We start from the raw sequence: 44,047 nt of genomic DNA, 5'->3' as shown, positions 1-44,047 counted from the left end.
TTAGAAATAAGGTTTCTACTTCCTTGTAAATCCTAGGATTTACTGGCGTCAGCAGACACTCCTGATTTCTGCTCAAAAGTCTTGACAGAACCTACTGCTTTTATAAGTGCTATGCACGCAAGAAGGCAAACAAACACCCCTTAAAATGTTAGCTTATTAATAGGATGAATCTTTTAAATGAAATACTGAACACTATTTTTTAGTCTAGTGAAAAATTCAAGAAACTTCATTGCTAAAGAACTTCACTCAAAGGCTTGCAGACAAAGGGCATTTAGTAACCTTTTAAATTTTTTAATTATGAGTACTTTAAAAAATCAAGTGCAACTTATCGGAAACGTAGGGCAAGAACCACAAGTAACCGTTTTAGACAATGGCAAAAAAGTAGCTAGAATTTCCCTAGCAACTAATGAGAACTTTAAAAACTCCAAAGGAGAAAAACAAACCAATACCGATTGGCATCAACTTGTTGCCTGGGGGAAAGTGGCTTCTCTTATCGAAGACTATGTATTTACGGGTAAAGAGATAGCCGTACAGGGAAAACTATCCTCACGTTCCTATGAAGACAAAGAAGGCGTAAAACGCTATGTAACCGAGGTTATCGTCTCAGAGATTTTATTTCTTGGTGGAAACCAAGCAAGTTAAAAAGCAATACAGCAGGTCCCCCGACCTGCTGTATTTAACTATTTCGGATCAATTTAAAATTGAATAGTTATGTTAAACAAAGTTAATGAAATTCAACTCTCGTATAAAGAAAGTTTTTTGACCAGTTGTGAAACAACTATTTCCAGTAGTAGCAAAGCTGCTGCTATTCTTTTACAATCCTTTGATATGAATACCATCGCCTTACAAGAGACTTTTAAAGTCTTATTGTTAAATAATAGCAATAAGGTAAAAGGAATCTATACGCTTTCCATAGGTGGTATCACGGGCACTTTAGTGGATATTAGAATTTTATATGCTGTAATTCTAAAAAGTTTATCTACAGCTGTAATTTTATGTCATAACCATCCCAGTGGCACACTAAAAGCCAGTGAACAGGATAAAGAAATTACACAAAAAATCAAAAAAGCAGGTTCGTATCTTGATGTGAAAGTATTAGACCATATTATTTTAAGCCCCGATGGGAAGTACTTCAGTTTTGCAGATAATGGTTTGTTATAAATTGAATTTTAAAGTATACTATAATGGTCTATTTGAATTACAATAACCTCGATAACGAAACCCAAAATCGGTTGCTTTCCATGTCCAAAAAAGATGTGGAAAATCGATTTGGGAAACAATTAAAGAACTACGCTAGGGAACACTATGTGAGTTATGAATCCCTATTGGAAGAAGAAGCGATACGAAATCTATACAATTATAAGTATGTTTTCAATATCTAAATAGCAAATAACACCAATCACGCCCATCCATTATGATGGGCTTTTTTTATGGGTAATCCCTTGAAATGAGTATCTTTAAAACATAAGGCAACAGCCTTTTTGGTCATAAAAATAGGTTCGTTTTGACAGCTTTCCAAACGAACGATTTGACTTTCCTTATATGACCATATCACACAATTGAAATAAGACACCCACCTTGGTGGGATGTATGAATTTTGTCCCTGCGGGACAAAAAGGAGTAGCAAGAGGATAACACGCGTTGCGGTGTTCCGATTTGTTTTTAGATTTTAATTAATTGATTATCAATTAATTAAAAACAATTTAATTGTGCTGATTTCCAGGGGTTTGCAGCAAAACCTCTGAAACCCATGATAAACAGGTAATTTTTTGCAGCAAAAATGAAGAAATTTTCAACATATGGCTTTTCTGGAATCAATGTCAAGAAAGATATTGCCGAGCGCTTTCGGGCATTTTCCAAAGAAGTTTCCAAATCACATTCGGAAACCTTAGAAGCCATGCTTAACTTTTTTAAGTGGAATAACCTTTCTCCAAATGAGAATCTTGGAGTGAAAAAGGATGATACCAAAAAACGTATTAATGCCCTGATAGCCATCATTCGAAACATTGAAAAAGAGCAAACTCTACCCACCAAAGCAATGTTGGATATTTTATTTCAAGAGGTTTCTCAAATGGAATCCCACAGTAAACAATGGAAAGAACAGGAGGGAAGATTTGATTTTGGTACTCCCGAACTCTTAACCAGAGATGCCGAATTAGAACATTACCGAAATCGTTATGAGCAGATGCAAAAGGAACTGAGTCACTATAAAAATAGGGTAGAGGAGCTATGGAATCAATTAAACTATGTAAAAGGAACTTTTGGAAAAGGATATCATAAACTGGATATGGATAAAAATGAATTGGAAAACTTTAAAAAATCGTTGAATCATGTACATCACCATTACCGCACAAAGTCTTAGTGGGAATTTTGGACAAAGTGCAGCCGCTTTTGTGGATTATCTCGAAAAAGAGAATGAAGGGAAACCCATGCCTGAACTAGAACAGTTTTTTGATCAACATCATAACGAGATATCCGCAGAAGAGGTTATCAAAGAAATTGATAGCAATACAGCTAAACTTAAAAAAACAGAGCCCAAATTTTATTCCATTACATTGAATCCAAGTCAGCGGGAACTTAAAGCTATTGGGGATGCTCCTGAAGCTTTAAAACAGTACACTAGAGAAGCTATGAAAACCTATGCTAAAGCCTTCAATCGGGAAATTGACGGGAAGCCAATAAGTATTGATGATATTAAATATTATGCTAAAGTGGAACGACAACGTACCTTTAAAGAAACCGATAAACAGATTCGGGAAAATCAACCCTATGCCTCTCAAATATTAGAGTTGAAACAGGATATTCGACGGATTGAGCGAGGAGAAGTGCGAGGAAATATTAAAAAGCTTCAAAGACAGATCAATCATCTAGAACAGAAAGTACCACATCAATTGAATGGAAAACGAATTGTTCCTGGGATGCTCAAACCAGGTCCTCAAAGTCACATTCATATTATTGTTAGCCGTAAAGATACATCAAACTGCTATAGCCTTTCTCCAGGCAGTAAATACAAAGCTTCTGAAGTGGAAATGAACGGCAAGATGGTGAAGCGAGGTTTTGATCGGGATGCATTCTATAAGAATGCTGAAAAGACCTTTGATACTTTATTTAATTACAACAGAAATTATGTGGAGCGTTATAAAGCAAGAAAAACCTTTTTAAAAGACCCGAAGCTATACTTTTCCACTATTACAAAACTCCCCACCAACGAAAGGGCTATGGCATTTAAATTGTTACAGAAAACAGGAGTGAATACTTCGTTACTCCAAATTCCAACAAACAAGCTCCAACTTACCATGAAAGCCATCAATACACTGAAAAAGGGGATTGGTAAAGCGATTGAATCCGGATCTATTGGCATATGAATTGGGAATTTGAACATATCATCATTTATATTGTTTGTCCTAGTTTATTTGTAGGAGCAGTAATATATGGGCTGTTGTCAAGTGAAAATCAAGTCCGAATCAATAAGAAATATAAGGTTCGTTTCAAACTGAAAAACGGTAACTTTAAAATTGATAATATCCGAAGAGGGGCTTCTGTTATCGGTTCAGCAGGGAGTGGAAAAACGGAAAGTGTCGTGTATAATTTTTTGCAGCATTTTAGTCAGCATGGGTTTTGTGGAGTCATCCATGATTATAAAGATTTTGAGCTCACTGAAATCGCCTATCCGCTGTTCAAAAACATGGAAATGCCTTTTTATACCATTGCCTTTGATGACATTCATTTTCGAGTAAATCCCATCGCTCCTCATTATCTGCCAAACGAAGAAAGTGTCAATGAAGTCTCCCGAGTCCTTATGGAGAACTTATTGGAACAGAACCTTTCTGAAAACACTGGAAGTAACAAATTTTTCTCTGATGCCGTGGAAGGGCTGCTCAGTGGCATGATATGGAAAATGAAAACAGCGTACCCTGATTTATGTACCTTACCTCACATCATAGCTTTATTTCAAACTATTAACACCAAACAATTGGTAGCTTTATTACAATCCGATCTGACATCCCGAAGTATGGCAAGTGCCTTTATAAGTGGCATCGAATCAGAAAAACAAACCGCTGGAGTAAAAAGCACCCTAGCTAATGCCTTTAAAAAAATTAGCTCCAAAAAACTGTTTTATGTATTGTCCAAAGATGAAGTACCGTTGGATATTAATAATCCAGAACATCCTGCTGTGATCTCTCTTGTGAATAACCCTAAGTATGATTCAACATATTCGCCTGTTATTGCTATGATTATGCATACGATTATTAAACAAATGAGTCTGCGGAATAAAGCATCCTCTTTTTTGCTCATGGAAGAAGCGCCTACTTTGAAGCTTCCCAATATGCATAGAATTCCAGCTACTTTACGGGCTTATGATATTTGTACCGTCTATGTGATGCAGGATAAAGTTCAAAACGATCTGCTGTATGGGGATAAAGCAAGCAAAGCAATTTTAAGTAATTTATCCTACCAGTTTTTTGGTAAGGTGAATGACCCAGATACGGCTAAATATTATGAACGTTTTTTTGAAATTATTAAAACAACAACCCGAAGCATTAGTAAAAGCAGCGGGATGAGTTTTGAAAGTCGCATCACCAAAGGAGAACGGGAAGTATCTAAACGTAGAGCAGAAATATTCTTTAAATTAAAGCAAGGGGAATTTATCGCCTTTGCAGATGGGAAGGATAAAAAGGTGTGTTTTAAATTACAGCCTATTATAAAAGAAAAGCCTAATCAGGAACAGCAGGTATCAGAAACAGACCTGATTATGCATTTTCAGAAAATCCATAGGGAAGTGCAGGCTATTTTTAAAGGGGCTTAAAACGTAGTGCATTTAGAACCTCAATTTATCAAGTTTATTCTTGTCTGCCTATAATTTAAAATGTATTAGAGAGCTTTTAATTTCGTTCTTTTTTATTGGGTTAACTTGTGTTTGACTTGCGAACAATTCCCACTGAGAAACTGCATGATTTACCTGCTCAATGATCCTTTTGGCATTTTTAATGTTCATAGATTTAGCAACAGATAAAAAGTCAGTTACTGTAATGTTCTTTCTTTTCCCATTGATGCTTAATGCATGTTGGCTTACCCATATACTATCTGGTCGATAGGCATGGCAAATATCATAAGCCGGTGCTAATTGCCAGGGTTCTTCTTTTTTTAATAAGAATGAGAAATTTTTGGTGTGATCATCACAATTTCTTGCCAATACATTGAACACCATTCTTCTATAAAGCTCTTCCGCATCTGAATAAGGAAGTCTTAGCTCTCTCATGGTTTGGAATAGTTGTTCGTAGCTGAAACTATTTACCTCGTTAAAATCGTAATGTTTTAAAGCGCAGAAAGTTTGAATATGGTGTTTGGTATTGTTATCCCTATCAAAGCGCTTGGTCATGAAATGAGCCCTGCCATTTTCTTCTAATAACTCACAAGGCATCATATTAATTCCGGCTTCTTTTGCCATCAGATAATAGGCCATTTCTACTCGGCCGTAACCATGCGAATCACCCAATTGAACATCACTTACGCCATCCAGTTTAATGAGCCAATGCTCAAAGCCCTTGGGTACATTGGTTTGTCCGGAACGTACTTCGTTAGTTTTTTCGTTATAGGCTATTACGGCTTTTGGTCTTGCGCCACCAGCCGACGTGCCAATTGTAATAAGTTGTTTTATGGCTTGCTCTTCATCTTTTTTTATATTGGTGCTGAAAGCTTCACGATTTTGGAGCATTTTTTTAGCGATAGTGACCAAGTTATCAAGCTCTATTTTAGTTGTATTCGCTTTGGATTTTAGTGTTGTTGGTTCAAACTCTAGTGCGCCCATTCCTCTGATTCCTATAAAACATAATTGTTCAACAGGGTTCATGCTGTTTTCTGGACGACCTTGCTGTGCCAAGAAAACATTGATTAATTGATTACCATATTTGTCGGGGAGTACATCAGCTAATAACCCTGGCAGACCTTTAAATGTGTTAAAGGCGCTATTCTTCGTAGGTCTGTTTTCCGGGAATGAAAAAATTCTTGATCCAGAAGTTGTTGGTATTTTAAGTGGGGACAGTTCCCATTGGTGATGAATAAATTTGCTGTCGTATTCAAAAAACCCTAATTCTTGTTTTTCGTCCCAAGCTACAGCACCTACAGTTTCTCCCCAAATTTTTACAAAGGCTGTTTTTACCATTCTAGTTCGTTTTCGTTTTGTTGTTTGTTTTTATGTCGTATCCTTTGTTTTTCTGCATGTTCTTTCTTTGCCAAAGCGATTGGACTAATGGGTTCAGTTATTGTGAATGCATCCATGATGTGTAATACGTTTAATGCCCTAAGTACCTGAAGCAAAGTGGACACGGTAACGGTCTCGCCGCGTTCTAATAAACTTAAGGTCGACCGGCTAATATTAGCTCTGTTTGCGACATCCTGTTGAGTTAATTGCTGTTTTATGCGGTGGTGTTTAATAAACTGACCTATGGTTTTGCTTAATACATTATCACTACTAGCATACCAATTATTTTCTAATTTATCATTCATTATAATGCTTTTTAGTTTTTAACGCATGAATAATCATTCAAATATAATGAAAAATAATGAAATAATAGATTAGTTATTTATGATGAATCATTCATTAAACTATTTTAAGTTATTTAATGCATCATATATCATTCAATTTTATTGTTTTACATTAATTAATATATTTATTCTTCATCGGAAAATTGAACTATGCAATTAAGGTTTCAGATACTGAACCTCCAAGAAGGGGGACCTATTTGGGCATAAATGTATATATATACATATAGTTTTGATTTTAATTAAAAAATGATATAAATCCAATCCAAAAAGCAACAGATAACTGAAAACTGCGACTGCACATTGAAAACATGAGACCATTAAGTCAAAACCGTCTTTAGAATATGGAGGTGAGTGACATGCGTTTGAAGAAGGCGTAAAGCTTCAGTTGTTTCAAGTCCATTGGGAGGAGTTTTGTGGGGTGAGCCTTCAAGTGTATATTTTAATTTATCAACTTAATTGCTCCAGTATTTATATCAAAGCCATCTATTATAACCACTTCTTTAATTTTAACAAATTTTTTTCTCAATTCCAGTAAATTTCTAATAATGTTATATTTAAAATCTTTATCATTTTGTATTTTTGAGTAAGACATAAATTGGTTTAATATATTTATTGAAATAAAAATTGGTAATATTTCAATATTATATCTATCACTTATATTTTTAAATGCCTTTGTCAAATTTCTTCCATCATCATAAAAAATACAAATTTTTAAAATCAACGGAAAGTGTTGTGTTTTAGATACAACATATTCATTATCAATTTCACTAGGGGTTTTTATTATAATCTCTTCAGCTGTATTTAATTGTTTTATAGCTTTAACGATAGCATCATTAAATTTAGTCTGTTTAGTACTTAATGTGTATTTCGATTCAATAATTAAAATTGCGTTATTGTAGATAATTAAAAAATCTGAAAACTCTTCTTTATTTATTTTTTTTAATGATGAAAATAACTCAAGGTTTGGTTGATAAAATTTAGAAAGAATGGTTCTGGTTGAAAACTCCTGATTATAACCATGCGTGCCATTTTTTAAATATTCATTGTAATCGAAATATGATTTATTATTAATTAGATTTCGTTCCCAAATCTCATTTTTATCAGCATCAATATAAATAACTTTTTTATCGTATAAGAAGTTAAAATTGTCACACAGCGTAATTTTAAATTCTCTATCTTCATTTTCGATCCATTTAGTAAAAATGTTAATGGAGTTATTTTTATTAAATGTTGAATTTACTATTTGATAATTTGCTTCATTTAGGATTATTAACCTAAAGCTTGTCGATTGAATTAAATCAATGATAATTTTTTCAAAATTTTCAAATCTATTATCTAATTCACTAAAACAATTTCCTCTATAATAAAGCGGGTTATCTTTATTATCTATTATATATAAAGTTACTAGCATTTCATTCTTTGTTAGTAATAAAATTATAGGACATCCTCTTACTAACGCGTCGATTGAACCTGTTGTTGTTTTAATAGACAGGACTACTTCGTTATTTGAATCATAACTTAAAATAAACCCTTGAGATAATTGATGAACTTTTTGAAGTGTTTCTTTATTGTAATTGTGGAAGTGCATATTGAATTATTGGTTTTAAATTCAAGACTATTTGATCATAGTGTATAATAAATGGATTATTTATTTTGCTCCCATTCTAGATCTTCTATTTTCCAAGTGTATTTTTTTACTTCATCAGCAACTTCTTTCAAAGCTTTATCATCATCAACCGACATTAATAATTCATCACTTATTTTATAGAGCGTTTTATATGCATAAAAGGCTCGTTTCCTTAATAATTCAAATCGTTCACTAGAAACCGTTTTATCAACTTCTTTAAGATTCTCGTTACTCCAGTCGAAATCATTTTTTTTAAGTTCAAATTCCATTTCTAAGTGGTTTACAGCTTTAAATCCAAGATTAATTGCTACTCGTTTAGAATTCAAATAATTTTCTTCCCCTATCGAAGCTTCTTCTATAGTTATTCTCTGAACCTCTCTGTCATCATAAAAAATATAAGGAAGAATAGCTCCTTGCAAAGCTTTTGTTAAATAACCCTTTTTTCTATAATTAGGCATCATGTACCAATGTAAATCTCGATACATATCCAGTACAGCTCCGATATATTTATTGGATTCATTTTTTATAAAGTAAAATTGATATGAATGAAAATTACCGACAATAGCATCTGTCGCCTTGGGTTGTTCTGGCCATACCTTAGCAACATACACATTCGGACTGATTTTTCGCGTAAAAATAGATTCGTTCGCCTTTCCAGCATTTAACCGATTGATATATTTTCGAATTTCTTTTTCTGTCATTTTTATATAGTCTATTGAAATTCGTTATCAATTTCTTCTATCATTTTAAACAAATCCTCAGAATTATTTTTTAGTGCCTGTATAAATATCCGTAGTTCATTTTCATCTTCAATTTTATCTCGGATTAAAGCCATATCAAGTCTATTAATAATGTATTCTAATTGGTTTAAAGTGTCTTCCATTCCTGGTAAGGCATTTATTTTAATATACCTTTTCTCTACTTCTGTTTTTATTTCGCATATTGTTTCCTTTATAGTCTTAAAATTAGCTTCAACTAAAGGACAGTTTTTGTGAGAGTGTTCAAATAGTTTTGAAATGTGATAATGGTATGTGTCTGGTATAACACTTTTAATTTCAGCTCCTTTAAATTTAGACTTATGATTTTTAAATTCCTCTTTTAGTTTATTCATAGTTTCTGAAATAATGCTTTTTAATAAATCGGCTTGAGAATTTATACTGTCAATTATATTAATGTCCTCAAATTTTGATTTCTCCCCTGTTTTTGGGAAATAAGAAGCTAATGTAAAACCACCCTTAGATATTGAGGATCTACCAATAAGATGGAAGGAATTATCATTTCCTCTTTTTGTTGGATGTCCGATAGAATCATTGCGGTGTTCTCTAATTTTATAAAGCTCTGGATACTCTGTTTTCCAATTTATTGACTTATTAAATAGTGCTGTTAATAAATTATTTAAAGCATCTTGTTGCAGATTAATAGCTTGTAGGATTCCATAAGTAAAAAGATAGCCACCGTTATATGGACCAAACTCTTCTAAACTTAAATAATAATTCATAGCCTCTTGTGTATCGTCGAATGTGTCCAATGAAGCCCAAATTTTGTTCCACCGTACTTTATCCTGGAAAATCATTTGTCGTTTCCATGGGTGATTTAAAATAGTCCTAATTTCTTTGGTATATTCTGTGGGCATTTTTATTAAGGCTCAAAATGTAAACTAAAGATTGTAAGGTAATAAATAACCTTCAATTTTAGTTACGGAAAACCATAACCCTATAAAACAAAAAAGCCAACTAAGAAAAGTAACATGCACGGAGATATATGTTTTGCGTACTAATTTTCTTTGTAGAAATTTCTGTTTCCTTTTTTGACTGCTTTTAAGTGTCTCCCAAGAATTGATGAAACATCTTTTGAAGCAGCATCGAAATTATAGTCCTCTTTTAACTTTATGACTACTTCCCTTGTGGTTTTTGGAGTTTTAAAAAAGCCATTTTTAATATATGCTTTAATTCTATATGTTAATCTAGATTTTTCTCTCCTTTGAGGAGAAAGCTTGCGTCTAGGCATTATTTTGATATCAAAATCTAATATCTCCTTAGGATGAATATCAATAGCTAAGCAAACTTCCACAAAATAAGAGAAATATGTTTCAGATCCATTCTCTATGTTTGAAATTGTATTGTAAGTGAATCCCGTCATTTCAGCGACATCTTCTATCTCTAACTCCTTAATTTTTCTTTGGTCTCGGATTCTTTTACCAATTATTGACAGTAATTTTTCATTCTTATATCTCATCACATGTCAAATTGACAAATAGATGTAACGATAAAAAATAGTTTCAAATGAAATTTTGTCGTTTTTAATATAATTGCGTATATTTGATATTAGAAATATATTTGCAATTCTTCAAATAGAAAATATTAGAAGCAATTGCTTTGAATCTCGAACGGAAAACTGGTACTTTTTAGCAACGAGATGATAAGTAAGATGCTCACGTCTTATGGCGTGGGCTCACTTATTGTTGCATGGTATACCAGTACCGCCGTTCAATAAGCTGAGTTCCATGCCTTTTTATATTTATAATTTAGGCTTACTCAACTATTCTTAGCATAGGTTTCTTGGTTAATAGAAGCGTTGCTTTAATGCATGGTTTTAAAATATGACAAACCAAGTAAAGAAATGTATCAGGAATAGAGGGTTAAATATTACCAAGGCACAGTATAATGAGGCCTTTACGGTATACCATATCCTTTATCCTAAAAAACCAAAGTGTCCTATTTAGGATACTCATTTGTTACAGGAGTGACGTTATAATTTAGGTTAGGTTATTGCTTGTCGATGTTTATTATTGAAGTAATAGACATCTTAGCTTTACTGTGCCACGGTACTTCATTACATTTTTTCTCCTGTAATTAATCACTACACATATTTCATGGTATCCGGCCATGTGACGAAATCTTTTGAAATTAAATAATAATCCTTACTGAGGTAAGGGGGGTGCTATGTATTTATTTAAAACAATTGCCTATGGAATAATTATTTGAATTAGCTGGGTATATCAGGTGGGTGTAAATCCTGTGTCTTTATAGGTAGCCTGCCTAGGTATACTATCATAGCTAGTATGGATAAACTATATAAACCTAATTGGCTATGATAATAATGAAAAGTTAACAATCAATTAAAAGCCGTTTATATATGTCAAAAAGAAACCCTCCAATCACTTTGACGGGTTACTGGAGGGCAAATTCAATTAAAACGAAGTTTAATTAAACGTATTCAAAATTATGAAAAATACCTTTTTAAACAAGGTAAAAGGACTGCTTATTTACTCCCTTTATGTAACCTTGACGCTCTTGACAATGCATACTTGGGCACTACCTATTTCTAACAATATAAGCCTTACAGTTATACAACAGCAAATTAAAGGTAAAGTTGTTGATAAAAATGGCATTCCTATAGCAGGAGTTAGTATTCAAATTAAAGATTCGAATAAAGGAAGTGTGTCAGACTTTGATGGTAGCTATACCATAGAAGCGGCAATCTCAGATATTTTAGTTTTTTCAGCCTTGGGCTATGAAACACAAGAACACCTTGTTGGCAATCAAACCACCATTAATATGACACTTAAAGAAGATGTAACAGCTTTGGGTGAAGTGGTGGTAAATGCCGGGTACTATACGGTTTCTGAGAAAGAACGAACTGGAAATATCTCTAGTATATCAGCTGTTGATATAGAAAAACAACCTGTCAACAATCCTTTGGGAGCCATGCAGGGCTATATGCCTGGTGTTAATATTGTTCAAACCACCGGAGTGCCTGGCGGTGGCTATGATATTGAAATCCGTGGAAAAAACTTTATAAACGGAAATACTGAACCTTTATTTATTATAGATGGTGTTCCTTATGGAGCTAGTTCCTTAGGTGCAGGAGAACTAGCGGGGGAAATTAATGGTGGAAATATTAGTCCGCTTAATGCCATTGATATGGCGAATATTCAAAGTATTGAAGTGTTAAAAGATGCGGATGCCACCGCAATATACGGTTCCCGTGGGGCTAATGGTGTCGTATTGATTACTACCAAAAAAGGTCAGTCCGGAAAACTAAAAACACAAGTAAATATAAGTAGTTCTCTAGGACATGTTACGCATTTTCTGGACTTAATGAATACAGAACAGTATTTGGAAGTACGTAGAGAGGGTATCATTAATGATGGTTTTGAGAACTATTTAAGTGACCCCTCATTCGATTTTGCATGGCCAGACCTAAAGTCATGGGGTCAAAACAGGTATACCGATTGGCAAAAAGTACTCATAGGCAATACAGCTTACAGAAACTTAGCAACTATTACCCTATCGGGTGGTAGCGAACAAACCCAGTTTAACATGGGTGGAAGTTATCAAAAAGAAACTACTGTTTTTCCTGGCGATTCAAGATATAAAAAAATATCAGGGTATAGTACATTGAGCCATCGTACCTCAGATGATAAGTTTAAAGCAACCGTTTCTATCAATTACATCCTTGAAGACAATAATTTACCACGAGCAGATTTAACGCCTAAAGCTTATAAATTACCTCCAAATGCTCCAGCATTATATACTGATGAAGGTGAAATTAATTGGGAGAATAATTCATGGGATAATCCCATGGCATCATTACTGGAAGAATATAATGCACAAATAGCCACTATTATGACAAATGCCAATATTTCATACAACTTTGGTTCTGGTGTGTCGTTTAAAACTAACTTAGGCTATACAGATTACAAATTAGAATCCGATAGAATATTACCTAACACTTCTAGAAACCCAAGTTTTGGTTTTACTCCTGAGCAAAATTCATCAATTAATACCAATCAATCAAAACGTACCTCTTGGATTGTGGAACCGCAGTTGAGTTGGGATTCTAGTTTTGGTAAAGCAGCATTGAATATTCTTGTAGGAAGTACATTCCAAGAACAAAACACCTCGCAATTAATATTGAGAGCCAGAGGATTTCCAAATAACAGTCTTATCTATAATCTTGCAGCAGCCAATTCTCTTGAAACATTGAGGGACGTGGATAGTGAATATAACTATAATGCACTTTTTAGCCGTATAAATGTGAATTATGATGGTAAGTATATTTTAAATTTAACGGGACGTAGGGATGGATCATCACGCTTTGGTCCAGGAAAAAGATTTGGAAATTTTGGAGCCATTGGTGCTGCTTGGTTATTTTCTGAAGAGTCTTTTTTACAAAGCCTTAGTTTTTTAAGTTTTGGTAAATTGAGAGGTAGCTATGGCAGCACAGGGAGTGACAACATAGGAGACTATAGATATTTAAATACATATAGTGTTACGGGTCAAAATTATGATGATGCAACTATTATTGAGCCTACAGGTGTATTTAATCCCGTATTCGGCTGGGAAACAAATCGCAAATTAGAAGCGGCTTTAGAATTAAGTTTTTTGAAAGATCATATTATTTTGAATACCTCATGGTATAGAAATCGTTCTTCTAATCAACTTGTGGGAATACCACTAGCCGCAACTACTGGTTTCTCGTCCATGACTGGAAATTTTGATGCTACGGTTGAGAATACCGGATGGGAGTTTGATTTTCGCTCAGTGAATTTTAAAAATTCTGATTTTAAATGGACAACCACTTTTAATCTTTCACTTCCTAAAAACAAACTCATTGCTTTTCCAGGCCTTGAATCATCCACGTTTTCTAACCGATATATCATTAGGAAGCCATTGACTATGGTACGTTTATACCATTCTTTAGGGGTTGACCCAGAGACGGGTCTTTATGAATTTGAAGATTATAATGAGGATGGTGAAATTCGCCCTTTAGACGATAAACAATGGATAGAAGACCTTGCCCCTAAATTCTTTGGGGGATTAGGGAATACATTAACATACAAAAACTTCACACTTGATTTTTTCTTTCAGTTTAAAAAACAAAAAGCGTATAACCAATACAGAGGAGCAAATTCTGCCCCAGGTTTTATGGAAAACAAACCGTCTTCTTTATTTGATAGGTGGCAAAACGTTGGTGACATCGCGCCAATAATGAAATCTACTGCATCCTTAATCTCAGTAGGCCCTACAAGAGGTTATTTCAGCGAAAGCAATGCTGTAATATCTGATGCATCCTACGTTCGTTTAAGGAATGTTACGCTTACCTATAAAGTTCCCAATACATTAACCAGAGGTTTAAACGCTAATGTATATATACAAGGACAGAATCTTTTGACCATAACAAATTATGATGGGCCAGATCCTGAGCAGGACTCTCAGCTTACACTACCACCATTACGCCAGATAACCCTTGGAGCACAATTAACTTTTTAATCTAAATATTGAAATCATGTTACATTCTACATATAAGCATAAAAAGAACTGGAACGAAATCCTAATTTTCATATTGGAATATAGATTTCAAAAATGGTTATTAGTCTTAATGACAACCATCACTCATTATGGATGTGAATCATTTGTCGATTTAGACCCTCCAAAAAACTTACTCGCTTCTGAAACAGTATTTGAAGATGTAGCTACTGTAAAATCTGCCATGGCAAACATCTATTTTAATATGCGTGATAACAGCCTACTTTCAGGAAGTTCAGGATTAAGTATCCATTTAAGTACCTATTCGGATGAATTAGATTATTATTTAACAAACGAGAATTATTTGCAGTTTTATCATCATACTATTACGGCTACCAATTCATATTCAAGTGCATGGTGGAGTGATACCTATAATCTAATTTATGCGGCCAATGATGTGATTGAAGGATTAGCAAATTCAACTGTATTAAATAGTAATGACCGTAATCACTATATGGCACAAGCCTTATTTGTTCGAGCCTATTTGCATAGTCTTTTATTACAGCTTTATGGACCTATACCATACATAAATACAACAGATTATATCGTTAATAATACGGTTAGTCGTGATACAGAGGAAGAAGTATATCAGTTCATTATTTCAGATTTAAATCAAGCGATCCAGCTTTTTGATGATAATCAGGTACATGAAGAACGTGTAGTTCCAAGTAAGATAGTTGCGAAAGCACTATTGGCACGAATTTACCTCTTTACTCAACAATGGGCACTTGCAGAAACCATGGCAAGTGAAGTTATAAGTGCTGGTGAATATCTATTAGAACCCGATATCACTACTGTTTTTTTAAAAGAATCTCGTGAAACCTTATGGCAATTCAAACCTAATGGAGTAAGCCACGAAAACACCTATGAAGCAAATCAATTTATTATTCAAATGATACCAGGTCAGACCTTCTCTTTCAGTGATTCCTTTTTGGAGTCTTTTGAATCTGGAGACTTGAGAAGAACGCATTGGGTTGGCACTTTTACTAGTGATGAAGGGGTGACCTTATTTTATCCTTTTAAGTACAAAGAAACATTTAATTCTACTGATGCTTCTTTAGAATACTCAGTTGTATTTCGATTAGCCGAGCAATATCTAATACGTGCTGAAGCCCGAACACATTTGGGAACTATTGCTGGAGCTCAATCTGATTTAAATATGATCCGTAATAGAGCTGGATTATCGAATACTACAGTAATGACTGAAAGTGATTTACTAACCACCATTTGGCATGAACGAAAAATGGAACTTTTTACAGAATTAGGACAACGCTGGTTTGATTTGAAAAGGACGAACCGAGGAGCTGAAGTTTTAAGTCAAATGAAACCTTCATGGAACGATACAGATTATCTGTTTCCTATTCCAACAGCAGAACTCGAATTAAACCCAAACCTACAACCACAAAATGATGGTTATTAATCCAAATATAATTATGAACATATTACAAAGAACTGTAAAGACTTTTTTACTGAGTATTTTAATTATAATAAATACAGGAAGCATTTTTGGGATGAACAGTAACAAGTATTCCTTTCACAAAAATGGGATGCATCAGAGCCAATTAGAGCGTATTTTTTTTAATGCTGAAGTAGTAGATGGAGAAGCTTTTGTGAACTTACCTATTACCGCACTAAATAAACCATTTTTATGGATACGGTATGACAATGACTTTTTTAAACATCAGTTTAAACATGTTATTTTTTCAAAGCACAAAAACTATGTGTCTTTAGAGTTACCACCAATTCAATCTGAAACAGGTGTTATCATCCCAAATGAAGGAGCTAGTACTAAAAACATTATTCTTGGCAGATTTCCGATTTTGGAAAATGGGAAGGATACAACCCATCTTCGTTTTAATATAACTAATTTATTATTTGATGAAGTGTTATGGGATGATAAAAATGAACAAGTCCTAAAGCAAAATTCTTTTGTAGATAACATCAATATGTATAAGGATGAACTGGTTATCCAAACCACACTAACTGTTGCTAGTAATGGTAAGAGTACAATATTAAATATTGATTTTGGTTTTTATCAATTACCAAAGCCAATGCATCCAAGACTTTTTGATCATCGTATGGGATTTTTTACAGAAAATCTAAGTAGTCAAATCAACCATAATACTACAAGCAGCATTGGTAGTATTGTTAGATGGCGTCTAGAAAAGAAAGATCCGGAAAAAGCGATTAGTAATCCCATAAAGCCTATCACTTTTGTGCTTTCACCTAAAATTCCAAAAAAATGGAGACCCTTTATTAAAGCTGGGATATTAGAATGGGAACCTGCTTTTGAAGCTGCTGGTTTCAAAAATGCTTTGGTAATTAAAGAATTGTCAGATGGAAGTACCATTGAGAATAATATTCACACATCTGTTGTTAGATGGCTTACAGGGAATCATATCAGAGGAAAAGAGGACACAAGTGGCTCCACAGTGTCTACGGTTATCGACTGGAGGTCTGGTGAGATTTTAAAAGCCGATATTTTGATTAGAACCTCCGCTCAAAATCTTTCAGATAATTACTTTATCAGGTGTGCACCTTTAGATAAAAGAGCGCAGCAATATCCTTTTCCAGATGAATTAACAGGTGAACTTATACAATTTTTAGTTGCTCATGAAACTGGACATGCCTTTGGTATAAAAGATTCGAATTATGGAGAATACAGCTATCCTATTGATATGTTGAGAGATGAAGGATGGCTAAAAAGAATGGGGCATACAGCAAGTGTAATGAGTTACACTAGGCACAATAATGTGGCTCAACCAGAAGATAGTATTTCTGCTCCATTACTCATACAAAAAATAGGCCCCGCTGATATTTATACCATAAAGTGGGGATATTCAAAAATTCAGGGAACAAAGGAGCAAGAGATATTTTTTTTAGAAAACTTAATTAGACAACAGGATACAGTGCCCTGGTATCGTTACAATATTTCACGATATGAAGTTAGAGGTCCAGGAACCACAGATGAAGTAGTCGATAATACAAATCCTGTCCAAAGTGCGACATTGGCTTTAAAAAACATGGAAAGGGTTATAAAATTGTTGCCAAAGATTAATTGCAACAAGAAAGATAATGCGCTTACTCAGAGACTTTATGATAAGACATTAAATCTATGGTATAATCAAATGCGACAAGTCATGTCTCTTATTGGAGGGTATACCATACAATACAAATCTGGAGGACAACTAGGCAATATTTTTACACCAATTCCCAGAAAAAAACAAATACAGGCGATGGATTTTTTACTTAATAATGCCTTTGCTGTTTCTAATTGGATTTCTTCTCCCGAAGTAGTTGAACGGACAGGATATACGCTAAATAATGATAAAATTTCCGCTAAACAAACACTATTGTTATTGGAACTCATTGGAGCATATAGAATGAGTAGATTGGAGTATATGGAGCAAAGAGAGGTGTATAATGGTCTAACCGATGAGCTTTTACTAAAATTACAATCAGCTTTATTTTCAGAGTCTAATCACACCGATAAGGGGACTGATTTTCGAAAAATTGAAATGCAGGCAATTTATGTAGATAAGCTACTTTCCATAATTGAAGAAGATAGTTTGAACTCTAAATTCAACAAGACTCCCTATCATTACAACCAGACAGCTAAAGGAAGGTTTAAAAACCTCTTAAATCAACTAAGAATAAGCATTGAAGAAAGTTTAAAATATAATAACACTCCAATGGTGCATGGGCATTTGTCTCTGCTCTTGCAACAAATTAATGATAATTTAGATTAAAAAAATAAACTTTAAATATTTGTTTTTGATTAATAATGAGAATGTGTTTATAAAATATAAAGGTGCCTTAAAATTTGAGGCACCTTTATTTTACAACCTAAAATTTATTGATTGTTTTCTTCTTTGTACAATCGAATTTCTAAGTCTTCATCAGCAAAGACTTCGTATTGATCATCATAGATACAATATTCATCTCCCTCTGTTGGGCAATTAACGCCTCCTGGTACTTGTTGTACTCCAAAAGTTGGATGCAAATAATATCCCGTTGTTATAACATTTTCCGCCTCTGTGGCAAATGCTAATCCAATTGCAAATACGATTGCAGCAATTGGTAATACTGATTTTAAAACTTTAGTTTTCATAAGTTACATGATTTTAATATTATTCCTACTCTATTCAGGGTTTTCGGAATCCCCTATCTATCCGGATATTTTTATTTGTTTTTTTTAAGTTCTGTTCCTATGGCTATGATTAATAAAACGATGCAAAAAAGATTGAATATCAGATGCTCTTTCCAACTCAATTTACTGATGATTCCACCACATGAGCAAGGTATGTTGGTATTTAGATTTAGGACGATTATGATGTAAACTGAAAATATTACCATTAAGATTAAACTGGCATATATACCTGCTAAACGTAGTTTAGGTAGCAGTAGCATTATGGTAACACCAATCTCAATCATAGGAATAAGCCAAACCAATAGATTCGCATACCCACCTGCTATAGGAGCTTGGCTTAATTGACCTCTAAAATCCTGAAAAATTAAAAACTTACTCACTGCTGCATAAACAAATAGTAACACAAAAAGCATACTAATGATTTCCGTAATTAGTTTTGTATGTTTTTGATGCCATTTCATGCTATTTATATCTGTTTGATAATGAATAGTATAAAATTAATAAGGTAGATTGATCCCTCTTGGATAATAATTGGTCTGTAAGGGATTAATTATCTTTGGATGAGATACTTGTGATTAATCTTTGGTAGCTCTAAGTACTTTTGGGCGATATCCATAGCGAATATTAAATTCCCTTGAAAAATGGGTGGAATTTTTAAAGCCTACCATTTTAGCAATTTCTTTAAATGATTTATTAGAATGTTCAACGATAACATGGGCTTTTCTAAGACGTTCTTCTTTTAAAAACTGGAAAACGGTCATGCCGTATAATTCTTTAAATCCTCTTTTTAGTTTAAATTCATTGGTACCAAAGGTAAGCGCCATATCTTTTAAAGTGGGTAGATCTTCATCTAGGTGATTTTTAATGTGTTCGCCTATGGCTCTTATTTTTTCTATATCAATTTGCTGAAGGACGCTTTGTTTTCTTTTATGTTTTTTGGGAAGGTATAGTCGGCTTTGTATTTTATTTTGTGTTCTTTCCTCTATACATTTTCGTGTTTGTACCATATCAAAACTGGTGATGATGGTTTTATCTTTTAGGAAAGTATCACTTGTACAATGAATGACCCTACAAAAAGCAGGAAGCTCTAATCCCTTTTGTGTTTTAAAGGATAGTTTTATAGTGTGCTCAGTCTCTAAAGAAGTTTTTATAGCCTTTTCAATAATTTTCCATTTCTCTTTTGATTCAGTAGTGATTACAGTATCAAAGGTTTTTCCGATGAGGGTCTCATACTCAAAACCTAAAAATGAATAGCTAGCTTTATTGATTTCCTCAATGCAAAAATTACGGTCTAAAACTAATAGTATTTGCGTAGTAAGCACATAAGAATCGTGAAAATTCACATAGCCTTGATGTAAAAAGGAATCTTTAATTTCTTCTGTTACCATGTTAACTAGTGCAGCCAGCGCTTCCAAGTCATCTTTGTGCTCCGTTCGTTCGATACGGGTAGAAAAGTTACCTTTGGACACTTCTAACAATTGGAGGTATATTTTTTCTAAACGGATATTATCTTCATTGGTACACATAAGTAATAGTTTTTATTGTATAAGTATTGGAGGGCGCCTATTGGAAATGTTAGCTAATAAATATTCAATTTGTAATATATTTTATCGGCTACGATGGATATCCATGAAGAAACGATAATGCTTCCTTGGTATCATTACATATTTTGGCAGGGATGGGAGGTGTATTTCCTTGGATATAAATCTCCGAAAAGATACGAGATAAGGGGTTTTCACAGACTAAGGCTAAAGCCTTAATAAAAATAGCTCCTTCACTAGCAAGATATCGGCGGGCGTTTTTGTCTATACTTTTAACACCTCTTGTATCACATAAAATAGGATAGGTTTTTCCTTTTTGCAGCTGCAACCTATCAGTTACTATTTGTAGGGCAGCGGCTAGATCAATGTCTACATCCTCTTTGTATTTGAAATAGAGAATGCCCTTTTGAATCCAGAAGGATGCAAAATTATTTTCAATATTCATAATAACTGGTACTTGTTTAATCTCCCCAAATTAATAATTTTTTGACAAATAGTCATTTTAACTAATAGATACTGGGTAATATTAATCTGAAAAGGATTTTTATTGGTCTGTAAGGGATTATTTTAACTGTATAGCGGGATTTGATCGTTTGAACTTATGAATTTTAATTAGTTTAAAGTGTTGATTATTAATATGCTCCAATGTGATGCATTCGTTAAACTCATAAAATTTGTTTCTGTATGGCTAAAATTAAACGCAACAATTTTCTGGATACTGTCGATGAAGTATTCACTGACGCAACAAAACAAGGGGTACTTCATTTATATGCAGATGGGGACGTATTTACTGGAAGAAAAATAAGTATCAAGGAAAAGTTATTGTTCCATTTTGGAACTACCGGATATCTAGGACTGGAACAGGATCAGCGACTAAAGAAAGCTGCTGCTGAGGCTATTTTTCGATACGGTACGCAATTCCCGTTATCTAAAACTTATATATCGCATCCTTTGTATCGTAGCCTAGAGGAAAAGCTTGGTGAAATGTATGGGCATCCCGTGATTATCACTAAAAATAGTAGCTTGGGACATATCGGAGTTATTCCAAGTGCCGTTTCCGATCGCGATGCCATTATACTCGATCATCAAGTGCATTGGAGTGTACAAAGTGCGGCAAAAACTTTAAAGACACGGAGCGTTCCCATTGAGATGATTCGACATAATAATCTGAATATGTTGGAAGATAAGATTAAAAAGCTCTCCTCAAAGTACAAAAGAATATGGTACATGGCTGATGGTCTGTATTCCATGTATGGTGATGAAGCACCTGTATTGGAACTGATGGAGCTCAGCAATAAATATCCACAACTACACTTTTATTTTGATGATGTGCATGGAATGAGTTGGACAGGAAGAAACGGGACTGGGTTTATTATGAGTAAGCTTCATGAACTGCCGGAACATGTGCTTTTGTTTGGAACACTCAGTAAAACCTTTGGTGCCAGTGGTTCCGTATTGGTATGCTCCAATAAAAAAATGTACAGTAAGATTAAAACCTTTGGAGGACCGCTTACTTTTTCAGCTCAATTAGAACCAGCTTCTGTGGCAGCGGCAATTGCTTCTGCCGATATCCATCTTTCTCCTGAAATTTATACGCTTCAGCAAGAACTGTTAGAACGTATTAATTTTTTAAATACGGAATTAGCTAAAACTGATTTGCCCTTAATTAAAAGAAATGACTCTCCCGTTTTTTACATCGGTACAGGGATGCCCATTACAGGATATAATTTTGTAAACCGTTTAATGGGCGAAGGATTTTTTGTAAATCTTGGGATTTTTCCTGCCGTTCCTATTAAAAACACAGGGGTTAGAATTACCATTTCCAGACATAATGAAAAAGAAGAAATAAAAGCTTTGGTAGCAGCTATGGAATATCATTACCCCAAAGCGTTAGAAGCTACCTTTTCCTCAAATGATAGTGTTCGAAAAGCGTTTAATTTACCTAAAAGACAGTTAAAACATATTGTTGAAAATAAATCAGAGGGCGTAAGTGTTCAAGTGGAGCGTTGTATTGCAGCTATTGAAAAAGACGATTGGAATGCATTATTTGGAGATCGTGGGGTTTTTGATTGGGATGGGCTTCAGTTTCTAGAAACAACATTTTCAAACAATCAAAAGGCGGAAGAAAAATGGGATTTCTATTATTTCATTATTCGAGACCCACTAGGAAAGGTTATTTTGGCGACTTTCTTTACCTATGCTCTTTGGAAAGAAGATATGTTGGCACCTGCTTCAGTTTCAAAAGAAATTGAACGGATCAGATTAGACAAGCCATATCATATGACTTCCTATGTACTGAGCATGGGTTCGCTTTTTACAGAAGGGAAGCATCTATACCTGGATAACAATCATCCCTTGTGGCAAAATGCGATGCACCGCTTATTTAATGAGCTTGAAAAATTGGATGATACCCTAAATCCATCGATGCTTATATGTAGGGATTTTGATACCCTAGAAGTGCTTAACGAGTTTTTTCATAATCATGGTTTTTTTAAAGTGGCAATGCCAGAAGCTGGTATGATTAAAAACCTTAAATGGAATGGAGTCGAAAGCTACTTGAAGACCTTGTCATCAAAATCAAGAAGGCATTTTAAAAAGGATATAGCGCCTTTTGAATCCCATTTTAATATCGAAATCTTAAATAAGATTCTACCAAATCAAATAGATACATTCTATTCGCTTTTTGAAAATGTTAGAAGGAACAACCTTGGTTTAAATACCTTTGCCTTCCCTAAGCATATGTTGCAATATATGTCGGATATCAATGCGTGGGAATTTATTGTACTTACTTTGAAACCAACTTTTGTAGACCTTAAAAAAGAAATTCCCGTGGGGGTGATGTTTTGTTATAAAAATAGCGGGAACACCTATGTACCTGCTTTTGTGGGGATGGATTATACGTATGCGTTTAAGCATCAAGTGTATCGCCAATTACTCTTTCAAACGGTAAAAAGAGCAGGTGAAATAGGTTGTCAGATTATTGATTTTGGGTTGACCGCTGGTTTTGAAAAACGAAAAATTGGAGCCGACATCACAGAGAAAAGTGCCTACATACAAGCGAAGGATAATTTTTCCCTAGAGCTTATGGAAATGATGGAAACTAAAAAATAAATTTCACACAATACCTTTAGAAACATTACCCTAAGTAAGTAACAGGTTTCCTATTCCTCAAGGTATTTAAAGTTAAATACGGATGAATGGAAAATACAGACATGTAATTGATAAGTTTACTCATAAACTTGCTACTATACAGTCAGACAAAAGAATTTCCTTAAAAAAGTCAAATGAAGGGATTCATCTGTGCAATAATGCGCTGTATCTTTTAAAAGAGATTGTTGAGAAACATGGATTTGAACATGTAAAGGCAGAAATTCATTTTTTTAAAAAGATTAAGTCAGAACCACTGAGTTTTCTCGTGTATTTTAGTGAAGTCCGTTCCTGTGAACTTTTAATGCCTAAAATAGGTGTCAATAACCAATTGTCCTTTCTTAAAAAGAAGATTCGTCGCATCAATAAATTCTTCAACCGCAATTGGGATTTTGTGCATTATATGGAGCAAGAATTAACCTATTTGGACAAACAATACTTTACCCGTGAAAATCAAGAGTTCCCTGTGTATGCACTTCCTGAAGCTTGTTACCTCGACCCAAAATTTTTTACCTCAAAAGATATGCTTTGGGCGAGAGTAAAGGGAATGAATCATTTTATTGTTTATGTGAAAAGCTTAATAAAAGAAATAGAATTACAGAATAAAGAACAGCATTCGCAGCAACAGTTCGCCAAATCGCTTCAATGGACATCTTCCAAGGCAGCACTTACAGAACTTATTTATGCGCTGCATGCTATAAGAGCTATTAATAACGGAAAGGATGATATCAAATCCATAGCCACCAAATTTGAAATGCTATTTGATATTAATTTGGATAATCTGTATAAAACCTACTTCGAAATTAAAGCCAGAAAAGGAAGCAGGACGCGTTTTCTTGAAGAATTAGCTAAGCGATTCAATGAGAAGATGGAAAATGATGATAATTTTTCAGCTGAACATTAAAAAATATGTAAGAAAAGTATTCGTAATTACGATAAGGTTACGAACTAACAAATTTATTTGATTCATCATAAAATTTATACCCATTTAATGTCCTTAACCAAACAAGGGTATAACAAATCACTCCAAAATGCAGTAAAATTTAAAATGTTAAAATTGATTCGTAACTACGAAGGCATTACGAAATATTCCCATTTAAACTTTTGAAGTTTGCATTAAGAAAGTCAAATCGAAGATTCACGAACACCTATTTAATGAAATATTAAAGTTCGTGAGCTAAATCAATGAGGAGCCATCAAATTAGGTAATAGTAATGCGATGGTTCCTTTTTAAAAATCAATTTTATTATGCCAACAAGTATTATTACCACAGAAGATCTTTATGATTTTAAACTAGAATTGTTAGAAGATATCAAACAATTATTACAACCTCAAAACGGAAGCTCATCTAAAAAGTGGCTCAAATCGGCTGAAGTCATGAAGCTTCTAGGGATTTCACCTGGAACTTTGCAGAACATGAGAATTAACGGGACAATTCCCTATACCAAAGTAGGAGGTATTTTGTATTACGACTACCATGAAATTATGAATGTACTGGAGAATAATCGTGTGCATAATAAGTTATAATTGTGGTAGCGATCAATTATATCAAACACCTTAATGGTTTGTTCGAGCAATTTTCTAAAGATAACAGGCTTAATCCAACGCATGTTAGCTTGTATATAGCGCTTTTTCAATGCTGGAACAGCAACTACTTTCGGGAAGAATTTTATATCAACAGGGAAGAGGTGATGCATTTATCAAAAATAGGATCTACAGCCACCTATCACAAATGCATTAAAGAACTCAGTCATTGGAAATATCTGGTGTATATGCCATCACACAACCCATTCAAGGGGAGTAAAATTAAGATGTTCAATTTTGAATCAAGTACCGAACAAGCTCTAAACAACAGCTCTGTTAAAAATCAAACAAGTACTAAACAAGCACTGATACCTATAAACAAACATATACAAACTACAGAAAACATTAAAAACAAAAACAAACAGCAGGATTTTGATAAATCGAATTTTAATCCTTCTGAAAACGGCAAGAAACCTTTCGAACTTGTTCATTTTCGAGACAACTTAAAAACAACCTCTGAAAAGAATTACAATGAACCCTTATGAAACTCGACCATCCACATATCATCATAGAGGGCGGTGTGCAATTTTGTCTAGGTATGCCCAAAAAGGATTATGTCCAGTACGATTTTGATAAAATGCTGATTTATCTGGAAGCAAAGGGTAAGCTTATGTTCGGCAAGAAATTCAGAATTCATAATGAAGACCGTGATATACTATATAAACTTTGTTGTTATTTCATCAAAGATAAAGCAAGTTGTGATAAGTTTGAGATAGATATTAATAAAGGCATCCTACTTACGGGTCCGGTTGGTTGTGGTAAAACTTCCATGATGCGTTTGTTGAAACATATGGTACCACATTTTCGCCCTTATGAAGTTATTCCTACTAGGAATATTGTTTTTGGTTTCAATAATATAGGGTATAGAATTATTGAACAATATGGAGACCATCAGTTTTATTGCTTTGATGATTTGGGAGTCGAACCTACTGGCAGGTATTTTGGTAAAGATTGTAATGTGTTGGGTGAAATACTCCTATCCCGTTACGATCTTTTCTTAAAGCACAAATTAAAAACCCATGCAACAACCAATTTGAATGCAGATGAACTGGAAGAACGGTATGGTAAGCGAGTGCGTAGCCGAATGCGTGAACTATTTAATTTGATTGCTTTTAATAAAAAAAGCAATGACAAACGGGTATGATAGATTCAAACGTATTTTCAATAGTAAAACGATGAATGCCAAACTGGACTTATAAATACGTTCCATATTGAAATTTATTCTTAAAAGCCAAATTATTTGGAGCCCATTTGATACCAAAGATAGTTGGTTTATCAAATTTATTTTTAGGTAAGATCCGTTATCAATTTCCAAATTTCGGAAATAAAGAATTTTTATAGCTTTGAATATTAATCAGTGAGATACTCTTATTTTCAGTCAGTCTTTCTCAAATAAACGTCTAATTTTTCAAACGTTACCTTTCCATCCCAAAACCCCTTCCTCAACGATAACCAATACGTGGTTCAATGATTATGCTCCAGAACATCTGTTTAAGGATCGAGGCTTATAGTTATTGATGTTTGACAAACGCATCAAATATGATAGCCGAAAAAATAACATTCGAAGCACGTAACATTATATAAAAAATGCATCTAAAGGGAAAACAAAAACTTTTAGATATGAAAAAATTAATGATTTGCCTCAGCGTACTCTTGCTAAATTTTAGTCTTCAGCTATATTCCCAAGAAAGTTTTCAGGTAGAAATTAAGGGAAACGGACAGCCTATTTTTGTGTTTCCTGGGTTTACCTGTACTCCTAAAGTATTTGGAGAAATTATCAATACCTTATCAGAAAATTATGAAGTTCACGCCTTTACTTTTGCCGGGTTTGGAGGAGTACCACCCATTGATTTTCCCTGGCTGCCCAAAATCAAAGAAGATATTCAAAACTATGTAAAAACAAATGATCTACAAGATACAGTGCTATTAGGCCATAGTATGGGCGGCACTTTAGGTCTATGGCTCGCGACTGACAGCAATCAATTCGCTCAATTGATAATAATAGATGCCCTACCCGCTATGGGAGCTTTAATGATTCCCAATTATGACAGCGAAGCCATTACCTATGATACCCCTTACAACCAACAGATATTGAATATGGATTCGGAGGATTTTGAGAAAATGGCCGGTCAAATGGCTTCTAAAATGACTAACAACAAAGAAAAACAAACACAAATAACCCGTTGGATGGTAGAAAGTGATCGCAAGACCTATGTTTACGGATATACTGATCTATTAAAATTGGATTTAAGATCCGAATTGAATAAAATCAATATTCCAGTAACCATATTTGCTGCCACTCAACCTTATGGAAAAGAAGCTGTAGCATCAACTTATGGCAAACAATATAAAAATTTAAAAAATCATACTCTTATTTTCGCAGAAGGAGCCGGACATTTCGTAATGTATGATAAACCCCAGTGGCTTTTAGAACAAATTCAAAAAGCACTTAATACCAATGAATAAAGAAGAACAATTTCAAAATATTTACTATAAAAATTACCCGAATGTAATCAGGCTTTGCCTGGGATATGTAAACGGCAGGGAGGACCTGGCAAAAGATTTGGCTCAGGAAGTATTTATAAAAGTTTGGCAAAACCTGCAAAGTTTTCGGAACAATTCAAATATAAGCACTTGGATATACCGTATTACCGTAAATACCTGTTTGCAAGAACTGAGAAGAAAAAAAGTAAAACATTTAACATTAAATATTGCTGCTGATAAAACCATTAATCCCGATGAAAAGGAAGATCAGTTTATGGAAATGTACCGTTGCATTAATACACTTTCCTCGGATAATAAAACCATTATCCTGCTGGAGCTGGAAAATGTCCCGCAATTGGAAATTGCGCAAATTACAGGGATCAGTCATCAGGCAGTACGAACCCGCATCCATAGAATTAAAGAACAACTCTCAAAATGTGTAACATATGAAAAATTTTAATGACATAAAAAATCAGTGGGAAACACGAAACGTTCCGCCAACACCTGAAACAGAAATAGAAAATATCATAGAAAAATCAGCATATATCCTAAAAAAACAACGTACCAGTCAAATTGTTTTGGGTATTACCATTCTTATTCTGGTTTTGTTCTTTTTTTATATTTCAGCCTATAAAAATACACAGGCATTTTGGGGGCTTGGTATTATGATAGGAAGCTTAGCCATAAGGATAATACTGGAATATATTAGTATGCTAAAAAAAGGGAAGTTACCTGTTTACAAAGATATGAAAGCATTCAACAAAAAAATAATGGACTATTATCACATAAGGAAACGTATTCATTTTCTAATTACACCACTACTTTTTGCTACTTATATAGCTGGTTTTGTTTGGTTACTCCCTCTATTCAAGGCAAATTTATCATCGGGATTTTACACTTATATACTTTGGTCTGCTGTTTTTATATTTGTAGGCTTGGCAGTATTTATTGGCGTACAAATAAGAAAGGAACTGTTTATTTTAAAACAACTGAAAAATGATGAATAAATTTTTAAAAATCGTATTGGTAGCAAATGCATTGATAACCGTGGGTTTATTGGCCTATATAGTAAAGAATAATAACGTGGAAGTTGACCTGTCCAATGAAGTCCTAAAAGTTAGAGGGCTTGTCGTTACCGATTCTATAGGTATTGAAAGGGTAATTATAGGAACACACCTTCCTCCGGCACAATCATTTGGTTATAGGTTTTACAGGGGAGATAATTCAGGAGTGTCAGGCGTTATGCTTTACGACCACGAAGGACAAGAACGAGGAGGCTATGTAACCGATGATTCTTACGGAAATATTTTTTTAACACTTGATTCAAAAATATCCCAACGTGTATTGTTTATGGCAGAACCTCAAGGGGCATCTACACTGAAAATGTGGGGAAAAAATGGAAACCAAATAAACCTTGGCTCCTCTGATGATGGAACGTGGTTCGATGTTTCTGACAATGGAAAAAACCAAAGTTTAATAGAAAGCAATTAATACAAAATGAAATTTCATAAAATTATCTTACTGCTTCTTTTGTCTATCTTTTTTACAAATTGTGAGCAAAAAATCACTATTAAGAAACATAAACTCACAGGTATAAACCCCGTAGCTTATACCGATGTCATATTTAAATCAAATCGCGATACTGTTTTTGCTTCGACCTTTGAGGGGAAAATTTATGAGGTTGTCAATAATAAAGAAAATAGAAAAGAAGTTGCTCATATTGATGATGAAATATACAATATAGCTTATAATGCTGAAAGAGACGAGATTTATGCAGCGACTTTATATTCGGGAATTGTAGCCATAAATGCATCAAATGGCGCGATTACTAGAAAATTAGCCATTAAAGAAACTTGGGCATATCAAATTTGCTACAATAGGCAAAATGGAATCCTTGCCACATTTGATTTTAAAGGAAATCACTATGTCTGGGACACCAAAAACGATTTTAATAACATAGAAATACCCGAGAGTTTAAATCAAATGCGGCCCAAATATATAGCCGATAATGGCGATGTGTATTTTGATGGACAGGGCAAGATCGTTACTTGGAACTATAAAACCTATGCTGTAAAACAAAGTAAGGCCAACGGTAAAATAGCTAATGTGGATGAAGAAAAGAACCTTTTGCTTATTGGAGGGAAAGAATTTGTTTTCTATGACCAAAAAAATGATAGTACATATTTCAAGAAGAAACACCCGAATTGGCCAATTCACCTGCCCGGTAAAGACAGCATTGTAAACGTGCCTTTACACTTGGAGATCATTTCAGGGTTAATGACTAAAAAATCCATATACACTTATGGTTTAGACAAATCTATCCGGAAATGGGATAAGTTGTCTGGAAATTTAATTAAAACCTATACCAACCACACTGGAACCCCCAGCGGAATGGATATATCCGAAGATGAATCGCAATTGGTTATAGTTGACCTTTTAGGGAAAATTCAATTTTGGAACCTTTAGATATCGAGATTTATACCGAACTGATCAACAGTAAATAGCAGCTTTTTTCACAGAAATAGATTGCGATGAAGTTTTTACAGAAATAAAATGCTGCAGTTATCCCAGATACTTCAATATTGAAAAAAATGTATTTTTATGCTGGTATAACGCTGTTACCTTTAATGCCAAAAAATTAAAAACCCACTAATTTGAAGAATACTATTACTCCTTTTTTATTACAACCATATCCATTTTATTATGAGGGAAAAAGTCTAAAAATAATAATCACTTTATTTTTTATTATGACCTTCATTTTTAATTATGAGTTCGAACCTTTTAATGTTGAGTATTCAGAACACAAAATGAATTATTTCTGGATATCAATAATTCATTCGTTAACGCCTGTTTTAGTTTTGTTTGCTATTTCTATAGTTAGCAAATCACTTAAACCGGAACGTAAATGGACCATTGCAAAAGAAGGAATTTTAATTTTGCTTTTTTTTAGTGCTGTAGGACTAGTTCAATTTTTAATTAGGGATATTATTTATGATAATGAAAACAATTGGTCTTTACATTATTTGTATGAAGAAATTAGAAACACTTTTCTAGTAGGTTCATTATTTGTTACTATTTTAATTCCTTACAATTTCAATAGGTTGAATACTAAACATAGAAAGAATGCAAATTCATTAAATATTGCTATCAATGATTATCCCATAACTAACCAAACAAAAGACATAATTAAAATCAACGGGTTTGAACTCGAGATAGACCAATTTTTGTTTGCTAAGTCAGAAGGGAATTATTTAGAAATATATCTTAATAAAAACCCTCAAAACAAAAAACTTATAAGAGGGACAATGAAGAGTCTAGCAGTTCTCTTAAAAGCATATCCAAACATACTTAAAACACATCGCTCATACCTGGTGAATTGTAATTATATAGAAAAAATTAATGGAAATGCCCAAGGTTACCAACTCCAAATAAATCAATATAGCGTTCCTGTTTCAAGGAATATGATTGAACATTTTAATTTGAGGATGAAACGTATATAACAGGTTTTGTTAACTATCACAAAAGTTTGTCAATCATCACAAAATCTAAATAGCTAGCTCAAGGAATCTTATTTTCGACGAAAATTTAGGAATGAAAACTACTAGATGTTATTACATTGACTCATTAAGAGTCATAGCTATTTTAATGATGTTTCTTTATCACGTTTTTATGGTGTTTGTGGCGGAATGGGATTGGCATATCAAAAATATAGAAACAAGTAATGTACTTTTAGAAATTAACTATTGGATGGCATCTTTTAGAATGCCTTTACTATTCTTCGTTTCAGGATACATCTCATATATCCTAATGCTTCGCTTAGATTGGAAAGCATTTACCCTTCAAAGATTTATGCGTTTAATAATCCCAACTATTATTTGGACTTTTATTCTTGTGGCCCCACAAATATATTTTGAACGAAAATTAGAAGGAATTGACCAAAGTTATTTTGAATTTTATCAATCATTTTTAGATTTTAAGTGGTGGCCTAACGGGAATTTTCATTGGTTACATTTGTGGTTTATTCCATATTTATTTTGCTATAATATCTTGTCAATTCCATTATTTTTCGTTCTGCAAAAAAAAAATGCATTTACTCAAACTTTAAATGCATTTTTTAAGAAACCACTTTCAATTTTTGTTTTCGTTTTTGTAGCAATAGTTCCTTATACATTTCTATCGGTTCATTATGAAACTACTCACGATTTGATAAATGATTGGGCAAGACATTCTTTTTTCATTTTCTTCATTATTGCTGGTCTTTTATTCTTTAGGTTTCAACAAGTAATGGAAAAACTTCAAGTCAAAAGGCGTTTATTCTTGAAGTTTGCTTTTTTATCTATTCTATCAATAAACATTTTACGTTGGAATAGCTGGGAACCTTTTGATATTTGGGAGAATTGGATTGAAAAGCCCCAAACATACCTCTTTATAGGTCTTATAAATTTCAACTCTTGGATGTGGGTTTTTGCTAGTTTAGGTTATGGAAAAAGGTACTTAAACAAAAGTAGTAGGTTACTTGGCTATATGAATACAGCAGTATATCCCTTTTATATTTTACATCAAACAATTATTGTAATGATAGCTTATTATGTAGTTGGTACTAAAGATGAAGTTTCTTTAAAGCTCATATTTTTATTAGTTGTTTGCTTTTCTATTATAATCCTAATTTATCATTTATTTATTCGACCATATAATGTCGTTCGATTTTTATTTGGTATGAAAAAGAAGTCTGTTAAAATAGATTTAAGAAAAGCACTAAAAAGATAGCAAGTCCAATAATGACCAAAAAAGGAATCGCTTCGGCCAGTGCCGACTTTGGATTAATAGCACTGGCATACAATTTAAAGAGACTAATGAATCTTGGATGGATACCTAAAAAACAGCTAAAACACTTCATAAACGCTATAAAAACTCTTTTTAAAGTAATTAAGAAGACTGAAAATCAAATTTTAGACGAAATCTTATTATTTAGGAAAATAAGGATTCATGATATGCTTTACATTAAATACTCTTAAATTATGTACTTTTATTGAAATTTAATGGCGGTTTTGAGACAGACTGCCGTTACCCGACATTTGACCAAACCATAAACTATATGACAAAAATTCTAATTGATACTTGTGTTTGGCTTGACCTTGCAAAAACTGATAAAGGCGAGAAAATTATTAATTTATTAGAGGAATTTATAAAAGAAGAGGAAATATCACTTTTAATACCAGATATAATACTAGCCGAATTTAATCGGAATAAAGAAAGAATAGCTTCTGATGCTAAAAAAAGTGTTGCCAGCCATTTTAAAAAAGTAAGAGAACTAGTTTTTACTCACGGAAACAAAGAAACCAGAAACAAAGTCCTAGCTGAATTAAATAATATTGACCATAAAATACCTGTTCTTGGAGATATGGCTCATTATTCGATTTCAAGAATTGAAGAGTTATTTTATCAAGCAGAAATAATAAACATAACGGACGAAATAAAATTAAGAGCAGCACAAAGAGCTATTGATAAGAAAGCACCTTTTCATTTATCAAAAAACAGTATTGGAGATGCTTTGATTATAGAATCTTATTTAGATTATAAGGTCAAGAATAATGCTCAAGAATTTAGGTTAATATTTGTCACACATAATAAAAATGATTTTAGTTTAAAAAAAGGAAATCAAAAAGAACCTCACGAAGATTTAAAAGAAATTTTTGATTCACCAAAATCTCAATATTTCATAAACTTGACAGAAGCTTTAAATAGCGTTAATTCTGAACTAATAAACGAAGTTGAATTCCAAAATGACTGGGAATTAGAACCGAGAGGAATAACTGAAATCTGGAAAACGGAAAAAGAGCTTGAAGAAAAAATTTGGTATAATAGACATCAAATTAGAGCAGAAAAGATTGAGAGCGGAGAAATCAAAATTATCGAAATGGACGAGTTTAATATAAGTAACTCAAATTCTACAATAATAAATGAAATTTGGGAAGGAGCTAAAAAATCAGCATTGAGAGTAGAAGAAAAATATGGACAAGAAAATCTAATTTGGGATGATTTTGAATGGGGAATGTTAAATGGGAAACTTTCTGCTTTAAGATGGACAACAGGAGAAGATTGGGATAATTTAGACACATAAAGAGTAAAAAAACGTGTGGTAACAAAGTAAAATTAATTGCTAGTGCAAGCCTACTTACGAAAATCCTCTCGGATTTTCTATTCGGTTTGTATTTGCTAAATTAGGTGCTTAAACCACGCAACTAATCTTATACAATCACGTTGGGCTTAATTTAAAAAACCAAGTTTCAAGCTAATGAAAAATACCAATAGATATGACTTATCTGATAGACTAATTCACTTTTTTAGAGAAGTAGATACAGAAAGTAAAGATTATGTTACTTTTCCTGAAAACTGGGGATTTGACCATTTAGCTGAAGAAAATATATATAACCCTTTCTTTCTACTACGAGCTGCAATTAGGCATAATAAAATTTTTGCAACTTGGTCTATAAGAAATAATAACCGGACTATTTATGGAAATAGACCAGCAATTTGTTTTACTGAAATGCCATTAGCTGCTTTTCTTGAAACATCTTACAAAAGAGAGAAACTAGGTCAAGCAATTAGTTCTTATGGCTTATCTTTTTTAAAATCAGAATTATTTAAACTTGGAGCAAGACCTGTGATTTATGGGTTAAGTTCCAATGAATTGAATGTTCAAAACACTATAAAAAACGAAAGGATAATTGACCAAAGTGTTTTACCAATGCTTGAACAATATAGATATGTAACATATAATCCATCATCCACAAGAAAAATTGATTGGACACACGAAAGAGAATGGAGGTATCCATACAATAAAAGTATCGTTGAGTTTGAAAAAGAAATGGAGGAATTTGGAATCGTTTCTGAAGTTGAGGATTTTCCTGGATTAGAAATACTAGAACAAGGAATTTCAGATATTGGAGTAATCGTAAAAACAAAATCGGAAGCTGAATTAATTTTGTGTGATATTCTAGCAATATTTGATAGAAATAACTATTCCCCATTTAGATTTATTTTTTACACAGAACAAATCGAAAAAATAAAATCAATTTTAGAACCTAGTCAAGAAGAAAAAGAGATAATTAAGAGTACAATTGATTTATCAATATATATAACGCCAAATAAAAAACGAGATGATAAAATATATAAACAGTTTACTTCATTAGTGAAAGAAGTCGAAAATAATTACCAAAAACCTGAACAAGGGGAACTTGGAGGTTGTTGGTTATGGATTTACGATAGTCTAAGTGATTTAGCAAGAGCATTAATTAATAATGAAAGAGTGGAATTAAATAAAGAGGGAAAATATCTTTGTTTTCCTTATGAGTTTTCTGACTCTAGAAGTCTGTCTCAAAGAGAAGATATGACAAAAAAATTGGCAGAAAAAATTAAAAACACTTTTGGAGTTGATTGTGGATATTATTCAGTTTTGAACTCTGACAATTATAATGAATTACCTTTTTATTGTAGTCAAGATTATGATAAGTATGAAGATAGACTAATTAACAAATTAAAAAACTAAGCCCAATAACTAAGCGTTCGTGTGGTCGGTACGACCAAACATGAACGCCGTGTTGACTGAACCGGTAGTTGATCGGTTAGCCTACTATGGGGATTGGTTTATTTTTTAAGAGGAGTTTAAGGGGGTGTTCCAGATTTATTTTTATTTCGTATGTCACTCAACAATCGTTTTTCTGCCTTTTCAAGATAGCTAAATCAAGTATTCATGTTTTACAAAGTTTTTTTCTTTCATTAATTTAAAATTTAGCCAATAGCTGCCTGTTACGTGCTTGGCAACGTTATTTTATTGAGGGGTATGTAACTGATCTATCCAGTATTTTGGCGGACCTCGAGCTGTAAATGTTGTAATGGTTATTAAGTGTCCTTGTCGGCATTTAGGGCATATATTGTGTAATAACGGTGGTTTTTCTTTTAACCTTACAGGATCAAGCGTTTTCTTTAATTCAGCTAAATTTTGCCTTTTATGATAAGAGCTCAGCACCTGTTGCAGCCACCTATCTATTACTGTTGGGATCCCTAATAGGCGAGTTTTACCATTGCCTTTTGGAATACTTACTCCTAAGATTGGCGATGGTATATAGCTATGCTCATGGATTACTGATAGTATGGTCGCTCGGTGTGTTCTGGTGTAATCAGATAATGCCGTGGTTCTCATTCCGTCAATACCACTTGAACCTTTATTTTTCAACACATCGCGTGCTGCTTTGTCTAGGTTTCCTGCTGCTAATACGTCTGCAATCATAGGTATTAATAATTTGTAATCTCCTGCTGGTTTAAGAAAAGGCTTGCTTTCGCATCCTAGTCGAATTCCAACGTAATTTAATGTTCGGTCCTTCCTTATTTGTGAGACCTCCATATTCTTATATGGCTCATTTCCCATAAGTACTATGACCTCTGCTGATTTCTCTACTTAACCAACTCGTAGTTGTAGAGACCTCCCCAGGTAATGGCACCTTCTTTCGCTCAATCCCTGCCGTATCTACATAATTACCCTTTTGATAATCTTTTGGGCGTTACAATGATGTGCTTGCTTACCCGAGTAGTTATGCCTCCTTATACGGTTCGTGTACCTCAGTACCGAGCTTTGTAGTCTCGCTTCCTTCAGATAAAACCTCACGGTTTTCACCCTTGCGACTTACTAATGCTTCAAGACGTTACTCCTGCGCATAAGGGACTTGCACCCTCTAGATTAATTATTTACCTTCGGTAAATAAAAGATGCCCATGCTAGGCACACACACCGTTTATAAAAAATAGGCGAAACAGTAATAAATTCAAGGCTTTTGGCTCGTATCAAAGTTCGTGCTTAGCCGAAAGTTTCGTGCTTCGAAATCGCCTACTTTTCATATACTAACCGTTAGCCACAATTAGAAAAAAATGACAGTATTTCCAGTTATAGCCTCTACAATTTCAGCAAAAGAATTAGGAGAATTTGCAAAAGAAAAATACAGATTGAACAAAAACTACGACTGTAAATTATTTAGAACAGGAATGAACCACACTTATTTTCTTTCGGATAACAAAACAAAATATGCTTTAAGAGTTTATAGTCATAATTGGAGGTCAAAATCTGAAATTAGCGAAGAAATTAAACTTTTAAAGTTATTAAGTGAAAATAACTTAAGTGTTTCTTCTCCTATTCAAGATAAAAATGGAGAATTTATTCAAGAAATTAATGCACCAGAAGGAATTAGATATGTAGTTCTTTTTTCATTTGCAGAAGGTGGTAAAGTTAGATTTATGGATAATGAGACTTGTTTCAAAATTGGTTCTCTAATGGCAAAAATTCATGATCTTACTTTAAATAAAACTATTGACCGAATTTCTTATGATAAAAAGTCGCTCATAGAATTCCCTTATGAGTGTTTAAAAGAATTCTTTTCAGAAAATTTACCAGAAATGGAATTCATTAAAGAATTTGGACATACTTTTCAAAATTCAGATTTTGAGAACATCCAAAACGGAGTTGTACATATGGATATTTGGTATGATAATATGGCAATTACAGATGAAAAAGAAATTACAATGTTTGACTTTGACTTTTGCGGAAATGGTTGGCAAATTTTAGATGTTGGATACTTCTGCAAACAACTATTTTTCATAGAATCAGATAAAAACCAGTATGATTTGAAAGTTCAGAGTTTTTTAAATGGTTATAAAAAAATAAAAAATTTATCAAATAAAGAACTTCAATTAATACCAAAAGCAGGAGCTTCTATTTTTGTATTTTATCTAGGAATACAAGCGCAGAGATTTGATTGGTCTAATATATTTTTATCTGAAAATTATTTAAAAATGTTTGTTGGAAGAATAAAATCTTGGATTGAATATTATAAAACGAAAGAAATAACTGTGGCTAATAACTAGCGTTCGTGTGGTCGGTACGACCCAACATGAACACCTTGTTGACTGAACCGGTTGTTAGCGGGTTAGCCTACTATGGGGATTAGTCTCTTTATAATGTGTTTTGGAGTGTGGTTTTATTAGCCTAATGGGATTTTATTTAGTTTTACATTTTAATTTTCGATGACGCTTATTTCTTTTGGTTCAACCTTAAATTTGGCAAGAAATGTCCTGTTACGTGCTTAGCAACGTCACTTTATTTGGGACTTATCTAACTTTTCTAACCAGTATTTTGGTGATCCTCTAGCTGTAAAAATACTTAGGGTTATTAAATTTTCCTTTTTTGCATTTTGATCATTTACGATGTAATATTGGCGGTCTTTCTTTTAAACGAACAGGCGCTAGCTTGCAATAGGGTACTTCAAACCTGTTTTATGTTAAGTTTAGACAGTCACAAGATGTTGAGATACTTCAAAAACTTGCTTCGGAAAATGGCCTTGTCAACGTTAAACAAAATGAATTTATGCTCCTTTGGGATACTGTTTAATTCAGTTGCATTTGATAAGAGGAGTGGGGATAAGAGAAAATAAAAAGGATATCATTTTTTAAGAAAGTTTATAGTTTTTTACGAAATAAGAAATGTACTGCGGAATTAAGGTTCCTAAGTAATATGGTAAATTCATTAGTAAATAAGGAATTCCATTTGGTGTTTTAGTCTCTTGAACTGAAAATTCACCCGCATAGACTCTGATAGCATAAGGATGATTGGTACGCTCCATAAATTGATGTAGTGATTTTAAAGAACCTGTACTTCCTGATTTAATTTCAATAGGAATTACTTTTCCCTCCATGGTATAAACCAAATCAACTTCAGAAGATGCTTGTTTCTTTTCCCGAACCCAGAAGTTGGGTAAATCAGATGTGTTTACTTGAATGGATATTAGTTCTTGAGTAATGATGTGAGGAATAATAGAACCTTTATAACTCTGACTTAAATCATCCATAACTAGCATCTCAGCGCTAATTCCCAATATATGATTAAGGATTCCTGTGTCCAAAAACTGTAATCTTGGTGATTTTTTTAAATCAGGTACAATAGGAGCCTCTGTGACAGTGGTTGGATAAATAAGTTGAATAACTTTTGCTAGATGCAAATTTCGCATGGCTTCTCCAACTTCTCGTGATCGATAATTGGAGTTGCCAAAATTTTGAAACTTTATCCGCTCATCTATTGAGTAAGCAGCTGTTGTCATAATATGTTTAATCACATTCTTTTGGGTGGTATTGGAAGCGTACTTTTCTGAATCACTAATATATGAACTCCATATACTTTCATAAATAGGAGATAAATCCGCAACATGTTGATTTTTGATATATTGGTCAACTACCTCTGGCATGCCGCCTATGATGGCATATTCATTAAATAATGATAATAAGGTCTTATGAGCAACCGATCTCACTGGAATTTTATGTAATTCATTTAAACCAGATTGATGTCCGATCGCTTCCAGATATTCTGAAAAGTTAAAGGGATACAAATACAAAAACTCAACTCTGCCTACAGGGAAACTTTTCACGTCCTTAAGACTAAATTCAAGTAACGATCCAGCCGCTATAACATGAAGATTGGGGATCTCTTCATAGAAATAACGTAAAAGTTGTATGGCTCTGGGTTGTTCCTGAATCTCATCGATAAACAATAGTGTCTCTTCAATATCCTGTGATAGAATATTATTGGATATTAATAAGGACTCAATAATTGTATGTACTTCATCGGTTTGTTCAAAATATAGACTGTCCGTCTTTTTTTCTAAATTAAGATAAATATGATGTTTATATTTTTTAGCGAATTCAATAACCAAAGTGGTTTTACCCACCTGTCGGGCACCTCTTAAAATCAAAGGTTTTCTATTAGATTTTTTTTTCCAGTGATTTAACTGGTTAATAAGATGTCTTTTTAAAGTCAAAATAATATTTGTTATATAGTAAGGGCTAATATATTAATTTTTTGTAACAAAGTAAATTCAGTTTTTATTAAATTTTGTAACAAAGTAAAGGGTTGTTGAGTGAGTTAAAATATGATGATGATATTTTCTGCCTAAAGAATTATCATATTTAAAGGTAATAAATTTTAGCAACCCACATACGGATTGACGTTTTGAATCACTTTCTTCTTCCTCGATTTTCAACTTATCAACATCTCTTTTTAATTTCTTCATTAAAATTAAATTCTCTTATTATCACTTGACAACAAATCATTTCAAATAATATTTTACTCACAAATATCTGATCTACATAAGATTGAATGATTTCTTGTAGTAACTTTTTTATATCAAAAAAACTAATTTTTAAACCATTTTTGATATGAAAAAAGCAACGTATTTTACACTGTTATTACTTTTGGTATCCAATACCATTTTTGCTCAGATTGGAGGTATTGAAGATTCAGTAAACGATATTTCAAATACCATTAGGATGGTATTTCCAATTATCCTCGGGGTTATCTTTTTAGTAGGGTTTCTTTTTAATGCCGGGCATTTCTTTGGTGAGAATGCAGACCTGAAAAAAGGGATTACCCGGGTACTGGTTTTTGTACTCATCGCTGGAGCCGTAGTAGGCATCTTTACTTATTTGATTGGAATCGTGGTGTAATGAAAAGATTTACGCCCTATAAAAACATTCGAAAACAAGCCATGATACTTGGGCTTCCGTTATCCTTCTTTGTACTGCAAATGATATCGGTTATTGCTTCACTACTAATTATAATTTTTTCTTTTAGCCTAGGAGCAATTGTAGCAGTATTTCTTTGGAATGTTGTGCTATATACAATCTTATCCAAGCTTTCCAAAAAGTCAGAACTGTTTCGTTTTCAAGGCGTTTTCCCGAGATATATCAGTAATAAAAAACACAGCCAATTGTATTATGAAGACCATTAATTTTTCAGCATACCACCCTATTCTAAATATTGAAGACCATGTAGTGTTTGCTTCCAATGGCAATGTGGTGCTCTGTTATGAAGTTGCGCTTCCTGAAATATATTCGCTTTCAGAAAGTGATTTTGAGCAGTTGCACGGTAGTTGGTTTCAGGCGTTTAAATCCTTGCCTTCTGGAACGGTTATTCATAAACAAGACATTTATAAGAAAAGTGAGTATACTGCTGATCGTATTCCTAATTCAACATTTCTTCAAAAGGCCACGCATAAACATTTTAAAAACAGAGAGTTTATAGCTCATAAAAGCTATCTATTTTTTGTCTTGCCTCTTAATAAAACATTAAAATCAGGAAGGTATGTGAATCCGTTTAAGAAGGTTGAACATGGAATTCAAAAAAAATTAGTCAGTAAAATTCATGAATTCACACAGGTCATTCATGATGCTGTATCCCTTATAAATAATAGTAGTAAAACTGCTATTATACCAATGCATAGTGATGACATTTTAAAGTTAACGCATGCCTATTTTAATGGGTTTAATGAAGGGTTCGATACCGATATTAGTTTAGATAAAAAAGGGATAACCATAGGAGATTCTCATTTTGACATCTTAGCCGCCAATAGTGAATTATGCTTTGGAGAGGCAATTCAAACCAGTAAAATCAATGATAAATTTACTTCAGATGATTTTAGTTTTCATCAGGGGTTTATAGACGGATTAGGGTTGGAGCTTAATGAAAACCATATCGTAAATCATGTGCTCTATCTAGATGATAAACACAAATGGCGAAAGCTTCTAGAAAAGAAAATAGAAGAGCTTTCGAAAAGTTCCAATTTTGGAACGCAGAATAAAGTGGTGCTTAAAAAAATCCGTCATATTGTTGAACAAATAAATGAAGATGACAGTGCTCGTATCATACGAGGACATCTTAATGTGTTGTATTGGGCTGATAAATCAGAACGCCTTGACAGTATCGCTTCAAAAATAAAGGCTGAATTTAAAGAACTTGATATATTACCCTACGCTCCTAAAGGGGAAGCGCGTAAGCATTATTTTTTGAATTCTTACCCATGCTTTTCTTCTAATTTTTCTAAGGATGATGTGTATGTAACCGACCTTAAACACGCACTTTGTTTATGGATTAATAATACCAATTATAGGTCTGACGATACTGGCATTATTTTTAACGACCGACAACATAATATTCCCGTACTAAAAGATGTTTGGGATGAAAGAAAGAAACGTATCAAAGCGCGGAACTTCGCCATTTTTGCTCCCACCGGAGAAGGAAAATCTTTTTTAGCTAATAATATATTGCGGCAGTATTTTGAAGAGGGAGTTCGCTTAGTCATTATCGATCTAGGAGGTTCCTATGCGAAGTTTGCTAAACTGTATCCCGATGACCATATCATTTTACGGTACGAACAAGGAAAAAACTTAGGCATTAATCCTTTTTATATTGCTAATGATGCTGACTTAACCCCTGAACGGTTAGAAGATCTTTCGGTTTTCTTATTGGAGCTTTTAGCGGAAGGAAAATCAGTTTCTAAAGGAAAAGAAGTGGCCATGAAAAAAGTGTTATTGCATTATTATAAGCAAGTACGCACTTCACATTCATTGGCTTCACTGTATCATTTTGTAGATCAGCACAGAGAACATCTAATAGTGGATTTAGGTATCCAAGAAACACATTTTAGCACTTATAATTTTCTGCATATCATCTCTGAATATGTTGATGGAGGCCTCTATAGTTTTTTATTTAATGTCGGGGAAGACCAAACCTATAAGATTGAAGATAAACGCATGATCGTTTTTGAACTGGACGAAGTACGAGACAATAAGGAAATTCTATCCGTGATGCTCAAACTCATCAAGTCTGCCATTCAGCGAACCATTTGGCGGAATCGCTCGGAAAGAGGTATTATTTTATTTGACGAGTTCGCCAAACAGTTAAAGTTCGATAATGTGCTGGAAAGTGTAGAATTCTACTATCAAGCCATTCGTAAACAGAATGGGGCTATTGGTATTATTTTACAGTCGATAAATCAACTCCCTAATAATTCAACATCGGCTAGTATTCTAGAAAACACGCAGGTGATTTATAGTCTTCGAAATGAAAAAGGATATGAAGAGCTCCAAAAAAGGCTAAACCTTTCTTCCCATGATTTGAACCAGCTTCGTTCTATTAGAAATAACCTTACAGGCGACCGAAAGTACACGGAAATGTTTATCAAAATCGGAAAAGAGAGCAACATCTTTCGATTGGAAGTTCCGCCTGAAGTTTTTGCTGCTTATCTAACTGACGGCACCGAAAACGACCGCATAATGCGGATTTATGAAAAAACTAATGATATGGAACAAGCTATAAAGAAATTTATAACCTCTAAAAACTAAAAGCAATGAAAGATTACATTAAAATTAAAACCTTAATACTGGTATTGTCCTTTACTTTTTTATGCTTGCCCGGCGGTGCGACCGCTCAGGGGATGCCGGTGTATGATAACACTAATTTTATCAGTCTGGCAAAGCAGCTTATAGAATCAGCAAAACAAACCTCAAACCTTTTAAAAACAGTTGAGTTTTTAAAAAAACAAAAAGAACGTATTGAGCAGGTAAGTAATGTGATTCAACAATTGGATGCTGTTGGGCAATTAGTGCAGAATAATCAGCAACTTTTCAATATGGTACAAGGAGATTTACAGGATATTTTGAATTCCCCTTATGTGAAGCCTAAAGAGATTCATCGGATCACAGATTCCTTTAATGAGATCATGGAGCGTTCTATGGAAAATGTCGAGTATGTAAATAAAATACTGACCAGCGATTATTTAAAAATGACCGATGCAGAACGCGCTACTGTATTGAAAGAATATGAAACACAGTCCAATGAAATGATAGCTGAAGTTGCAAGCAAAACCAAACGCTACAAAGAGATCATCTCTTTTAGAAAAATGCAGGAAAAAATTAATAATAGAACAAGCGAATACTAATAAATCATGTTTTTAGGAATAGGATTGGAATATGTAGATACGGTCTTTCAGACCATTAAGAATAGTGATTTTTCCCAGTATACCATTACTGGAATGAAAACATTGGCCGTGTTGTTTTTTCTAATCAACATTCTTAAAAAGTATAATGAAGGAATTGCTTCCACCGATGGACATACCTGGGGATTGACACCAACGGCACTGGCCAAGAATTTTGCCATTGTGTTGCTGGTCATCTTTTCGACGCAGGTATTGGGCGTGTTCGATAGTATTTTGGTCTCCATTGAAAATCAATATCGAGATACGGCCCCAGCACTCCTTCCGTTACAGTTGCAGGATGTGGATTTGGAACAGGATGTGGGTGCTTTGGAAGCTGCCAAAAAAGGCATGGCAGTGCTTTACGAAGCTTTAGTGACACCGTTATATGGTTTAAAAATGCTAGCATTTATTGTCGGGGTCATTCTATGGTTGTTGGATTTGTTTATTTATCCACTCTTCTTAGCAGAACGTTATTTTTTACTGGGAATCATGCAGGCATTTTTTCCGCTAGTTATAAGTTTAGCCGTTTTTGAAAAGTTTAGAGCTTTAGCTTATACGTTTTTTAAGCTCTATGCAGGTGTGTATATGCTGGTACCTGCCTTCTTTTTGGTGAATGTATTTGTAAACAATCTTTATACCGAAATCAACACCCGTTTTTGGATGGATTTGTTCGGTACAGATTGGGGAGATGAATTTTTTGCTCCAGTGGTTGAATGTGCTTCCATCGGGTTTATTGTACTACTCAAATTTAAACTGTATCGAAAAGCCAGCACCTTTGTCCTAAGACTTTTTACTGGAAGTTCGTGA

The 44,047-nt window shown here is 33.6% G+C and carries 40 protein-coding genes and 2 pseudogenes; 29 read left to right on the top strand and 13 right to left on the bottom strand.

What is annotated here, in order from left to right; translation table 11 throughout:
• The first annotated feature begins 297 nt into the window (after window positions 1-297).
• The 6 genes from AC13CQ_RS10540 to AC13CQ_RS10515 all read left to right on the top strand — a co-directional run bounded on the left by AC13CQ_RS10540 (window position 298) and on the right by AC13CQ_RS10515 (window position 4,807).
• The gene (locus tag AC13CQ_RS10540; protein ID WP_008610593.1) at window positions 298-642 is read left to right on the top strand and encodes a single-stranded DNA-binding protein; all 345 of its coding nucleotides are present in this window, start codon (window positions 298-300) and stop codon (window positions 640-642) included.
• A 69-nt stretch (window positions 643-711) separates the two neighbouring features.
• Window positions 712-1,161 (top strand): JAB domain-containing protein, encoded by a 450-nt coding sequence (locus AC13CQ_RS10535; protein WP_482882880.1) that lies wholly within the window; start codon window positions 712-714, stop codon window positions 1,159-1,161.
• A gap of 23 nt (window positions 1,162-1,184) precedes the next feature.
• Window positions 1,185-1,382 (top strand): hypothetical protein, encoded by a 198-nt coding sequence (locus AC13CQ_RS10530; protein WP_482882879.1) that lies wholly within the window; start codon window positions 1,185-1,187, stop codon window positions 1,380-1,382.
• Between the two features lie 398 nt (window positions 1,383-1,780).
• The gene (locus AC13CQ_RS10525; protein ID WP_482882878.1) at window positions 1,781-2,362 is read left to right on the top strand and encodes a BfmA/BtgA family mobilization protein; all 582 of its coding nucleotides are present in this window, start codon (window positions 1,781-1,783) and stop codon (window positions 2,360-2,362) included.
• Window positions 2,331-3,365 carry a MobB family relaxase gene (gene mobB / locus AC13CQ_RS10520; RefSeq protein WP_482882876.1) on the top strand — a complete coding sequence of 345 codons (1,035 nt, stop codon included), beginning with the start codon at window positions 2,331-2,333 and terminating at the stop codon, window positions 3,363-3,365. The genes AC13CQ_RS10525 and mobB overlap by 32 nt, the downstream gene beginning before the upstream one ends.
• Window positions 3,362-4,807, top strand: a complete 1,446-nt coding sequence (locus tag AC13CQ_RS10515) for a type IV secretory system conjugative DNA transfer family protein (protein WP_474507560.1) — start codon at window positions 3,362-3,364, stop codon at window positions 4,805-4,807. The genes mobB and AC13CQ_RS10515 overlap by 4 nt, the downstream gene beginning before the upstream one ends.
• Window positions 4,808-4,855: 48 nt before the next feature.
• On the opposite strand, the gene AC13CQ_RS10510 is transcribed toward AC13CQ_RS10515, so the two are convergent.
• The 6 genes from AC13CQ_RS10510 to AC13CQ_RS10485 all read right to left on the bottom strand — a co-directional run bounded on the left by AC13CQ_RS10510 (window position 4,856) and on the right by AC13CQ_RS10485 (window position 10,408).
• The gene (locus tag AC13CQ_RS10510; protein WP_474507561.1) at window positions 4,856-6,163 is read right to left on the bottom strand and encodes a type II toxin-antitoxin system HipA family toxin; all 1,308 of its coding nucleotides are present in this window, start codon (window positions 6,161-6,163) and stop codon (window positions 4,856-4,858) included.
• Window positions 6,157-6,507 carry a helix-turn-helix domain-containing protein gene (locus AC13CQ_RS10505; RefSeq protein ID WP_474507562.1) on the bottom strand — a complete coding sequence of 117 codons (351 nt, stop codon included), beginning with the start codon at window positions 6,505-6,507 and terminating at the stop codon, window positions 6,157-6,159. Before AC13CQ_RS10505 ends, AC13CQ_RS10510 begins: the two co-directional genes overlap by 7 nt.
• A 478-nt stretch (window positions 6,508-6,985) precedes the next feature.
• Window positions 6,986-8,134: a hypothetical protein gene (locus AC13CQ_RS10500; protein ID WP_474507714.1), complete on the bottom strand. Its 1,149-nt coding sequence runs from the start codon at window positions 8,132-8,134 to the stop codon at window positions 6,986-6,988.
• Between the two features lie 56 nt (window positions 8,135-8,190).
• Window positions 8,191-8,874 carry a hypothetical protein gene (locus AC13CQ_RS10495; protein WP_474507414.1) on the bottom strand — a complete coding sequence of 228 codons (684 nt, stop codon included), beginning with the start codon at window positions 8,872-8,874 and terminating at the stop codon, window positions 8,191-8,193.
• A gap of 11 nt (window positions 8,875-8,885) precedes the next feature.
• Entirely contained in the window at window positions 8,886-9,806 is a 921-nt protein-coding gene (locus AC13CQ_RS10490; protein WP_474507415.1) for a hypothetical protein, read from the bottom strand.
• 140 nt (window positions 9,807-9,946) lie between these two features.
• Complete coding sequence (locus AC13CQ_RS10485) at window positions 9,947-10,408, bottom strand: helix-turn-helix domain-containing protein (protein WP_474507416.1); 462 nt, start codon at window positions 10,406-10,408, stop codon at window positions 9,947-9,949.
• Between the two features lie 989 nt (window positions 10,409-11,397).
• Between AC13CQ_RS10485 and AC13CQ_RS10480 the strand changes: the two genes are divergently transcribed.
• From AC13CQ_RS10480 to AC13CQ_RS10470, 3 genes are read left to right on the top strand one after another with little or no spacing between them, the layout of a single operon-like run.
• Window positions 11,398-14,448, top strand: coding sequence for a SusC/RagA family TonB-linked outer membrane protein (locus AC13CQ_RS10480; protein WP_474507417.1), 3,051 nt, complete (start codon window positions 11,398-11,400; stop codon window positions 14,446-14,448).
• Between the two features lie 16 nt (window positions 14,449-14,464).
• Complete coding sequence (locus AC13CQ_RS10475) at window positions 14,465-15,904, top strand: RagB/SusD family nutrient uptake outer membrane protein (RefSeq protein WP_474507713.1); 1,440 nt, start codon at window positions 14,465-14,467, stop codon at window positions 15,902-15,904.
• Between the two features lie 13 nt (window positions 15,905-15,917).
• The gene (locus AC13CQ_RS10470) at window positions 15,918-18,233 is read left to right on the top strand and encodes a zinc-dependent metalloprotease (protein ID WP_474507419.1); all 2,316 of its coding nucleotides are present in this window, start codon (window positions 15,918-15,920) and stop codon (window positions 18,231-18,233) included.
• A gap of 104 nt (window positions 18,234-18,337) precedes the next feature.
• Here AC13CQ_RS10470 and AC13CQ_RS10465 read toward each other — a convergent pair whose 3' ends face one another.
• The 4 genes from AC13CQ_RS10465 to AC13CQ_RS10450 form a co-directional block, all read right to left on the bottom strand.
• A complete protein-coding gene (locus tag AC13CQ_RS10465; RefSeq protein WP_474507420.1) occupies window positions 18,338-18,595 on the bottom strand; it encodes a DUF6520 family protein in 258 nt (85 codons plus the stop codon).
• A gap of 71 nt (window positions 18,596-18,666) precedes the next feature.
• Complete coding sequence (locus tag AC13CQ_RS10460) at window positions 18,667-19,095, bottom strand: MauE/DoxX family redox-associated membrane protein (RefSeq protein ID WP_474507421.1); 429 nt, start codon at window positions 19,093-19,095, stop codon at window positions 18,667-18,669.
• A 114-nt stretch (window positions 19,096-19,209) separates the two neighbouring features.
• Window positions 19,210-20,160, bottom strand: coding sequence for a helix-turn-helix transcriptional regulator (locus AC13CQ_RS10455; protein ID WP_474507422.1), 951 nt, complete (start codon window positions 20,158-20,160; stop codon window positions 19,210-19,212).
• Window positions 20,161-20,248: 88 nt separating this feature from the next.
• Complete coding sequence (locus AC13CQ_RS10450) at window positions 20,249-20,620, bottom strand: DUF7793 family protein (protein ID WP_474507423.1); 372 nt, start codon at window positions 20,618-20,620, stop codon at window positions 20,249-20,251.
• Between the two features lie 239 nt (window positions 20,621-20,859).
• On the opposite strand from AC13CQ_RS10450, the gene AC13CQ_RS10445 reads away from it, so the two are divergent.
• From AC13CQ_RS10445 to AC13CQ_RS10375, 15 genes and pseudogenes are all read left to right on the top strand, one after another.
• The gene (locus AC13CQ_RS10445) at window positions 20,860-23,286 is read left to right on the top strand and encodes an aminotransferase class I/II-fold pyridoxal phosphate-dependent enzyme (protein ID WP_474507712.1); all 2,427 of its coding nucleotides are present in this window, start codon (window positions 20,860-20,862) and stop codon (window positions 23,284-23,286) included.
• Between the two features lie 82 nt (window positions 23,287-23,368).
• Window positions 23,369-24,226: an RteC domain-containing protein gene (locus AC13CQ_RS10440; protein WP_474507501.1), complete on the top strand. Its 858-nt coding sequence runs from the start codon at window positions 23,369-23,371 to the stop codon at window positions 24,224-24,226.
• 344 nt (window positions 24,227-24,570) lie between these two features.
• Complete coding sequence (locus AC13CQ_RS10435) at window positions 24,571-24,849, top strand: helix-turn-helix domain-containing protein (protein ID WP_474507500.1); 279 nt, start codon at window positions 24,571-24,573, stop codon at window positions 24,847-24,849.
• A 2-nt stretch (window positions 24,850-24,851) separates the two neighbouring features.
• Complete coding sequence (locus AC13CQ_RS10430; protein ID WP_474507499.1) at window positions 24,852-25,391, top strand: hypothetical protein; 540 nt, start codon at window positions 24,852-24,854, stop codon at window positions 25,389-25,391.
• Window positions 25,388-26,050, top strand: coding sequence for an ATP-binding cassette domain-containing protein (locus AC13CQ_RS10425; RefSeq protein WP_474507498.1), 663 nt, complete (start codon window positions 25,388-25,390; stop codon window positions 26,048-26,050). The genes AC13CQ_RS10430 and AC13CQ_RS10425 overlap by 4 nt, the downstream gene beginning before the upstream one ends.
• A gap of 476 nt (window positions 26,051-26,526) precedes the next feature.
• Complete coding sequence (locus AC13CQ_RS10420; RefSeq protein ID WP_474507497.1) at window positions 26,527-27,372, top strand: alpha/beta fold hydrolase; 846 nt, start codon at window positions 26,527-26,529, stop codon at window positions 27,370-27,372.
• Window positions 27,365-27,850 carry an RNA polymerase sigma factor gene (locus AC13CQ_RS10415; protein ID WP_474507496.1) on the top strand — a complete coding sequence of 162 codons (486 nt, stop codon included), beginning with the start codon at window positions 27,365-27,367 and terminating at the stop codon, window positions 27,848-27,850. Before AC13CQ_RS10420 ends, AC13CQ_RS10415 begins: the two co-directional genes overlap by 8 nt.
• Window positions 27,837-28,397 carry a hypothetical protein gene (locus AC13CQ_RS10410; RefSeq protein WP_474507495.1) on the top strand — a complete coding sequence of 187 codons (561 nt, stop codon included), beginning with the start codon at window positions 27,837-27,839 and terminating at the stop codon, window positions 28,395-28,397. The genes AC13CQ_RS10415 and AC13CQ_RS10410 overlap by 14 nt, the downstream gene beginning before the upstream one ends.
• Window positions 28,387-28,881: a hypothetical protein gene (locus tag AC13CQ_RS10405; RefSeq protein WP_474507494.1), complete on the top strand. Its 495-nt coding sequence runs from the start codon at window positions 28,387-28,389 to the stop codon at window positions 28,879-28,881. Before AC13CQ_RS10410 ends, AC13CQ_RS10405 begins: the two co-directional genes overlap by 11 nt.
• A gap of 6 nt (window positions 28,882-28,887) precedes the next feature.
• A complete protein-coding gene (locus AC13CQ_RS10400) occupies window positions 28,888-29,856 on the top strand; it encodes a hypothetical protein (protein WP_474507493.1) in 969 nt (322 codons plus the stop codon).
• A 188-nt stretch (window positions 29,857-30,044) separates the two neighbouring features.
• Entirely contained in the window at window positions 30,045-30,890 is an 846-nt protein-coding gene (locus tag AC13CQ_RS10395; RefSeq protein WP_474507492.1) for a LytTR family transcriptional regulator DNA-binding domain-containing protein, read from the top strand.
• A gap of 91 nt (window positions 30,891-30,981) precedes the next feature.
• Entirely contained in the window at window positions 30,982-32,157 is a 1,176-nt protein-coding gene (locus tag AC13CQ_RS10390) for an acyltransferase family protein (RefSeq protein WP_474507491.1), read from the top strand.
• A gap of 8 nt (window positions 32,158-32,165) precedes the next feature.
• Window positions 32,166-32,405 (top strand): annotated as a pseudogene (locus AC13CQ_RS10385) (hypothetical protein); the annotation flags it as partial.
• 80 nt (window positions 32,406-32,485) lie between these two features.
• The gene (locus AC13CQ_RS10380) at window positions 32,486-33,511 is read left to right on the top strand and encodes a PIN domain-containing protein (protein WP_474507711.1); all 1,026 of its coding nucleotides are present in this window, start codon (window positions 32,486-32,488) and stop codon (window positions 33,509-33,511) included.
• 174 nt (window positions 33,512-33,685) lie between these two features.
• Window positions 33,686-34,939 (top strand): DUF4427 domain-containing protein, encoded by a 1,254-nt coding sequence (locus AC13CQ_RS10375; protein ID WP_474507710.1) that lies wholly within the window; start codon window positions 33,686-33,688, stop codon window positions 34,937-34,939.
• Between the two features lie 282 nt (window positions 34,940-35,221).
• Here the strand turns inward: AC13CQ_RS10375 and AC13CQ_RS10370 are convergent.
• Window positions 35,222-35,419, bottom strand: a pseudogene (locus AC13CQ_RS10370) (IS91 family transposase); the annotation flags it as partial.
• 895 nt (window positions 35,420-36,314) lie between these two features.
• Between AC13CQ_RS10370 and AC13CQ_RS10365 the strand changes: the two are divergent.
• Window positions 36,315-37,304 carry a phosphotransferase gene (locus AC13CQ_RS10365; RefSeq protein ID WP_474507600.1) on the top strand — a complete coding sequence of 330 codons (990 nt, stop codon included), beginning with the start codon at window positions 36,315-36,317 and terminating at the stop codon, window positions 37,302-37,304.
• Between the two features lie 581 nt (window positions 37,305-37,885).
• On the opposite strand, the gene AC13CQ_RS10360 is transcribed toward AC13CQ_RS10365, so the two are convergent.
• A complete protein-coding gene (locus tag AC13CQ_RS10360; RefSeq protein ID WP_474507599.1) occupies window positions 37,886-39,247 on the bottom strand; it encodes an ATP-binding protein in 1,362 nt (453 codons plus the stop codon).
• A gap of 57 nt (window positions 39,248-39,304) precedes the next feature.
• Window positions 39,305-39,499, bottom strand: a complete 195-nt coding sequence (locus AC13CQ_RS10355) for a hypothetical protein (RefSeq protein ID WP_474507598.1) — start codon at window positions 39,497-39,499, stop codon at window positions 39,305-39,307.
• Window positions 39,500-39,644: 145 nt separating this feature from the next.
• On the opposite strand from AC13CQ_RS10355, the gene AC13CQ_RS10350 reads away from it, so the two are divergent.
• The 4 genes from AC13CQ_RS10350 (at window position 39,645) to AC13CQ_RS10335 (ending at window position 44,047) form a co-directional block, all read left to right on the top strand.
• Window positions 39,645-39,932, top strand: a complete 288-nt coding sequence (locus tag AC13CQ_RS10350; protein WP_474507709.1) for a hypothetical protein — start codon at window positions 39,645-39,647, stop codon at window positions 39,930-39,932.
• A gap of 270 nt (window positions 39,933-40,202) precedes the next feature.
• On the top strand, window positions 40,203-42,608 hold the full coding sequence (locus AC13CQ_RS10345; protein ID WP_474506938.1) for a TraG family conjugative transposon ATPase: 2,406 nt from the start codon (window positions 40,203-40,205) through the stop codon (window positions 42,606-42,608).
• A gap of 5 nt (window positions 42,609-42,613) precedes the next feature.
• Window positions 42,614-43,204 carry a TrbJ/VirB5 family protein gene (locus AC13CQ_RS10340; protein ID WP_474506937.1) on the top strand — a complete coding sequence of 197 codons (591 nt, stop codon included), beginning with the start codon at window positions 42,614-42,616 and terminating at the stop codon, window positions 43,202-43,204.
• Between the two features lie 6 nt (window positions 43,205-43,210).
• Window positions 43,211-44,047, top strand: a complete 837-nt coding sequence (locus tag AC13CQ_RS10335; RefSeq protein ID WP_474506936.1) for a hypothetical protein — start codon at window positions 43,211-43,213, stop codon at window positions 44,045-44,047.

This window comes from Galbibacter sp. L-19, assembly GCF_056857615.1.
This window is presented reverse-complemented; position numbering and strand designations above follow the sequence as displayed.

Coding starts and splice junctions, on each gene's coding strand:
- AC13CQ_RS10540 (WP_008610593.1), top strand. CDS start 298: ATGAGTACTTTAAAAAATCAAGTGCAACTTATCGGAAACGTAGGGCAA.
- AC13CQ_RS10535 (WP_482882880.1), top strand. CDS start 712: ATGTTAAACAAAGTTAATGAAATTCAACTCTCGTATAAAGAAAGTTTT.
- AC13CQ_RS10530 (WP_482882879.1), top strand. CDS start 1,185: ATGGTCTATTTGAATTACAATAACCTCGATAACGAAACCCAAAATCGG.
- AC13CQ_RS10525 (WP_482882878.1), top strand. CDS start 1,781: ATGAAGAAATTTTCAACATATGGCTTTTCTGGAATCAATGTCAAGAAA.
- mobB (WP_482882876.1), top strand. CDS start 2,331: ATGTACATCACCATTACCGCACAAAGTCTTAGTGGGAATTTTGGACAA.
- AC13CQ_RS10515 (WP_474507560.1), top strand. CDS start 3,362: ATGAATTGGGAATTTGAACATATCATCATTTATATTGTTTGTCCTAGT.
- AC13CQ_RS10510 (WP_474507561.1), bottom strand. CDS start 6,163: ATGGTAAAAACAGCCTTTGTAAAAATTTGGGGAGAAACTGTAGGTGCT.
- AC13CQ_RS10505 (WP_474507562.1), bottom strand. CDS start 6,507: ATGAATGATAAATTAGAAAATAATTGGTATGCTAGTAGTGATAATGTA.
- AC13CQ_RS10500 (WP_474507714.1), bottom strand. CDS start 8,134: ATGCACTTCCACAATTACAATAAAGAAACACTTCAAAAAGTTCATCAA.
- AC13CQ_RS10495 (WP_474507414.1), bottom strand. CDS start 8,874: ATGACAGAAAAAGAAATTCGAAAATATATCAATCGGTTAAATGCTGGA.
- AC13CQ_RS10490 (WP_474507415.1), bottom strand. CDS start 9,806: ATGCCCACAGAATATACCAAAGAAATTAGGACTATTTTAAATCACCCA.
- AC13CQ_RS10485 (WP_474507416.1), bottom strand. CDS start 10,408: ATGAGATATAAGAATGAAAAATTACTGTCAATAATTGGTAAAAGAATC.
- AC13CQ_RS10480 (WP_474507417.1), top strand. CDS start 11,398: ATGAAAAATACCTTTTTAAACAAGGTAAAAGGACTGCTTATTTACTCC.
- AC13CQ_RS10475 (WP_474507713.1), top strand. CDS start 14,465: ATGTTACATTCTACATATAAGCATAAAAAGAACTGGAACGAAATCCTA.
- AC13CQ_RS10470 (WP_474507419.1), top strand. CDS start 15,918: ATGAACATATTACAAAGAACTGTAAAGACTTTTTTACTGAGTATTTTA.
- AC13CQ_RS10465 (WP_474507420.1), bottom strand. CDS start 18,595: ATGAAAACTAAAGTTTTAAAATCAGTATTACCAATTGCTGCAATCGTA.
- AC13CQ_RS10460 (WP_474507421.1), bottom strand. CDS start 19,095: ATGAAATGGCATCAAAAACATACAAAACTAATTACGGAAATCATTAGT.
- AC13CQ_RS10455 (WP_474507422.1), bottom strand. CDS start 20,160: ATGTGTACCAATGAAGATAATATCCGTTTAGAAAAAATATACCTCCAA.
- AC13CQ_RS10450 (WP_474507423.1), bottom strand. CDS start 20,620: ATGAATATTGAAAATAATTTTGCATCCTTCTGGATTCAAAAGGGCATT.
- AC13CQ_RS10445 (WP_474507712.1), top strand. CDS start 20,860: ATGGCTAAAATTAAACGCAACAATTTTCTGGATACTGTCGATGAAGTA.
- AC13CQ_RS10440 (WP_474507501.1), top strand. CDS start 23,369: ATGAATGGAAAATACAGACATGTAATTGATAAGTTTACTCATAAACTT.
- AC13CQ_RS10435 (WP_474507500.1), top strand. CDS start 24,571: ATGCCAACAAGTATTATTACCACAGAAGATCTTTATGATTTTAAACTA.
- AC13CQ_RS10425 (WP_474507498.1), top strand. CDS start 25,388: ATGAAACTCGACCATCCACATATCATCATAGAGGGCGGTGTGCAATTT.
- AC13CQ_RS10420 (WP_474507497.1), top strand. CDS start 26,527: ATGAAAAAATTAATGATTTGCCTCAGCGTACTCTTGCTAAATTTTAGT.
- AC13CQ_RS10415 (WP_474507496.1), top strand. CDS start 27,365: ATGAATAAAGAAGAACAATTTCAAAATATTTACTATAAAAATTACCCG.
- AC13CQ_RS10410 (WP_474507495.1), top strand. CDS start 27,837: ATGAAAAATTTTAATGACATAAAAAATCAGTGGGAAACACGAAACGTT.
- AC13CQ_RS10405 (WP_474507494.1), top strand. CDS start 28,387: ATGATGAATAAATTTTTAAAAATCGTATTGGTAGCAAATGCATTGATA.
- AC13CQ_RS10400 (WP_474507493.1), top strand. CDS start 28,888: ATGAAATTTCATAAAATTATCTTACTGCTTCTTTTGTCTATCTTTTTT.
- AC13CQ_RS10390 (WP_474507491.1), top strand. CDS start 30,982: ATGAAAACTACTAGATGTTATTACATTGACTCATTAAGAGTCATAGCT.
- AC13CQ_RS10380 (WP_474507711.1), top strand. CDS start 32,486: ATGACAAAAATTCTAATTGATACTTGTGTTTGGCTTGACCTTGCAAAA.
- AC13CQ_RS10375 (WP_474507710.1), top strand. CDS start 33,686: ATGAAAAATACCAATAGATATGACTTATCTGATAGACTAATTCACTTT.
- AC13CQ_RS10365 (WP_474507600.1), top strand. CDS start 36,315: ATGACAGTATTTCCAGTTATAGCCTCTACAATTTCAGCAAAAGAATTA.
- AC13CQ_RS10355 (WP_474507598.1), bottom strand. CDS start 39,499: ATGAAGAAATTAAAAAGAGATGTTGATAAGTTGAAAATCGAGGAAGAA.
- AC13CQ_RS10350 (WP_474507709.1), top strand. CDS start 39,645: ATGAAAAAAGCAACGTATTTTACACTGTTATTACTTTTGGTATCCAAT.
- AC13CQ_RS10345 (WP_474506938.1), top strand. CDS start 40,203: ATGAAGACCATTAATTTTTCAGCATACCACCCTATTCTAAATATTGAA.
- AC13CQ_RS10340 (WP_474506937.1), top strand. CDS start 42,614: ATGAAAGATTACATTAAAATTAAAACCTTAATACTGGTATTGTCCTTT.
- AC13CQ_RS10335 (WP_474506936.1), top strand. CDS start 43,211: ATGTTTTTAGGAATAGGATTGGAATATGTAGATACGGTCTTTCAGACC.